Raw genomic sequence first — 54,737 nt, forward strand, 5'->3', positions numbered from 1 at the left:
ATTTTTTATAAAAAGATTTGAAGGGCACCTGTGCGGTGCTCTTTTTTTGGTTGTCATCAAGTTTTTCCGGGGCGGAATGGCCTTAATCGAACGCACGTGAAACTTCTTTACTAACTCGTCTGAGAATCCCGATTTGCTCTTCATTCAATCTGCTGGTCAATGCTACAAACTCATCTATCGCCTCTTGCCGAATAGTTTCGTCTTTAGTCATATGTTCTTTGGAAAACATTAATTCACTGATAGACACGTTTAAGGCAGTTAACACTTTCTCCAAGGTATCAATAGAAAAGTTTCTTTCACCACGCTCTACCGATCCGATATATGCATCATCCAATCCTGAAAGTTCCGCAAGTTGTTGCTGTGTTAATCCCTTAGCCTTCCGAATCGTTCTAATTCTTTCTCCAACCGAATTCCGTAATTTTGTCATATTAACCACCTCTCCTAAAGGTTAGGAGAGTATCGATGTAATTAGCAGAGACATAAAGGCGGTAAAATATATTGAAAAAACTGCGATTAAGTACTATATTAAATTTATTGTACTACTTATTTGGAGTTTCACAAAGGAATATATTAAGAGCGAGTGCTTTTTATTCTAGTCATTTTAAGGGAGGAACCCTCTTTGCGAACTTCTATCCTGAAATCACTCAAACCGGACATCATTGTTGAGATGTTAGAGATGGCTGTGGCTTTTGAGAATTGGAAAAAGGTGATGGAGACGGCGGATATTTTGTACCAATGTGTACAGCGTATCTGTGAAGAACGGCAGTATCATAAAGCAATGAAATTACCCATCCCGGATGTCAAGTTAGAGCGCCCGCTGGTATATTATTTTGGACTCAGTCACCTGATGTGTGGAATGGCTCACCAGAACCAGGGTGCATATGAGCAGGCAAGGGAGTGCATCTATAAGTATACTGAGCTGGGGTGGATGGAGGATTTAAAGGAAGAAGACAATCAGGTTGTTGAGGAATTCAGGTTTTTAGCCAAAACTAATTTATATGCAGTAGATATTTTGTCTGGAAATATAGAGCTTGTCGAGGAATATGTAGCCTTTTTGCAGGATAATCTAGAGGAAATATTACCGGGGCTGAATACCATATTACAGGCAGCGCTTATGTATCATTTGGATGTAGGAGATATTTTACATACGTTTGCAGAGCAGATTGATGAATTCGGGAGTTATGAAGACGCAGAGAACATATCTCTTACTATTATAGCTACTGCTATCATTTGGCTTTGTACTATCGGAAGTACGGTAGACCACAGGAAGCGGTAGGGCTTACTTTGCAGGCGATGCAACTAGCTGAACAGTCGGGTAATGATGGTCAATTTAAGAAATGTACAGCATTGTTTGAATCACTGCGTGAGTCAGCGACAGCGGGACGAATCAGTCAATATCGACAGATGCTAATGCAGTATCTTGATGAATACGAAACGGATAGGCATTTCATTGTGAAGAGCGTAAATGAATGATCCGCTATGATCTGAACAGGGAATATGCTCGTAACAGAGAGGAAATAGATAGGTAAGAGACGTTTCAGGTGCTAAAATAACTATGTTAAAGGTAATCTTTTTATGTTAGGGATCGTAAATGCGATTTTACATTATCATTCGACATAGATAGGGGTATGGAATTTGTTTATTCAACTTATAGGTGTGGGGAAGTTAAAAGAGAAATATTTGGTCATGGGAATTCAGGAATACGCTAAACGGCTGGGGCCATACATCAAGTTTCAAATGATCGAGGTAGCCGATGAAAAGGCTCCTGACACACTGAGCGAGGCGGAAGTCCGACAGGTCAAGGAGCGAGAGGGCGAGCGTATTCTTGCCCATGTGAAAAGTGAAGCACATGTCATTGTGCTCGCCATCGACGGCAAACTGTGGAGCTCGGAAGAACTCGCAGAGGAATTGGACAAGCTCGGCACCTACGGTACAAGCCATGTTGTCTTCGTCATTGGCGGCAGTCATGGTCTCTCTGACGAAGTCCTCCGCCGCGCCCAGCAGAAGCTGAGCTTCGGAAGGATGACTTTGCCGCATCAACTGATGCGATTGGTGCTGGTGGAACAGATTTATCGGGCGGTGAAGATTAATCGGGGGGAACCGTACCACAAGTAGGGCGAAACGATTTGTTAAGTGTAATAATTGTGTGCAGAGAGTTGTATGGAGTGAAGTACGAAGAATATCATTGCTGAGATGGGGTATTTATTGAACTAAGATAAATTTTTTTCTTTTTATGATACAATGAGAAAATATGGGGATTTTATGAAATGATTAAGTGAGTTTTATATGTGCTCTTAATAAGACTTTATACTTAAATAATTGTTTTCAAAGATAAAAGGGGTGGGAATATGGTACGAGAAACTTTATTGATGAAAGAATTAGAAAATCGAGGTTCCCGATTTTTTCACATTATATTAGATGTTTATAGTGATATAGAATCATTGTTAAACCACCGCATAGCTCAAGTTTTTCCTAGCTATACTCAACATGATGTTGGTCATTCAACTAGAATTATGGGACACATCTACAAACTTATTCCTAATATAAAGGAATTGAATGAATTAGAAATTTCAATATTGATTTTATCTGCCTTGCTGCATGATATTGGTATGGCTGCTTCAGATGAGGAAATTCATAAAATTAAAACAGAAGAAATTAATTATAAAGAAATTAAATATACATCGTTACTAAAAAAGTTCGATGGAAATGAAAATGAAGCCCTACAAGAATACATTAGAAAAGTTCATGCTGAGAGATCTTCAAATTTTATAATGGCAAACTTACAAAATAAGCTACTGATTCCTGAAATGCCAAATAAATCTTTTGCGGAAATAGTAGCGCAAATATGTAGAGCACATACTCAAGATATTTTTTGGGTTAAAAACAACTTACAAAGTGATTATATAATTGGTGATTTTAAACTTAAACCTCAATTTTATGCGCTTCTATTAAGATTGGGTGATATATTAGACTTTGATAGTTTGAGAACACCTTACAGGCTATACACTGCTATTAATCCTAAAGGTTACAGCAAAGAAGAATGGCAACAACACTTTATAATAGACAATTCTGACAAGATAACGGCTAATTCTATAGGTGAAAAGTCCATTTGTTTTTATGGAAAATGCAAAAATCCTAATATCTACAGAAAAGTTTTGCGTTACATTGATTGGATAAACCATGAGATAATAAATTCTATTGAAATTACTAAAGAGTTTGACCAATTCCATAGATTGAATATTTATCATAGTGTTAAAAATAACATTACTTCAGAAGGGTATTCATTTGTTGATTTAAGATTTGAAATGAATTATCAAAATACATTGGGATTGTTAATAGGTGAAAATCTATACGGAGATAAAAAATCCGGTTTGAGAGAGTTAATACAAAATTCTTTAGATGCATGTTTAATATTGAAAGAAATCAAGATGAGAAGCGAGGATACAAAATATGAAGATTATCAACCTAAAATTTACATTATTCTAGATGAAAAAAATAATATCGTTAAAATTAAGGACAATGGTAAAGGAATGAATATCTATGAACTGAAAAATCATTTTTTAACGGTAGGCTCCTCTTATTTTAATTCTGAAGAGTATTTACTGAGTGAATACAATTATAAGTCGATTGGAAAGTATGGAATCGGTTTTCTAACAGGATTTATGTTAAGCAATACTATAACCATTAGAACAAAAGGATATCGTGAAGATAAGTTACTTGAGGTCGATGTGCATAAAGATAATGAATACGTATCGATTAAAGAACTTAAGAAGCTTGACTTTAAAGGAACTGAAATAATTTTAGATTACACGGAATTCTTTAAAGTATTTAAGGATGATAAGGAAGTTTATAATTATATTAATGGAAACTTTATAGAAAATGAATGTAAGATTTATATCGACGCAAATGGAATCCTGTCAGAAGTAAAAACCGAAACTATGAAAACCGAAACAGTCATAGATTTATCGAGATATTTAAAAGAAATTGATGCGAAATTATATCTTTCTAAAACAGTAGAATCTCCTTTTATTAAATACTTGAATGAATTAAAATCAGGGAGAGTTGATTTTGCTTATAATGGAAAACAAGTGCATGATGCTACAAAAGAAAATGTACTAATTAAAGATTATATAAGCAACAATATAATGAACTATATTTCATTTATGGTTGTTAATGATTCTAATGATTTGGATGAATTAATAGAAATTGAGCAACATATCGACGATATCGAACAACATTACAGAGATAATTACCAAGATGGGGATATTGATATAGCAATCTCACCCAATTTAAAACTACCCAATTATAAAGGTGACCTTATAAAGGATAATGAAATTATATCAGGTTTGGAATTTGACGATCTAGATAAATTTGATGATTATTATCATGATAATTCTTCTGGTACGTATATATCAATATACAAGTTTAATTTCTTTGGGATAGATGGAGTAGATAAATATCTTCAAATATCAGCTAGAGGTGGAAGTATAGAAACATCGATATATGTAAGAAATGTTTTCGTCGAAGATAGTAATATAAGTGTGAAAAAATGTGCAATACTTAAATACTTAAATAAAGCGAAGCTATTTGTGAATATAATTAACAATAATATAGTTCCTGATCTATCTAGAACAAAATTATTATTTTCTGATAAAGAGTTAATCAGTAATTCAATTTATCAAGCATTATATTTATTTCTATTAGAAGATACAGCGGACGCAACAGAGAAATTAATTTTAAGGAATTATATTAAGCAATATCATAATTATCAGAATACCTTATTAAAGGACGAACATATTAATCAAATTAAACAGTTTTAATATACTTTGTTATTGATCTAGTGACAATGTACATTGTGGAAGCTTAAAGTAATCTTTCAATAAATCCATCTGAACATGATAATTATGAATCCTTTTAAGCCCCGAAATTTAATTTGAGTCTAGGTTTACTTAACGTAGTAAGCTGGATGCAGAATCAATAGAGGGGATTTTTTATGCAACGAAGACGATTCCAGAATGGAGTTTAAACAACAAATCATTGGAAAACCAAAGAGGTCGGGAATACTGCGCAAGTAGCAGGCTATAAATAAAAGAACTGGTATATTAAAAAGTCGATAACCTAATCTATGTTAGGCTCTCGACTTTTTAGTGTATTTATTTTACCCTATCAATAGATACGGTGAACCGTACCACAAGTAGGGTGAAATTGTTGGCTTTAGCCGCTCAAGGGCGCGGAAATGACAATAGCCTATTCCCCGTCCATGTATCTAAAGAAGGCAGGATCGGGAGTGCCCTTATCCGGCCTTCTTGGGTGTTATATGTTTTCTACTGTACTAACCTATCCAATTCTGGATGCAATTTGTTCCGCAAAACATACACCATGATGGCACCAACAAGGAATGCGACCGCATCCGCAATGACAAGCGACCAGACCACCCCGTGGAAGCCGTTCATTTGATTGGCGATAAACAACACAGGAATCAGAGTAATTCCTTGAATAATTGACATAATAAACGCGGCAGTTCCTTGCGCTGTTGCTTGGAAGATCCCGGTAAACAATGTGGTCATTCCTGTAATGAACAAGGATAGGAACGTCACATGTAGAATGTAGCTGCCCATTTCAATTAATTGCGAGTCATTTGTAAATAAACCAATTAAGTGGTCGGAAATCAAATAGACGACGATGCCGAATACGACTGCTAACGCCACAATCACTTTGATCGTAAATCCAATGGTATTCTTCATGCGTAATCTATTCGCTGTGAAAGAGAAGGCAATCAACGGCACGACTCCCTCGCATAAGCCCATCAGAATAAACTCAGGAAATTGCAATAAACGTGATGAAATTCCGTAAGCCGCTACGGCCTGATCCCCATATTCGACAAGAAAATGGTTAAAGATGAGCGACATTGCACCCAAAAAGATACTCATAATAAAGACGGGAACTCCGATTTTGAATACATTGCTCAGAATGTCCTTGGTAGCCTTGAACCATTTTACGGAGACAGTTAAGAATTGGCTCTTATATCCCATATGGAAGGCGTAGAATGCACTCGCAATCAAGTTAGAAATGACCGTAGCAGACGCAACGCCGATCACGTCCCAATGGAGCACGAAGATGACTAACGCGTCGAGAATAATATTTATAACAACACTGAGAATCATACCGATCATCGACGTGATTGCTGCACCCTCCGAACGCACGATATTCTCCAGCGTGAAGAATAATACGACGAATGGTGAGCCAATAAGCATAATCGTGACATAGTCCTTCGTGAATCCGAAGGAGTCAGACGTTGCCCCCAGGCTATGAACGATTGGATTGATCAACGGGAGACCCATGGCCATCACGATAAGACCGAGAACTAAACTGCTGTAAAAGGCGAATGAAGACACATGCTTTACATCATCATATTTTTTCTCTCCTAGCAAACGGGAGACGAATGTACCGCTGCCCATGCCAATCAAGTTGCCTAGCGCCATTATGATTGCGAATAACGGCAGGGTTAGTGCGAGTGCGGTTAACATAGCAGTATTGTGAAGTGTACCAAGGAAATAGGCATTTAAGATGGAATATATAACATTCATTGACGTGCCTAGCATCATCGGTACAGCGAAGTGAGCTACGGCTTTTGCGACCGGTGCTTTTTCAAAGTAATAGAGGTTTTCTGCATCCATGTTGGATCACCGCTTTCTTCATTATTTTAGTTATTAGTCTAACACCGTTAGATTGAACCTTACAGTGTTAGATGATATCATGAACCTATGAACCTGTAAAGCATAAACTTACACTGTTAGATAAAAGGGCGGATGACAATGAAAAAGCAGCAGCCTCAGATTTCGGAGGATAAGATTTTGGAAACCTCGTGGGAGCTTCTTGGAGAGGAGGGCATCGAGAAATTCAGCATGAGACGATTGGCCGACAGGTTAGGGATTCAGGCTCCCTCTCTGTACTGGTACTTCAAGAGCAAACAGCATCTCTACCAGCGTCTGGCCAACCAGGTATCGAGAATGATTCTGGAGGAGTTCCATTCCGAGGGGGACTGGAAGGAGCAACTGACGGTGCTTGCGGTAACGGTACGGAGCGTGCTCAGCCGATATCCCTGCTCCACGCAGCTCATGATGATGACGCTGCCCCACGAACCGGACATCATCCGGTTCACCAACCGTATGCTGCTCTGCGTGGAATCGACGCCGCTTGAGCAAGAGCAGAAAATGCAAGTGGTTACTACGCTTGTGAACTATGTCTTCTATTTCGTTCTAGACGATTATCAGCATGAGCGCAATGTCTCCGCCATCCTTAAGAACCAGGAAGCGCATCCGGGTGAGGAGATGATTCGCCTTCTGAACTCCATGAGCGAGACGGATGCGGGACTGTTTCGGAGGATGTTCACGAACGGGCTGTTCGATCTGATGGGGACCGACGGGGCGTTCGAGTTCGGCTTGAAGCTGATTCTGTTGGGGATTGAGCAGGTGATAAAGGAGCAGGAGAAGTAGCGTTAGGTTAATTAATTGCAGCTGTCACGACGCGACAGCTCCCTTTTTATTTTTCGCCGATAGCCCCGTTACGGTGAACCTTATCATAAGTAGGGCGAAATTTTTGTTAGCAAACTAAAGGTTTTTCAAAATTATGGTTTGCATATTATATGTGCCTGAATACCCAATTCTTTACACATAGATATAAATGAGGATAGCAGCCAGAATAACTGAATAACTTGAGAACGAGTAGAAATTTTGTTTTTTAGTTTATTTAACTCTTCAGTTAACTCAGCTTTTGATAAATAATTTACGACAAGGTATATATGATTTAAGGAATTTGGGTGATTTAATGCTTTTAAATAACATGAAGCACCATTTTCCACTGTATCCCCAATCCGCTTTAGAGCTATCTTTGTATCGTTGTAATATGATGACCATCTCATCTTTTTTGCATTTAACTGAGAAATATTAATATTCATATTTCCGATATTTTTCAAGGCTTGTCCGACAACTTCATGAAAGGCTGATGCTGACATCTGAGAGGTTGAGTATTTTGCATGGTAGAAAGAAATGCTTGTAGGATTTCTTACAGATATATAATCAGCAAATTCGTTACCAAGGTCATCACAAAATAAGTAATCCGAATCATACGCCAAATTAGTTTCTATAAAGTTAAATATGGAGTTAGAACTGAAAGAATTACTCTCTTTAGTGTAATCTTCTTTTTTACCCTTTTCGGATGTAACATTTTCTAGATCTTTGTATGCTTCAAATACTTCTAAAAATGAATCTAAATTTCCTAGAAGCCTAGTATCTTTAATAGACGCTTACTGGTATATATAACATCAACTTCGGTGAATGTAATGATAAAGTTTTGATTTCTGTTTATATAATCTAGCAAACTGATTTCTTGATCAGTGAATTTTAGAATGATTTTTTTGAGTCTGGGTGAACTAATTGTAATAGAACTAATATTTTTTTTTATAGTGATATTTTTATCATATGGGTTCTGAACATTATGAGTAATTTTTTTATCACTTATTTGTTTATTCTCTATAATGAAATAAGATTCAAATTTTTTTAAGACCTCCTGCAAATTTATATTTCTTCTACGATCTTTATTGTAACGATATTCAACTGATTCAAGAGAGTCAGTTTCAAGTTCAGTTAGAAGGTCATTAAAATGAAATAAAACACTAGAGGGGCGTAATAAAGGAAAAATTTCCCTGGTTTTTAAAGGTGTTGAGAAGCTATCAAGAAATGAATCAGCTAAAACAAAGTTTTGGATCTTATTAATAATTTCTTGTAACCAGCCAACATATTCATGGAACGTGACCTTTTTTCCTAGTTTATTAATGCGTGAGGTGTTAAGTGCTAGAGAAATACGGTTATCACTTTCCTTAATTCTTATATTTTTCAATACGTAGCGGCCTAAATAAGCAGCTGAAAAAGAGGCTCGAAGGTCATTAGCTTCAACGTTACGATTCCTGATAGCATTGTCGCTTATATCCATATTTGCCATGGAAAATTTCTCGAAATATGCTTTATCGCTTAAAAAGAGACGAGATATCGTTAAATAATCAACCTTAACGGAAGTAAAATATTCATGGGACAAGATGCATCTATGTTTATTCTTGATTCTCAAAAATAAAATTTTAGGCAGAAATCAGCTCTCCTTACCGGAAACCATGCTTTGTGTCTTCTCATGCATCGCAGAGGGATTGGATCAAAAGCCGCTTGACTCTGCAAAGACGATTACCATTACTATGCGATATTTAAAAAATGGCGAAGAAACAGTTGTTTTTCCTCATTAGGTTTGCAGACCGCTTTCGCCTTGTGTCATATGACATTATGGCACTGGCCGATTTGACATCAAGAGCCGTAGGATACGACTACTACTTGTAAAGGATGTGGGCTCTTTGATGACAAGAACCGTCGTCAGCTTTATTCAAAATGGCTATTTCCTACTGCTTACTTTCGCTACCGGATTGTTTTACTTTTGCTTTTATCTGGTCGCTCTTACATTAGGCTTGAGTCTTTCGTTTACCGTCGTGGGTGTTCCTCTGATTACTCGCATTTTGCGAACTACATACGCCTTCCTGCAATTTGAACGCATACAGACCAAGATCTATACGGATATTACCACAGAGCTTTACGTTAAACCAATAAACACCGATGCCTCTATCTGGCTTCAAGCAAGGAAGGAGCTGCTAAATCGGCGCAACTGGATTGCTATCGGCTGGCTGATGCTGAAGCTTCCGGTGGGGATTTTAAGCCTAATTAGTGCGGCCTTGCTTTATATAACTCCACTCGCGATGATTGCGACCCCGCTCCTCTTTCCGCTATTTAATTATTATTTTATGGGTGTACTTGTAGATACTGTGATAAAATCCGTATTGGTTTCGGCCTCAGGAGTCATATTCACTATGGTGAGCTACAGGCTTGCGAACAGCTTCACGCGCATGCTAGGAGGCTACACCCGTCTTATGATCAAGAGTGTGAACCGGTAGCCGGAATGTCCCGGTCTGGATTTAAAAGTATTGTTGGATGATGGTCTGCTCTATAATAGTTACGTAATGTCATACTGATAGTTCTTAGGGGTTGATGGTTTTGTTCGATATGGTAAAGCAGTGGTTCTGGTACGACTGGTTCATGCTTACGATCCGCCTGATTTGCAGTACTTCTCTCCTGCTCACTATCATAGAGCGGCAAGCTCATTTCACGCTGCCGCTTTGGGTTCTTGTGTTTTGGCAGCTTATTGCTTTTTCCGTTCCCTGGCTGTGCTTGCAGCTCAATTATAGATACTACCTGCTTACCGAGATTGTGATCCCGGGCGGGCTTTGCTTGTATTTAGCTTCATTTTTTCCAGAAGCCTACCTCACATTCCTATTGTATGCATTTTTAATTGCCGCTAACAGCAAACAAAGAACATATCTTTGGTCAGGTCCTTTATCAATATTGCTCCTACCCGCTATAATTAAGCTGCTTGCAGAGCAGAGTGATTTTTGGGTTATGACCATTCAATTCGGGACGGCTTATGCATTCGGATTTTCCTTCCATTTATTGATGGTCAATCATCGTCAAAGCGAAATTATACGCGAGCAAAATGCGGTGCTGGAGCAGTACTTGTCCCAAATCGAGCGCATCACGCTGGCCGAAGAGCGGAATCGGCTCTCCAAAGAGCTCCATGATACTGTCGGTCATGCGTACACTTCCCTCATTATGGGGTTGGAGACCTTGCGCCCTGAGCTAGAAACGGATACAGGAACGAAACGGCTCGATTCCCTATTGAACCTGGCCCGCCAGAATATGGATGAAGTGAGAGGCTATGTGCATCAAATCGAATCGCCGCATGAAGAACTCCCACTGCTTCAGTCTTTGCGGAAGCTGGCAGAGGAGTTTCAGGAGCATGCTAAGGTGTCGGTTCGTTTCCAGGCCTTCGGGGAGGAATACCCTGTAACGAAGCAAGCGAAGATAGCGCTGTATCGCTGCTTGCAAGAATCATTGACGAATGCCGTGCGTCATGGACACTCGACGGAGATTACGGTTTTGGTGCAATTCGAGCCTCAGCAGACGAGGCTGGAAATTCAAGATAACGGCCGCGGGATGGAACATGGACGGGATGGCTTCGGCTTGAACGCCATGAAAGAGCGAGCGATGAATTTGCAAGGTCATGTTGGCGTCTATACCCAACCGGGCGAAGGCACCCTCGTTACCTGCACCCTGCCACGACAAACGGAGCTTAAGGATGATGTCATCCGTCTGTTGGTCGTCGATGACCAGCCTTTTATCCGTGAAAGTCTGCGGACTCTTCTCGAGGAGCAGCAAGATTTGCAAGTCGTAGGGGTGGCAGAAGATGGCAAGCAAGCCATCGAGCTGTGCAGGCAGGTTCAGCCTCAGCTGGTGCTCATGGATTTGGACATGCCGAACCTGGACGGAATCTCCGCATCCCGTATCATAAAACAAACGTGGCCCCACATCCGCATCTTAGTTCTCACCACGTTCGAAGATACTGGACAGGCTCTGGAAGCGCTGCGAAGCGGAGCGGACGGATACTTATTGAAGTCGATGAAGCCGATAGAGCTCGCCGAAACAATACGCACGGTCTATCGCGGAGGCACGCTGATCGATCAGGAGATGTCGCACAAATTGTTTGCACAGCTGGAATCCGCCAAGAGCGGGGAAGATCCGTCGACAACTCAAGTGGCCGCGACCTATGATTTAACTCCACGGGAGCTTGAAATTTTACAGTCCGTGTCGAAAGGACTGCGATATAAAACCATTGCCTCCAAATTGTATTTATCTGATGGTACGGTTAGAAACTATGCGTCATCGGTCTATCTGAAGCTGGGGGTTCGCAACCGGGAGGAAGCGGTGCAAAAAGCCCGGGAGGCAGGGCTTCTGGAATAAACCTTACGGCTCGATGCCGATTTCCGTTGGATATGGAGAAAACCAAGAAAACCCCCAGTTTGATCGGGGGTTCAGGAAACCTTATATAAAGTACCATTATAGGAATTGGCAATTTTGGTGTAGAGGCTACAATGTGGATACCGTAGGGCGAAACAAGACAGTGATTGCCGAATACATTCGAAATCAACTAACCGAGGACAAGAACTACGAACTACTCACGATGAAAGAACTGTTTGACTCGTTTACGCGTAAGTTGATACAAAAGGGCATATAAAATCCCCTTTATGGGGGAAGCCTGAGACCAATCGCGGTTGGCAGACTTTCGGTACGCCTCCTTAGGTGCCTGCTAGTACCGTGCCCTTATCGGTTAGCTTTTGCTTGCCCATAACATCCTCAAATGGGCGAGATGAACCAAAAAGCGCGAGTCATGGGGAAATCCCCCCTGCACTCGCGCTTTTTTTCGTTAATCCTGAAGTAAGCACTGTCCCTTACGGTAGAAAATCTACTTAATCCTTTTGAATTAGTGACTGATTGGCAACGTATAGTAATTAAATGCTTGATCCAACAAGGCACTGGCTTCTTGACGCTTCAAAAGCTGTTTGGAGCGGAAGTTTATGGAGCCGTCTGAATTGATCTTGATATCCGGGTCCACGATACCTTGGGAAACAAGAGCTGTGATGGCTTTAACTGCCCAAGCATCCGTTTCGCCACTCAATTTAACCTTAGTTCCAGGCTCAACCTGTTTCAGGTTCTGGATCATTACCGCCGCCATTTGTCTAGTAATAGGAGAATTAGGCTGATAATTACGTAGTCCGGCCATCATCTGCTTCTTATTCGGTTCAATCATGAAAGGTTGTTTATACCACCCGTGGGCGCGCAGCAGCACTTCTGAGAATTCTTCCTGAGTCATCGTTCCTTTCGGATCGAAGAGGTTGGCTGACTTTCCGCTCATGACTTTCAAAGCATTAAGGTTGTTTATATATGAAATATATTTACTATCCGCAGGTACATCAGAGAATGGTGAATCAATGTTTATTTTTTGCGCATAAGCAACGAGGTCTGGGAGCTGCATGTAATACAAATATGCAATATGGCCTGCTTCATTTTTATTAAACGTCAATTTATTACCTGATTCATCTTCAAATAATAAAGGGTGGATCATTTTTAGTGTATGTTTGCCTGATGTTCCTGTCTCCAATATTAATTTCCCGTCCGAATACGAAACCTTCGTCCTTAAGGCAGCGATACGCGTGTTTTGGTATAATCCCACGTAGCCTTGGGCCTGCTGCTCACTTATTGTCGCGTAGGTTGACTTTGGAACTTCTGCTTTTCTCGGATAATAATGATTCATAAATTCTTCATACACGTCAAGACTCATCATGGAGTCGTTATTGTAGGACATATACATCGCTGTGTTCTTCTCAGGCAGAATAACAATCAAGGAAGAATGCCCTGTAACATTTCCTCCTTTTAGAATCACATGCTGATTATTCATCTTCTCTTTGAAGTAGCCTTCGAATCCAATTGTTGTAACCGGGAACTCCTTGTCAGGAAATAATTGGTATGTGTGCATTTGCTCTATGCTCTTTTGACTCACCACTTCTTTACCTTTGTACTTTCCTTTGTTCAGGTGCATAATGAGGTACTTCGCCATGTCATCTGCTGTTGAAACCATACCGCCTTCAGGTTTTTCCGTTGGTTTAAACCCGTCCAAGGGTATCAGTTCGCCTGTTGGTCCATAGTGAGCAGCCATTCTGCTTAACAATTGGGGGGTAAACCGCACACTCGTCGAAGTCATGCCTAACGGTTTGAAAATATTCTTTTCCATATATCGGGAATATGACATGCCCGTTACGTTTGCTACTGCATATCCCGCTAGCATGAAACCAAAATTGTCATAAGTGTACGCTTCTCCTGGAGGCCTGACAACAGTTGGCATATTTGATGCAATGTACTTCTTCATTGGAAAATATTTGTCCGCGTATTCTGGATGCATTTCCATGAGAATATCTGGTTCATCAAATCCACTTGAATATGTAAGTAGATCAAACATCGTCAGTTTTTTTCCTGTTTTATTCGGAACCTTTATTCCTCCTAAATACTCTTGGATATCGTGTTTTAAATCCATTTTCCCCTTATCGACCAACTGCATAGCTGCCAATGCAGTGAATGACTTTGTAACAGAGCCGATTTGGAAAACGGTATTTTTATCAACAGGAATTCTTTTTTCCCTGTCGGCATAACCGTAACCTTTGCTTAGCATCACTTTCCCACCTGCGACGACCACAAAATTAGAACCAACTGTATTAAACTTCTTCATCTTGTCCGCAAAAACACCATCTGCAAAAGCTTCTAGTTCCTTGGCATCTCGCGGCCCCTCCAAGCTAGCCTTTTCAGATGTAACTGGTGCGTTAACGGGTGCGGCAACTGACGCGCCGTTGGGTGCCATACACGCGGTAGTTATCGTAGCAGATAATAGTAGAACCGCGAGACTGGTGTGAAACATTTTTTTCATGAATGATTTCTCCTTGAAATGTATTTTTGCCTTATAGCGTCCGGCAAAACCAAGTATGGCAAAGGACTTGTCATACCAACAAGTTACATTTCGTCACCCACCATACCAAGTCACTCCAAAGTGTCATATGACAATTAGGCTTCTTACAAGACATCATTATACAAATTCGATTTTTAAGGGAATAGAAGGGGCTTACTCAAGAGGCTCTTTCAGAGAAAGCGGAAATTCACTACAGTTACATATCAGAAATGGAACTAATGCCCAGTGTTCAATGGTAATATCGTTTTTGCGTGTGTCCATTTGATTGCATACCTTTACAACATTACATCTTTAAGAAAAGAACAGCCGGAATGGTTTAGAGAGGATTTAGGTACCCTCTTCACATGGTTGGAGCAGGGGAAAATCAATCCGCTTGTTTCCTATCGAATTCCGCTTCTTGAAGCGGTACATGCTCAGCAGTTATTAGAGAAGTCGCAAGCTGTCGGCAAAGTGGTTCTCACTGTATCATAAAGGGAGGCTGACAAGTCTATGTACTCCATTGGAGAAATCGCTAAATTAACGGGTATTACAGCCTTTACCCTTCGATATTATGAAAAAATAGGCGTTCTCCCCAAGCCTCGCCGTCAAGATGGAAAACGAAGTTATGATGAACAGGATCTACAATATGTCCGGTTTATTCATGGATTAAAGGAGACGGGGATGAGTTTGGAGAACATCGCGGCTTTTACCGAGGATGGCTGCCTACTAACCCATAACGATTCGGACATGGACATTTGCGAAATTTTATACAAGAGGATCAACATGCTGGATAAGCATATTGACCTATTGGAGCAGCAAATGAAGCGGCTGGAATCGGTAAAGGCGATTGCGCATGAAAAAAGCGCGTTTTATTCCGCTATGCTGAAAGGGCGGACATCGAAGAGGGTACAGGATATATAAAATCGAATATAATCTGATAACAAATGGGCATCCGCTGGATGCCCTCTTTGATGAATTGAGAAAAAACTTGCTGTTTCAAAAAAATGAGGAGAAGCGTATCATAAATAAAGGAAAGTTTTGTATAAAAGATTAGGAGATTCCAAACCATCGCACAAAAATCCGTTTCGGAGAACATCAGGAGGCGAAGATTGACCCATGCAGCGTACGAATTGTTTACCGATATCTTTACGGAATGAAAAGCAAGAAAGAAAGAATTATTGATGAAAGGGAATATGAAATTAAACAACGGGTATGCGAGATGCCGAGAAGTGAAGATAGCCGGCAATTCCCTGGAAATTATATGGAGAAGCTGACCAATCGCCTGAAACCCGTGAACTGTGAGACATCTTGTACAAAGTAAAGGGGCATCCCGCAAAGAATGGTCTTAAAACTTGCGTTACAAACAGCGCGGTGAACCCTACCATAAGTAACGGTGAACCTGCCCAGAAAATCTGTTATAATATCGAAGCTAAGATGAGGAGTGAGTTTACTCTAACGTAAGCATGATCTGCATATGAAAATTTTATTAGTCGAAGATGATAAGACGATCGCGTCGGGACTGGAATATTCGCTGCAGCAAGATGGTTATCGGGCCGTTCTCTGTCATGATGTCGCTTCAGCCAAAAAGGTGCTCGCCGAAGACATCGATCAGTTCACTTTATGCTCGTTCGATTTACAGCTTCCGGACGGAAACGGCTATGAATTGTGCAAGATGGTGAAGGAGCGGCGAGACATTCCGGTCAACTTCTTAACGGTGATCGATGATGAGGTCAATGTCGTGATGGGACTCGACATGGGAGCCGATGATTACATTACCAAACCTTTTCGGGTTCGTGAGCTTCTTTCCCGGATCAAGTCCGTCTTGCGGAGATACCAGAAGCCGTCCCACGCTGGAGCGATCATCGACATCGACAATGTTCGAATCCACACGCTGGAAGGCAAAGTGCATAAAAACGGTGCCGAAATTCCGCTAACTGCCTTGGAATATCGCTTGTTGCTGATCTTCGGCAACCACATTGGACAGGTCCTCACAATGAATCGATTGTTTATTCTGGCGCGAAAGTAAGAAAGGAAAATATTATTGATGCATTAAAGCAAGAGAAATTATGATAGCCATCGGCCCTGACTTGGTTGAAGTCAGGGCCCGCTTCGTTCTGGGGAGCCTAAACGGCCACATTGTTGATATCTATGACAAAAAAGTATCCCAACATTATAATTGTTATATATCCTACAGCGGCACTGATCAGGAGGACGGCATGCAATTTCAACCAATATATTATGATGGGGAATTATTTCTACCGAAGATTGAATTAAATATGACATCGAACCAATCGATTGGGATTATAACGGACTTGAAGCGAAAGCAGCTTTTAATGAATCAATTAAAGGATCATTCCCAATATTATTTATTTCGAGCTCAACAAAACGAGTATATGCGTTTGACGGTGGAAGAGCTGATCACTTTTCTAATCAATGTAACGGAGAGGAATGAACGCGTCGCTCCGTTAATGGATTATTTTGCTTTAAAAGAAGAACGGAAGGTAAAAATCAAGGATCTAAGCTCATCGAAAAGGATGTATGTGACATTGCTGCGTGTCTTTTTTGCGCATCAGCCTACAATTGTATTGGAGGAACCCTATTTTTACTTGGAAGAAGAAGATCGTCGTCATTTTAAACGGATTTTGGATGACCTTTTGAAAGAAAAGCAGATTTTAATTTTAACTTCGAACTTAGAGGATGCCATGATTTCTTGTGATGCCATTTATCGATTGAACGAGCTCGGATTTCATCCACTGGATATTCGGGACTCGGAAGAGGTTAAGCAGGAAGCGCAGGAACAAGATCGGGCCAATATAACCCTGCAGAAGATTTATACGAAAAGAAATGACAAAGTGATTTTATTTGATCCGCCTGAAGTCGATTACATAGAAAGTATGGATGGTTCGATCCTTGTACATGTAGGTGGAGAAAATTATGTCTGTGCTTTGACGCTAACCGAGCTCGAGCAGAGGTTGTTAAATTTCGGATTTTTTAGGTGCCACCGATCCTACATCGTTAATCTGCAAAAAGTAAGAGAGATTATTACATGGACGAAGAATAGCTACAGCTTGCGATTAAATACGGGTAAAGATGCCGTGGTTCCGTTATCCCGTTCAAAATTGCATGAATTAAAAGCACTTCTTAACATTTAATTTCCGGGGCAATATCGAACCAATCAAGCATTCCATGGTACCATTCAGGCGATAACAGCTACATTTCGGCGGGTTTTGATGGCTGGAAGCATGCAATCTTTATATGCTTAAGGCATCAACGCTAAGGAAGTGGTGTTCATGGATGTTATCCAAGTAGAACATATTCGAAAGAAATTTGGAAATAAGGATGCGTTATCGGACGTGTCCTTTTCCATTCCGAAAGGGGAAATTTTTGGGTTCCTGGGTCCGAGTGGTTCGGGAAAAACGACATTAATAAAGATTTTAACGGCGCAATTAAATCCGACAAGCGGACAGGCAAGTGTATTTAACCGGCCAGCGGAGATGATGCATCAGTCTGCTCAGAAAATGCGCTTTGGCATTTTGACGGATAACAGCGGTCTATATGAGAGATTAACGATTGAGGAAAATCTAGAGCTGTATCGCCAATTATATGACCTTCCTAAATCTTCGATCGATAAGGTGCTGCAGTTTGTGAACTTAAGCGGAGAGCGCAAAAAGAAAGTCAATCGCTTATCGAAAGGGATGCGCCAGCGTGTCTTGTTGGCATGCGCGGTTATCCATGAGCCAGAATTATTATTTTTGGATGAACCTACTTCGGCTTTAGATCCAGTAAACTCAGCACATATTTATAAAGGCTTACGCTACTTAAATGAGAAAGGGACAACGATTTTTTTAACTACGCATGATATGGCTGAGGCAGAATTGATATGTAACCGTGTAGCGATTTTGTATCAAGGACAAATCCAAACCATCGGCTCACCCAAGGAACTTAAAAAACAGCATCGAGAAAACGTAGTTAGTGTTGACTTAATCAATGGGGAGGCCTACCAGCTTCCGATTGATGAGGGAACGGCTGATCAAATAGCCGATTGGATGAAACGAGGGTTAATTGATCGAATAGAAACGAAAGAGCCAAGTCTAGGTGATATCTTTATTAAAATGACAGGAAGTGAGTTACTATGAGTATCTCATTAAAACGTGCTCGAGCGATATTTGTGAAGGATTACAAAGAGTTTTCACGCAATTATGCGGTCTCCTTTAGTGTGATTGTTCCAATTCTCTTCGCATTTCTTTTTCGAAGTGCAGGCCCGTCTTTGCCTGGAGCTATCGGTTTCCTCCTAAATACTTCGTTTGTGTTACTAACGTGTTTAGTACAAGCATGCTTGATTGCAGAAGAAAAGGAGCGTAACACTTTACGATCTTTAATGATGACTCCGGCCACGACCATGGATGTTTTAATCGGTAAAAGTACTTTAGTCTTTGTAGTGTCTGCTGTTGCTCTGGCTATTGCTACGTATATACTGGGCTATGAGCCAGCTAGTATATGGGCGTTTGTGGCAGCAATCATTCTTTCGATTATTCTATACACGGCAGCCGGGACGATATGTGGTTTATTCTCCAAGACGTTGCTTGAAGCATCACTATCTATAATGCCTGTGGCACTCGTATTCACTGGGGCACCATGGGGAGTGTTACTAGCGGATGATTTTCCGATCTTCAAAGTGCTGGAGTATGCACCAAGCGTCCAACTTGTGTATTTGCTAAATATACGAAATATAGGCTTTACGACGGAAGAGTTATTAAAACCCCTCCTCATTATTTTGGCATGGACGGTTGTATTAACGATTGTGTCTATTGTTTTGTATCAACGACGGTTAAAGGATGAGTAGGAAAAAAATATCGCGTATTTCTAGCGAGGAGGGATCAAATTCCGATGAATTTAGCTGTCAAGTTGATGCGAGAATTCAAAGACCGCGATACCCGGCATAAGCTGAAAGGCTATCGGGACAAAGCGGAGCTCATCAGGAAACGGAATTTGGAAGCATGGGACGAAAAGCAACTGCAAGCGGAACCTCTCCGGCTGGAAAAGGAGGCAAAATCGGCTACGCCTTTGGCCAAACCAACGATTTGAATTTCAGTTGCACCAGACGAAATAAAGGTTTGGAACTGATCCTTTACCTCCATACGGATCTCCTGGGACGGCAGTTTTTTTAATTTCGACAAAGAATTTGGCTGGCAGCACAACACTTCCGGTCTGTTCGACCTGAGTGCCATAAAGCCTATCGAAGTGGCCAGCAATGCCGCCGCGCTTCACACTTAGGCGAATTTTTCGCCGATGGGCTCGTTAAGCTGTACCCTACCATAATTAGGGCGAAAATTTCGGGGAAATGCTGAAGAGCTAGAGATGATTACAAGGATTAATCGGATATCTTCAAGGCCATAGATACAAGGAGAGATAGCACATAAAAATAGCCCCGGAGCTGTCTAATCGTTACAAGTTAGCTCTGGGGCGTTTATTTTTGACAGCGGTAACCTCTATGTTGCTGAATGATATAGCAGACGACAACGCCGGACAAGAATCCAATGATGAATTGTCGACACATAACAATTAACTTCACCTATTTGTGATTCTGATTGATGGAAGGTGCCAACAATAATTCATTATATATTTGCGAGAAAAATGGAATCCAACCTAATGAGAACTTGTTACTACTGACGCTTTGAAGTCTGTCAGCAGTTGTTTATTATTGAGATTTGCAAGGAGAGGCCAAGTTTTCACTTTATAGAGAGTTTGTAGAGACTAGTCTTTTTAACTATGGAAAAGAAAGTGTGGAAATTTGGGTGAAAATGTAGTTATCATGAGCCAATTTCCTAAGGATAACATAAACTCGTATTTTGGAAGAATAGATATTCTTCTTTCAACATTGTCAAACAAGATATTAGAAGTATGTTTTTCGGGTCTTGTCGAAATAGGTCTTATGACTTACACTAATTAGGAAAATTATCTCAAATTTTAGATATGAAATAGGAACTAAGATAGGCTGGTCATATGTAGATATCCTATAACCGATGTCCTACACCTGAGAAGATTTTTGTGGTGGTGTTGATCACAGCGAAACTAAGATAATAGGAAAATAGCACTACTACATGTACCAGTAAGCCAATCAGTTTCTATAGAGGAGGTGAAAAAGAAGGAACTTCGCAAGTTACATCAATCGATGGGGTGAGGCATTACTTTCATTTATGAGGTCGGTTGTATGACGATCGGATGAGACCCGCATAGGATGGTGGGAACATTGTCGAGTGGTTGTTTAGATTTTGTATAGGTCCTTTGTCGTATAATGGTGGAAATACGCTGTGCAAACTTGGCGTATTCTGTCATTTACAGGGCGAAGATGATCGAAGGAGAGGGGGAAAAGCTACTAAGCATGATCAACGGCCTGACGCCCACGGCACTTACCCGTTCATCTGGAACTCCGCAAGATTTCGGTGATGCAGAGGCTGCTGGGATCAAGCAAATACATATGTCTATTCGCTTGAGCGTTATATCGGGTAGATGATCTTGCTATCGCCAAAAATTTTCAGCAATTTCGAGAACGGAGGAGATTTTGTATTGAAACGAAAACGCAGTGTAGGTAAAGCAGTGCTATCTTTCTGCTTAGCAGTTTTGCTTGTCTTGCAGACAGTGACGTTCTCTGCTGCTGCATATGCGGAGAGTGTGCCAGGCGAAGCCGGCTCGCTGAGCGCGAACGAACCGTCGTCGGTATCTGAGGAGGTGTACGGTGCGCCAGTCAATTTCGCAGCGATGGCGGCAGACCCGGCGGACAAAACGGCGGTGCTCATGGGAGCGAATTCGTCCTTTCCGCTGGAAGTCATACAGGACGGGAATGTCTTACAGACGGGTGACACCATTCACGGGAGAAAGCCCTTCTCCTTGAGATCGACCGGCATCAAGGTTCCGGTGAAGGGTGACGCCGCCGATCCGAACACGGTGGATGGCAGCACAGTCATTTTGTATGGCGACTATGTGATGCTGGACAAAGCGACCTACTTTCCGGAAGTGATTCTGCCGGATGCCACCATGACGCTGAAGGAAAAATCGGGCTACACAATCGGAACCGCCTATTTCTCAGAAGCGGGCATCAAGGTGGTGTTTGACGGCGAGGAACGCTTTTTCAACGGACAGGGCCAGAACATCACCTTCGGCTTTGAATCCACCGCGAAGGCGGATGTGTCGGGCATAGAATATGGCCACCAAAAGCCGATTGACATTTTCGGGGCGGGCTACATGCTCGAAAACCCCGAGGTCACGTCTGCGTACAGCATCAAAAAGAAGTCCAACAGCAACGCTTCCGATAACGCTTGGATCAATCAAGCGGCTTTTGTAGAGGGGGCAATCGAGTGGCAGGTGGAAATTGCCGCCACAGATCTGTTTGACCCTGCCATCCCGCAGCCGCTGGACGGGCTGAAGTTTTATGACGCGCTCGATCCGGTTCAGGTGGGCACCTATGTGGAGGGGTCCCTTAAGGTCAACGGCAGTACGGTGACACCGGACGGCGGCACCACGAATGCGCTGGCCTACACCTACCCTGCGGGCTTTGGCGACAAGGCGATCGTCACCTTTAAGACGTGGATTCCCAAGGCGAAGTATTATACTGAGTATAACACCGCTAGTGGGTATCAGACCGTCACCAATATCGCGGAGCTGCGGGACGCGTCGGAAAGTAAGCTGGTTTCCTCGAATCCGTGGCGCGTCACCTTCAGGCCCGACTGGATTCAGAAGAGCGGCGTACTGGACAAGCGGTCGAGTTCCGCAGACCCGCGTACCATTACATGGACGATTGATGTCAACAAGAACTACAGCAAGCAAGGGCTGAAAGACTTCACCATCACCGATGCCCTGCCGGCCGGACTTACCTGGAAATCGGCCGCATGGCAGTCGTGGGACAGTGCTAAGAAGGACTGGTCAGCGACAACAACGCCGATAGAACCCGAAGGCGATGTGTATTCCTTCGGGGAGGTGAACGGTCCAATCCGGCTGGTCATTGTGTCCGAAGTTACAGGCAGTACAACCAGCTTTAACAACAAGGCCACCGCCCAGTGGAAGCTGGATGTCAATACCGTGCAGGACAATGACCAGGGTACCGTGGCGGTCACCGCCGCGGTCGTCATTGGCGCCCATACCCTGACAAAGCAAGCAGGTACCGGTGTTAATATCCTTGCTTCTGGCACATTGCCGTGGAAGGTTACCCTTACGCCTCAGGAGGCTCTCCCGGACGGTGCGGTGTACGATCTGCTGGTATATGGGGATGCGAACTCCATCGATTTTACCAAGGTTACGGCCGTCCCGGAGATTGACGCTGGAATTCTGGATCAGTTGAAGGGGAACATTGGGCCGGGGTACTACCAGCGGTTTCAGTCCGGTTCCTTTCAGTCGAGTGACGGCTTAACGCATCAGGTATACACCCTTTCACAGAATGGGAAGCCTGTCGCCGACTTGCTTCGTGTCACCGGATACAATACCGATAAGCCGGCTTCCTTCACATTTAATTCCCTGATGACGCAGTGGGAGCACTTCGCGGGCAATAAGGCCACAGATCAGTATAATCGGGCGTTCCTGTTTGAAGGTACAAATCGGACAGTTGATTCAACTCGGCCTTCTCTACGGGTCAACAGCGGTATGCTGGCCAAAGAAATGCTCTATGCGTCAAAGCCGGAGGGGACAAATATTGACCCTTCCAATGTCAATCACCACATTCGTAACAGCGACGCTAACGAAGCAAATATGCTGGCAGCCTATGATCAGGTGACCAAGACGGTGACCTTCCGGCTGTCGGTCAATATGAACGGCCTGAAGACCGAGGAGATGGCAAAGAATGGCGGCAATCACGTGGCCAGCGACATCAAACTCGTCGATACTCTGCCCGAGGGCTGGGAGTTTGTGCCCTATTCGGAGGGACAGGCTTTTGCGATTTACGGAGGGACCCGGGCAGACTATGGAGCGACTGTCAGCGCTGGGGCGCTTATTCCCGACCCAAGTGGTCTCGTGAGCTTCTCCGCCGCAGGGAACATAGGCACCTTTTCTTTTACCAAGCTGGAAAGTCCCTATGTTATTCTGTACAAGGCAAGACCCACTGAGGCGGCACTGCGTCAATACTTTGAAACTGGCGAAGCAAAGCATGCGCTGACGAATACCGCCGAGATGAAAATCACATGGGGGGATGAGCCTACCACAGTCACAAGCACCCGCAAGATCATCGTACCGATGCAGACGTTGAGCAAATCGGTGACGAAGCCGAACCCCGGCGTGCTGGAGTGGACGGTGAATTACACCCCGCCCTTTGAGGTAAAGGACGGCGTCTATCTGCAGGACACCCTTGGCGAAGGACTGGCGCTGCGCAAGGACGAAAACGGGAACCTCTCGCTGCGACGCCCTGACATGGCGGTGTACCGCGCCAAGCTGACTCCAAGCGGAGCCCTTGAAAGGGATGGCGCTGCACTGGATTTGGACGGCTCCGACCCGGAGGTCAGGGTTGAAGCTGTCACAGATAACGGCGTAACACGACTGACCTTCCGCATGGAAAATCCGAACCAGCTCTACCAGATGGTGTATCAGACCGAAGTCACCGGATTGCCCAGCAGCGGAAAGGCAGGCAACGAGATTAAACTGATGGGTGATGACACCCTGAAGAACATCGGCGCCAAAAGCGAACACGCGGTCGACAACAGTGATGTGGGCGGCAGCGCGGAAACTCAAGGCAAGCTGGATCTGCTCAAGGTCGCCCCGTCAGGCAAGCCGCTGAGTGGCGTAAAATTCACGCTGTATGAGTCCGACGGCGTAACAGAGGTCACCGGCGGAGAGACAGATGAGAACGGCAAGCTTAGCCTGTTTGCCAAAGCAGGGCTTTATGTGCTCAAGCAAACCTATATTGACGAGACCACCTATCTGCCGACCACGACAGTTTATCAGGTGCGTGTGGCGTCTACTCCCTGGAATCCCATCTGGGTGGACGGGGTGCAGGTAACCAGCGACAAACCGCTGGTTGTGCCAACCCCGGTGTGGGTGCCCGGCCATTTGACGCTGAATACGGCGATAGAGGGGAAAGGGGCGGACCCGGACAAGGACTTTGAATATAAGATTACCTTTAGCAACGGCAAGTCTTATGCCTATTCCGGCTCCATAAGTGGCACCGTGGCCAGCGGCGACACCGTTAAGCTGAAAGGTGGCCAGTCTATCACCATCAAGGATATCCCGGACGGTATCACCTATACCATCGTCCAGAAGGATTACACGGGCGAGGACTATGCTACCGATCCGGCGGATCTGACGCGTACCGGAAGCATTGTGGCGAAGGAAACGGTCGAAGCAAAGTTCGTCAACGCCAAGTATCTTCCCGGCAAGCTGACGATCGGGAAGACGGTCGCGGGCAATGGCGCGGACAAGAACAAGGCGTTCGAGTTCACCGTCACCTTCGAAGGCACGGGTGCAGGCAAGACGTATACGTATACGACATCGGGCGGTGCAATGGGAACCATCGGGTCCGGCGGCAAGATCCCTCTCAAACATGGGGAAACCGCCGTCATTGGTGGGATTCCTAAGGATACAACTTACACCGTCAAAGAGACTGATTATACGGAAGACGGCTACACGACGACTTGGCCGGACTGGCAAACGACCGGCACCATTATCGATGAAGGCGACCATAAAGCAGAGGTCGTTAACACGCGGATGGTATACGGCGGTCTGCTGATCGGCGAGACGGTGGTTGGCAGCGGCGCGGACAAGAATAAGGAATTTGAGTTTACTGTCCAAATCCCGGACGCCGATAAAGGTAAGGCGTACCCTTATACAAAGTCGAACGGCACGCAGGGAACGATCCAATCCGGCGAGACGATCACCCTTAAGCATGGGGAAACCGTCGCCATTGAAGGCATTCCGAGCGGTGACAGCTATATCGTCACCCAGACTGATTATTCGGGCGAGGATTACACCGCCGATCCGGTGAATCGAACGTATAGCGGCACGATCATAGAGAAGCAAATTGACGAAGCTCGCTTCGTCAATGCGAGGTATCTCTCCGGCAAGCTGACGCTGACGGCGGATCCCGCAGTCGTTCCCGGCAACGGTGAGACGCCTTCGCAGTTGACGGCTACGTTGACCGATTATGAAGGCAAGCCGGTTGCGAACCAGGATGTCGTCTTTATCCTGCCGGATCAATCGGAAGTCACGGCCAAGACCAATGAGCAAGGAAAAGCAATCATCCCTTATACACCGCCGAAGCTGGACACAACAACGCCTGAGGAGCACCACATCACGGCTAAGGTGGACAGCCTGACAGAAGGAAAATTGACCGCCGACACGACGGTAACCACCGTACCAGCGGCAATCACCGGGGTGCTGCGAGACAACACAACGGGCAAAGTGATTCCGAATGCGACTGTGGTCATCACCAACGAGGCAAATGGCGAGAAGCACGAGATCACGACCGACGCCGCCGGCGCATATTTCCATCCTGTGCCGTATGGTGGCGACTATACGATCAGCTTCACGAAAAAGATCAAAGTGAATGGTGTTGACGAGTCGATCACTTTCACGCAAAAAGCGGAAGTTGACAGCGATGTGAAGGGCGGCGAGCTGGTTCCGGCGCACATTACGGCTGTAGGCGTCGTGCTCCTGAAGCAGCCTGAAGGGCAGTCTTCGCTGCTGAACGGCGAACTCGCCGGCAAGATGCGCATTTATTTGCGGGATGCAAGCGGCCAATACGTTGTAGATGAGAACGGTGTTCCGAGAGCATTCGGCTTGCAACCGAACGGCGCATTCTCTGCGGATAGCTTATCCGCAGAAAACTACAAAATGGAAGTACGTTACGAAGTTGCGCCAGGCAAAGAACTGACGCTCATCAAGGCGGATCTAGACGTGAAGGCGAACGGGGAATTGAATATTTCTCAGGAGCTCGTTGACCCGTACGGTATCATTACGGACGAAACGACCGGCGCAACGATCGAAGGCGCCGAAGTGACGCTGTATTATGCGGATACGCCGAAGAACAGGGAGAAAGGCATCGTGCCGGGCACGAAAGTAACGTTGCCTGCGATTCCGGGCTTTGCGCCTAATGATAACGCCAGCCCAAGTCAGAACAGCGACGAAAACGGCGCGTATGCGTACATGGTGTTCCCGGACACGGACTACTATTTGATTGTGACGAAACCCGGGTATGAGACGCATACGAGCCCTATCATCTCGGTCGGAAGCGACATCGTACGCTATGATGTACAGTTGAAGCCGATAAGTTCCGGAGGCGGCGGTGGCGGCGGAACTGGACCCGGCAAACCCGGGCCTGACCCCGCGAAACCCGAACCGGAACAGCCTGGCAATCCCGGGCCCGGCGGTAGCGGCAACGGAACCGGCAACGTCGACAACGGAACCGGCAACGTCGACAACGGAACCGGCGACAGCAACAACGGAGCTGGCAACGTCGACAATGGAACCGGCGACAGCAACAACGGAGCCGGCAACGTCGAAAGTGGAACCGGCAACAACGAGCTGGACGATGTTCCAGAAACAGGGGATAACAGCGTACCGCCAGCCCTCTATATGGCTTTGGCGCTGATGTCCTTGATTACGATCGGACTCTGTCTGCTCGGCGGCAGGAAGAAAAAGCACATTCAGTAACCGGAAAGGCGGTAAGAAAATGAATAAAACACGAAAAATTCTTATCGCCGTTTCCTTGTTTGTGTTGGTGTTTTCTTTGGTCGAAGTTTCCAGAACCTTCCTGCTCGATTATACTGAAAGGCATAAAATAGAAGAATTGTCAAAAATTTGGGAAAAAGAGTCGGACAAAGGCGGAGGGAAAGTAATCCCCTCCTCTTTGATCACGAAGGCGCATGAGCCGGTCATGCTTCCTGAGTTTCAAGAGCTTTACGAGAGAAATCCGGATATCGTCGGTTGGCTGAAGATTGACGGCACCCGGATTAATTACCCGATCATGCAGAACCTACAGGATTCACAGTTCTATCTCAATCATGATTTCGATAGAAAGAAAAGCAAAAGCGGCCTCCCCTTTTTGGACGCGCACAGTCGGATCAACGGTTCGGGCATTTTGCTGATTCACGGACATCACATGAAAAGCGGCTGGATGCTTACAGATTTGTTGAAGTACAAGAAAGAAAGCTTTTATAAGGAGCATGCTACGTTCCAGTTCAGTACGCTTTACGAAAAGGAAGAGTATGAGATTGTTGCCGTTATTCTGTCAAAAGTTTATCGCAAATCGGACGACGTTTTTAAATACTACCAGATTGAGAAGGTAAGAACGCCCGCCGAGTTCGATTCGTATGTTCAGAACATCAAAAAACTCGCTCTTTACGACACGGGCGTGACAGCCCGGTATGGTGACAAGCTTATTGTACTGTCTACGTGTGAGTACTCGACCGAAAACGGTCGGTTAGCGGTGGTCGCCCGAAAGCGTAAATGAGGATGTGGAAACACGGATTCAAGTTGCTTCATATCACGTTCTCCCTTGGAGGACGTGATTTTTTTTGAATTTATTTGTTTATGCTTTCATTCATCTCCTCCACTAAGGATGAAGTAGACCGCAGACAAAGCCTGCGGTCTTTTTGCGCTCAAAAATGCCAGTACAGCTTAATATCGGTATTCGTCAACGTAGTTCCACTTGAAATTAATCAATGATAGGAGCCGGATGTCTTATGTTAAAGTTGAAATACCTTACACCGATCAGCATCCCACCCTACGCTATTCTACCTCGATCTCTTTTACCGTCTCGCCTTCAACCAGTACGGGTTGGTAGTAGGTGTTGGTGGGCAGATCCTTTTTGCCTTGCAGTTTCTTAATGACCCAGTCGGCGGCGTCGCGTCCCATTTGCTCCTGAGGGTGGGTTAGCGTCGTAAGTTTGATGTTGGCGTTTTTGGCGATGTACGAATTGTCCTGACCAATGATGGATAACTCGTCCGGAATGGATATGCCCAGTTTTCGGCATGCATGCACCACTTCCAACCCGACCTCGTCGTTGTAACACACGATAGCGGTCAACGCCTCCCTGTTTTCGTTCAGGAACGTTTCCAGATTGGTGGACAGATCTGGCTTCGACGCTGTATCGAATGAAAGTACTTGCTCGGGATGAAACCGTAATTTGGCTTCGCCCAGGGCCTTGATGTACCCCTTCATCCGGTACTTTCCTTGCAAATCATCCATTTTTGCGATAATGCCGATCTGGGTATGTCCTTTGGCGATCAGCTCCCGGGTGGCGAGATAGCTGGACTGCACGTCATCCAGACAGAAGAAGGGCACCTCCAGCTCTTCATAAAAGGCATTGATCATCGTAAACGGCACGTCCTGCTCCTTAAACGACAGGTAGTACGCAATGTTGGGATTGTACAGATTGCTTTTGGTCGGCTCGACGATCAGGCCATCGACGCCATAGGAGAGCATCATTTCCAGCGCCTTTTTCTCTTGTGCGACGTCGTTATTGGTGCTGGCTAACAGCAACGAATAATTATCCTCATTCAATCGGCTTTCAATGCCGCGGATGATGGAGGGAAAGATGTAATCCGAGATGTAGGTCGTGATGACACCGATCGTTTTTTTCATCGCATTCCCGCCGGACCGGGAGCGGTATTGGTTGCTGACATAGGTGCCCGAACCCTTCTCGCTTCTCAAAAACCCCTCGTTCGATAGCTCCAAAATGGCCTTCCGGACCGTCTGACGGCTTACGTTGTAGCTGTCCTGCAAAGCGGACTCCGTAGGAATTTGTTCTCCCACACTATAGGTTCCCGAAAGGATATGGCTCTTTATATCATCAATAATGACCTGGTATTTTGGCTTCACGCAATCCACTTCTTTCATCGTTACTCATCTATAGAAACGTTGTTGTTTAAATAGTTGTACGTACATATTTTATCATGACTCGGTTCGAATGAAAATGCAACAGCACGTTTTCCGAAATAAACCGTACAATTCTGGTCTTTTTACATAGAGGTGTACCTTACAGCATACCTTAAATCAAGTGTGGATTGGCACGTTTAGCGGTCGCATTGTGCCATTTGTAAGTATAACCATTCAACATTATTGACAAATGTACGTACAAAAAATATACTAAGGCTGTCAGTAAAGGAAAGCGCCTTCTTTGAATGAAAACGTTACGGTTCTCCTACCAGATTGACCGTAACTGCAGGAAAAGCTTCTATACGAATTCATGAATTCATCATAAGCCATTGCAGTTTTGAAGTATCACCTTATAGACGTCATCCTTCGGATGTAAAACCGGGATCAGAGAGGGGACATACGTGATCATGAGTCATGTAGACATGAAAGAAGCGATTACTAAGGGAGCCACTTCGCTTGGAATTGAATTTGGATCGACACGGATCAAGGCGGTGTTGATCGACGAGCGTTTCGAGACTATCGCATCCGGAAGTTATGAATGGGAGAACCTCCTGAAAGACGGATATTGGACGTACAACCAGAAGGACATCATCACCGGCCTGCAAACCGCGTATCGCGAGATGAAGCAAGACGTGGAACGGAAATACGGAATCACGCTACGAACCGTCGGTTCGATCGGTTTCTCGGCCATGATGCACGGATATATGGCATTTGATAGCACGGGCGAACTGCTGGTACCGTTCCGGACGTGGCGTAATGCAACCACCGGGGCGGCAGCCAGGGAATTAACGGATCTTCTTCAATTCAACATTCCGGAACGCTGGAGCATCGCCCATTTGTACCAAGCGATCCTGAACGAAGAGGCGCATGTGCCTCGCATCGATTACCTGACCACGCTGGCTGGATACATCCACTGGTTGTTGACCGGCAATAAAGCGATCGGCATCGGCGATGCTTCGGGCATTTTCCCGATTGACGAGTCTACTCATTACCATCCATCCATGATCAAACAGTTCGATGAGCTGATCGCGGGCAAAGGTTATCCGTGGAAGGTCGAGGACCTTCTTCCCAAGGTATATCTCGCTGGCGAGCAAGCTGGCGAATTGACCGAAGCGGGCGCCAAACTTCTCGACCCTTCGTATGATCTGCAGCCAGGCATTCCGCTCTGTCCGCCGGAAGGCGATGCCGGAACGGGCATGGTGGCGACGAATAGCGTGAGGAAGCGTACGGGGAACATCTCCGTCGGCACTTCCGTGTTCGCAATGATCGTATTGGAGAAAGAATTGTCCAAAGTCTATCCCGAGATCGACATGGTCACGACGCCGGACGGCAGCCCGGTGGGCATGGTGCATGCCAACAACTGCTCCAGCGACATCAACGCATGGATCGGATTGTTCCGTGAATTCTCCGAAGCGATGGGATACGAAGCCGACAACGGCAAGCTGTTCAGCGTCCTTTTCAACAAAGCGCTCGAAGCGGACCCGGATGGCGGCGGTTTGCTGAGCTACGGTTACTACTCCGGCGAAAACATTACGGGCATCGACAAAGGCCGTCCGCTGTTTGTTCGCTCGCCCGAAAGCCGGTTCAACCTGGCGAACTTCATGCGGACGCATCTGTTTACCGCATTTGGTGCGCTCAAGATCGGGATGGACATTTTGACGAAGAACGAGCATGTCGCGATTGACAGCATTTTGGCCCATGGCGGCCTGTTCAAAACCCCTGTCGTCGGACAACGGATCGTAGCCGCTGCGATGAACGTGCCGGTGTCGGTCATGTCCACGGCGGGCGAAGGCGGAGCATGGGGCATGGCGCTTCTGGCCTCGTACATGACTAACAAGGATGGGCAAGAGAGCTTGGACGTGTTCCTTGAACAGAAAGTCTTTAACGATGTCGAAGGAGAGGTAGTTGCGCCGGATGCATCGGACGTCAAAGGGTTTGAAGCATTTATCGAACGCTACCGGAAAGGCTTGGCCATCGAGCAGGCGGCTGTAGACCATCTGGTAGAGAACGGGAGGGACTAGGATGTTAGAACAACTGAAAGAAGAGGTATTCCACGCGAACCTGGAATTGCCGAAGCACGGGCTCGTGAAATTTACATGGGGCAACGTAAGCGCGATGGATCGGGATAGCGGCCTGTTCGTCATCAAACCGAGCGGAGTCAGCTACGATACGATGAAACCAAGCGACATGGTCGTGGTCGATCTGGACGGCAACGTGGTGGAGGGCGAGATGAGACCTTCCTCCGATACCGCGACTCACGCCGTATTGTATAAACATTACTCGGAAATCGGGGGCATCGTGCATACCCATTCCACGTGGGCGACCATCTGGGCGCAAGCCGGACTGGACGTACCCGTGATGGGAACGACGCATGCCGACACCTTCTATGGCGCCGTGCCTTGTGCCCGTTTTTTGAATCAAGAGGAGATTGATCGGGGGTACGAAGCCGAAACCGGCCATGTCATCATCGAAACGTTCGAGCAGCGCGGGCTGGACGTCATGGCAATTCCGGCAGTCTTGCTCCATGGTCATGCACCGTTCACGTGGGGCAAAGACGCCAAGTCGGCGGTCGTGAACAGCGTCGTGCTGGAAGAAGTGTGCAAAATGAACCTGTACGCGCGGCAATTGAACAACTTCGCGAAGGAACTGCCGCAAGGCGTTTTGGATAAACACTATTTGCGGAAACACGGGAAAGACGCTTACTACGGGCAGAAATAATAAGCGTAATTATTATTCATATAAGTAGAGCTTGGCTTTTACACGATAACGGAGAGGGCAGAAAAAATCTGGAGAAGCAAAGCGTTCGCCTTTATCACCGGATTTTCCCTTTAGGAAAGGGAATCAAAAAAATCTGGGGATAACAGCGGTCGGAAGATTGTTCTGACCATGAAGTGAAGTAGTACAAAACACACAATATAGGAAAAGAGGATGATTACATGTCAGCAACAGCAGCTAAAGAGTTTTGGTTTGTCGTAGGTTCGCAGCATCTGTACGGGGAAGAAGCACTGGGCGAGGTAAAAGCCAATGCACAGAAAATCACGGATGCCCTGAATGCAAGCGGCGTTCTGCCATACCCGCTCGTATTGCAGGATCTGGCGGTAAGCGCAGATAAAATCACGAGCATCATGAAAGAAGTCAACTATCGCGACGAAGTGGCGGGTGTTATCACGTGGATGCATACGTTCTCCCCGGCAAAAATGTGGATTCGCGGAACGAAATTGCTGCAAAAACCGCTGCTTCATCTGGCAACCCAATATAATGAAAGCATTCCTTGGGCAACGATCGACATGGACTTCATGAACCTGAACCAGGCGGCGCACGGCGACCGCGAATATGGCTTCATCAATGCCCGTCTGAGAAAACAAAATAAAATCGTCGTAGGATACTGGGAACGTCCTGAAGTGCAGCAGCAGATTGCCGATTGGATGGACGTGGCAGTGGCCTATAACGAAAGCTTCAATATCAAAGTCGCCCGTTTTGGGGACAACATGCGCAACGTGGGCGTGACCGAAGGGGATAAAGTGGAGGCTCAGATCCAATTCGGATGGACCGTCGACTACTTCGGCATCGGCGATCTCGTGCAATACGTGAATGCCGTGACCGAGCAAGAAATCGACGATCTAATCGCACAGTATGCGGAGCTGTATGAATTCGATTACGGCACGAACAGCAAGGAAGCATGGGAAGCCAGCGTACGCGTGCAAGCGAGCTATGAGATTGCCATCAAACGTTTTCTGGACGAAGGTGGATACAGTGCCTTCACCACAAACTTCGAAGATTTGCATGGCATGAAGCAGCTTCCGGGTCTTGCTGTTCAACGCCTGATGGCGCAAGGTTACGGATTCGCCGGTGAAGGCGACTGGAAGACGGCCGCGCTTGACCGCTTGCTAAAAGTGATGAGCCATAACGAAAACACAGGCTTCATGGAGGATTACACGTACGAGATGGCAGCCGGACAGGAAGCTATCCTTCAATCCCACATGCTTGAGGTCGATCCAACGCTAGCCAGCAGCAAACCCAAAATCATCGTGTCCCCACTGGGCATTGGCGATCGCGAAGATCCGGCGCGTCTGGTGTTCGATGGCAAAGCTGGCGAAGGCGTCGTGGTATCCATGGCTGACTTCGGCACGCATTACAAACTGTTGATCAACGAAGTATCCGCATTCGAGCCAACCATTCCAGCACCTAATCTGCCGGTGGCACGCGTTCTGTGGAACGTAAAGCCGAACTTCCAGGATGGAGTCAAAGCCTGGATCGAGAACGGTGGCGGTCACCACACGGTCGTTTCCTTAAACCTGACGACAGACCAGATCGTAACGTATGCGAAGCTGGTTAACCTGGAGTACGTCGTCATTAAATAATTTTGCTATTCATTGACTCATACAAGTTCATTCCATGCGGCCGGGGGTTACCTCCGGCAGGCTTGACATTCAACTCGCTTCTGGAAAAAGGCGGAATTATCGTCGGGAATGAAGTGAGGATGGAGCTTTATATCGAGGCAATTAAAATAGATTAACAATTCTAAAGGCCATCCTTTTAGCGGGATGGCCTTTATTTAAAACTTGCTGTTAGAGACAGTGCGATGAACCGTATCACAAGTGAGGCTTATCCATGTTCCTAAAACGGGCGTGCATTCATATGCAAAAACCTGAAAAAGGTATCCTGCCAGTTTTGTTTTGGAATCGCATTTTAGCTGTAACACTGATAACTTCCAGGACATAGAATAACAACTAAAAGATAGGGAGCGTTCTATGCAGGCAAACCCTTATACGGAGACATTATGACTAAGTTCTACAATCAACTTCTCAAGGCGGGGATGATGCTTAAATGGTAATTCCAACACCTGGTCGAAGGCTTGCTGTAATCGATACTAATTTCCCATGGAAGCAAAGCGGGTTTAGATATTGGGAAAATTATGAAATATACCGACAGCGGCCGGATACTTTGTTCTTTGCTACAAATCCATATACGGATTGGAGGGGCAACCAAGTGTCGGATAACTTCCCGGCGAACGTCCACTCTTTTTCCCAGCTTGTTGACCAAATTTATTCCGAAAAAATAACCGATATTTATTGCGTCTTTTTGAATTTGGCGCTCAGCTTAATCGGCAATACCTGCCTTCCGAACGGTTATACGATTCTCGGGTCCCGTAGCGAGCTGAATATTTTGCCGTTAGTATCTGATCGGAAATTAAAGTTGCATACGACTCTCTATCCGGGCGGCGGATTGTCTGCAAATACTCCGTTTGAGATTAGCAAATTGGACTCTTATTATTCTACGATCTTTTCCAACGTTCAAGAGGTGCTTAAACAATATCCCGGCAGTATTTATGTTCCCGGTATGATCAACGCAGAGTTTTACAGTCTTCTCCCAAAACCGAAAACTCCGCCGATCAGATTGGTATTTTCAGCCCATCAAGGCCTGCGTAAAAATTTCCCTCAAATGGCCGAAGCTTTCAACCAGCTCGACGAAAGCTTTCATCTTGATATTGTAGGTGACTGGGAAGACTATTTGCATTTGTTGATCAACAATAATTTTACCTTTCACGGTTTATTGGAGCCTGAAGAGGTCCGAGATATATATCATCAAGATCATGTGTTTATTAGTTGCAGCACAGCGGACTTTTCGGCGACGGATGGATTTCCGACTACGGCTGCCGGCGATGCCATGTCGACCGGGTGCCTGCTAGTTTCAAGCAATCCCCGTCGCGACAGTTTTGTGTTGTTGAGCGGCGTTGACTATCTTGAAATCACCGAAACCAGAAGCTTGGTCGACATACTACGGTGGATAAAGGATCATTTCGACGAAGCGATGGCCATCGGCGTCAGCGGCACCAATAAAATTAGATCCCGTTATGATTCTAAGGTGGTTGTATCAAGGAAACTAGAGGCTATGGGATTAATTAAAAAGGGCATTTTCTAAGTAACCTAGCGTAGTTGGATAATTTATCCAATCTATTCGGGTAACGGCGAAATTTGTTGAATACCACGTTATCCCGCTGATATCAGCGGGAACAGATTAAATAAAACGGGGCAATCTTGCGAAGTCGTAGAAAAACTACTTCGCAAGATTGCCCCGTGACGCACTTAAGAACAGACGATCCTAAATGAGTTCGGACTTCTGTAAAAGTCTCTGAATCATCACAGCTGCCTCTGCTCTAGTGATATACGCTTATGGAGCTGGAAGGTGGGATAAAGTTGACCCAAACATAGACGGATCTCATTGGTCCGGGTTTACTGCAATTGTTTAAGGACCCTCTCCGTTACTTGAGCAACGATGGATTGAATCAGTTTTTGATCCACTTGTGCAGAAGACGGCTCATGAGGCTTATTATGCTCTCCCAGCTTCAAAGCTTCTTCACGGGAGATCAGGCTGCCACCAGTCTTAATCCCCATGCTCTCACGAATCTGGATAAGCTCTGCTAGTCGCTCTGCACTCAGCTCCTCTAGTTGATCTGTGATCTTCTTCGTATGAAGCAGCGTCAAGGAGTAGTGCTCTAGTGATTCCATCCGGTAATATGCTTCTATTGCATCTCTTCCCCAAGTCAGTGCACCATGATTAGCAAGCAATACCGCATTGTAGTCTTTGCAGAATGGAGCAATGGAATCTGGCACCTCTTGCGTACCTGGTGCTGCATAGGGAGATACAGGTACTTTACCAAGCAAAATGACGCCTTCTGGTGAATAGGCATGATCCAGTGCAACACCTGCCATCGCATAAGCCGTCGCCGCTTGTGGATGTGCATGGACAACAGCTGTCGTCTCTTCATTCTCCAGATATACTCTCAAATGCATCTTCAGCTCAGAAGAAGGCTTCAGCTTACCATCTAACACCTTCCCTGTAAGGTCCACCTTTACGAGCATATCTGGCGTCATGAAGCCTTTACTGACTCCAGTTGGTGTAGCCCAGATTTCATTAGACCCCACTTTGATGGAGATATTTCCATCATTCGCTGCAACAAAGTTTTTGTTATATACGCGTCTTCCGATCTCACAGATCATTTCTTTCGCTTCAGCATCGCTGAGATAACGCTGATGATCTAGCATATAAATCCCTCCTGTATACCATGCCGTAGCTGTCCTGCAAGACGTGTTAGCTACTTGCAGGACAGCTCTTATATGCTATTCACAATATTTATTGAAATTTATGAATAGATTTCTTGGCAAAATTCAATCCTCTTAATGTCCATTCAATGGTTGGACCAATGAGCAAGATTCCGATAATGGTACCGAATCCGACCATACCACCTAGCCAATAACCACTAAGGACAAGGGATGCATCCAAAATAATTCGAATCCACTTCATCGACAGCTTTGTTTTCTCAGACAGATACAACATCATTCCTTCTAACGCACCTGCACCAATTCCAGCATACAGATACACTCCTATGCCGATTCCCAGAATGATCGGTCCGAGAACCGCCATCATCCATGAAGATGTAGGAAGGTAAGTATCTATGCCTATGTTTTGGAACATATTGATGAAGAATCCTACCGAGATCGCATTTAAAACGCTGCCGAGACCGATTTTTTTGCGATCCAGAAATAGAACGATCAATAGGACAACGACATTAAAAATTTGACTGCATGTTCCAAAAGCAAACGGCAAATGCTCCATCATACCAAGTAAAAACGTACTAATCGGATCAATGCCCTTTCCCCCTGCTAGGAAACATAGGATGCCAAAAGCAGTAATAGCAGATCCTAGCAGGACAACAAGGATTTTCACTACGATATATTGATTTTTCACATCAACTTACCAAACGAAGAGGCCGACTAAACCAGCACTTAGTAAGGATACTAATGTTCCAGAAAGGATCATCATCCATACGCCTCTAGACAAATTATTTGCCTTTTCCTTGCTTACAATACCATTGAAGCAGCCTAGAATCATTCCCACTGTGGAGAAGTTCGCAAAGGATACAAGGAAAGTACTAAGAACGGCTTTCATATGCGGACTGAATGTATCCATAATCGGCATAATCTCGGCCATCACGACGAATTCATTCGTTACCAACTTCGTACCCATGTACTGAGCCGTTTGGAATGCTTCACTAAGCGACAGACCAAGAAGTAGAGAGAAGGGGGTCATGATTACTCCTAAAATACTGCTCAATGTAAGCCAAGGCGCAATGAGTAGAAGAATCTTATCAATAAGTGCCGCCAAGGCTACGAATGCAATAATCATCGCTGTGATGATTAGAATCAACTTACCAGCAGCAAGGATCGAATCACCAAGGAAAGAGAAGAACGGTGGCTTTTCTTCCTTTTGCATTTCAAAAACAACATCCTCTTCCTTCGTCATGACGACAGGATTCAGGATACTCGTCACAATAATGGCGTTAATAATATTCAGTGGCACCGCCGTTAGAACGAATTCCGCAGGCAACATTTGTGTATATACACCAATCATCGCCGCTGATACACAGCTCATGGACATGAGAGAAATCGTGAATAGACGCTGCTGACTCATCGATTTTAATTGTCCGCCCGATACAGCTAATGCCTCTGTGTTCCCAAGGAACATCATTTCAATCGCATAGAAAGACTCAAACTTCGGTTGACCTGTGAGCTTGGACAGCCCCCAGCCTAACCATTTTATGATTTTTGGAAGAATCCCAAAATAAGTTAATATATCAAATAACGGTACAACCAATAGGATTGGCATTAACGCACTGAACACAACGTCCATATTTTTAACATGAACCATACTTGCAAATGCAAATCCAACCCCAGAAAAAGCAGTCTCGACTAACCAGGTAAAGGCTTTGGCAACTTGTCCAACAAACCAGCGACCACCTGAGAAAGCCGTTAACAACCAAGCTAAGAAAAGATTAAAAACAACCAGTATAGCAATGGACTTCCATTTCACATTTTTCTTATCTTTAGAGAAAAGAAACGCAACTCCCATAAAGGCCAAAATACCAACGATGTTGATGAGTAAAAAGAAGTTCATATGACCCCTCCCGCTATAATTGAATATCTTTTGGAGTGATGTAGCCTAATTGTCCATACAGAGGTAGGAGGCTTTCTAGAATTATTCGAACAAAGCTTTCAACTTGTCGGTGTAAGGGGCTTGAATAATACCCTTTTCCGTTATGATCGCAGTAATCAATTCATTTGGTGTTACATCAAATGCAGGGTTGAACACTTTTACGCCATCTGGTGCCGTCTGTTTACCAAAGCCATGAGTAATCTCTGCACTAGAGCGCTCTTCGATAGGAATCTCAGCTCCAGTTGTTGTCTCTAGATCGATCGTCGATAGAGGACTTGCTACGTAGAATGGAATATTGTGTTTTTGTGCAAGAACAGCAAGACCATAAGTCCCGATTTTGTTCGCAGTATCGCCATTAGCTGCAATTCGGTCGCAACCTACAATTACCGCATCGACTTTACCTTGCTGCATCACCATCGCTGCCATACTATCCGTAATCAAGGTAACATCTACATCCGCTTGCATAAGCTCCCAAGTCGTTAAGCGAGCACCTTGCAATAGCGGTCTAGTCTCGTCAGCAAACACTTTAATATCCATACCGCGTTCTTTGGCAAGATAGATTGGAGCAAGCGCTGTTCCGTACTTCGCTGTAGCAATTCCACCTGCATTACAGTGAGTAAGCAGTGTCATTCCATCTTTTAATAGAGTGAGACCATTCTCCCCAATAGATTTGCAAATCTCTGCATCATCTTTCTTGATTGCATCTGCTTCATTAAGAAGAATTTGTTTGATCTCAGCGACAGACTTGTCTTTGTTATCCACCAATGTCTTCTTCATGCGATTAAGTGCCCAGAACAGGTTAACCGCAGTGGGGCGGGATGATGCTAGATAATCGGAGATTTCTTCATATTTCACCATAAAAGAAATATAATCCGTTTCAGTCAATTGACTTGCGCCTAGAGCCACACCATATGCTGCTGCAATTCCAATTGCTGGAGCACCGCGAACCTTAAGTTCGAAGATGGCATCCCACAAGTCCTTCATCGTTTCAATTTCAAGATATACTTCTGCCAGAGGCAATTTGGTTTGATCTAGAAGGATGATTTTTTTCCCATCGTATTTCACGGACTCGATATTTTTCATGTTTATCATTCCTTTATATTAAGAAATATTTCAGTCCATCCTTCTACAGATCCTTATCTTCGACGAACGATATGAAATTTCATGATATTGTTCACAATCAAACTTTTTCCATAAAATATCGGATCATTCGCATTGGAATAGAAGGTTTGTTCCAAAACTTGAAGCGCTTCATGCTGAATAATGCCCAGCTTCTCAGCATCTGTCGTAGAAGCATTCTCAGCAAATAAATTGCAATGAGAGCTGAAAATCTGAATATTTTGCGCAGAACTTAGATAGCTCAATATGGATGAATTCGCATAATTGGTGAAGAAATCAGCACTTACATATTTTTCGGGAATATACACTCGGTCTAAGGTAAACGGTTTTTTGTCCGCTGTACGGATACGCTCAAAGAATAACAAGATTTCATCATCGTTCAAGTGAAGCAGCTCTCTAATATCTTCATCATTGGTAACTTCGGGCTTTGTAATCCCGATCGTGCCGACCGTATAGTTTTGCGCCTTAACTAGATCTGTCATGCTGTCTAGCTTCTCGATACCTGTCGTTAACATAGGCGTTTTGGAGATGACAAATGTACCTACGCCATGTTTTCGCACAATGTATCCTTCGAGCTCTAATTTCTGAAGGGCCTCCCGCAATATCGGTCGACTGATATTTAGCTTGTCAGCGAGTTTCTGCTCCGCATCCAATTTTCCTCCAATTTTGAATACATCATTTTCAATGAGATCTATAATAGTTCTTACCGCAAGCGTCGATAATGTTTCTTTTTCAATTCCAATATTTTTCATTTATTTACCTCCTAAAGCGACTTCCTTCATCTTACTATTGTTGAATAATGAAAAACAATAGCGTTCTAGGAGGTGGGATTTTTATAGGTTTAGCAACGTTTCCAGAGCAATATCAATTTCGGCTTGAATGGCTTCGTTCACAAAATCTTTGTGTGGGTTGTAATCATTCATATCACTAAAAGCATATCCATCGAGTGCAAAGATCCCGACAGCAGAGACACCTCTTAATCTAGCAATCACGTAGAGTGCTGCAAGTTCCATCTCCGCACCAAGAGCTCCTGACTCTTTGTACAGCATATGTGGGAACTCAAGTGGACCTGCATAGAATGCATCCAAGGTAACGATCGTACCTAGCCCATACTTAAATTTCATTTTCTTTGCCGCTTCTTCAAGTTTGAGCAACATATTGAAGTCGGCAACAGCCGGTACGCCCTCAGGCACCAGTTGTTTCGTTAATCCTTCTGCTCGTACTGCTGAATCCGCGATAATCAAGCTTCCTGGAGGAAGCTCCTCTGTATAGGACCCTGCTGTACCTACACGAATGATTTTTTTTGCACCTGCTTTAATCAATTCTTCAAAACAAACAGCCGCACCTGGAGAACCGACACCATGACTTGCAACGGTGATTTTTTTACCTTTATAATAACCATTGATCGTACGGTATTCTCTGGAATAAGCGAGCTCCTCAGAATGATCTAATAGATCTCCAATCATTTTGGCACGCTCAGGATTACCAACTACAATAACATGTTCAGATATAGCACCTTGTTTAACTTTAATATTAGGTAACATCATTTCAGTAGTATCCACACGGATCACCTCACTTAGTCATTAAGAGGTCTGACCTCTTGACTGCTATATTACTCCAGTATGAAAACGGTGTCAAATGTTATTTTTATTCAGTTGTATGCCATATAAGCGGTAAATATATCAACCAATCACCGATAGACCGGTTAAGGAGAACTGTACCACAAGTATAGTAGAGCGGAATGTTGAATTAGTTCTACATAATGAGTTGTTAGTACCTCTTAATGTCTACGCCAAAGCAAAACTTGTGGTTAAAATGGTTCTAATGAAGGAAAAAGTAATTGTCTATTGCAACGGCGATAATTAGAGGGGGTCGATTCACTGATAACGTCCAACCCAAAGCCATAACCTTTGTAAAAAGCTGAGATAAGGCCTCCGTTTTATATTCTTAGATCCCTGTGGATAATTTATCACTTTTTTTTCCATATGGAAATGGTTTATAATTATCAGATAATAGTCGATATAATTTTTAATAGACTATAATTTAGTTATAATGGAGACAGAAAAGGTATGTTCCTGAGTGGAGCCTTCTTCTTGTATCACCTAAGCAGGAGGGCCTGCTCTTTTTTGCAAATATAAGAGATAAGGAAGGTTTTTATGAGTAACATACAGAAAAAAACAGACGTTATCTTAATTGGTGCCGGAGTCATGAGCGCGACTCTGGGATCATTGCTGAAAGAGTTAGCACCGAAATGGGAAATCACAGTGTTTGAGAAACTTGCAAGCGCAGGAGAAGAAAGCTCTAACGAATGGAATAATGCCGGTACGGGCCATGCTGCACTGTGTGAGCTGAACTATACATCCGAGAAACCTGACGGATCTATAGATATTAGTAAAGCTGTAAACATTAATGAGCAGTTTCAGCTCTCAAGACAGTTTTGGTCTTTTCTTGTAAACAGCAATTTGATTCATAATCCGCAGGACTTTATCAAGCCAATACCTCATATGAGTTTGGTAATCGGGGAAAAAAACGTATCTTTTTTAAAAAAGAGGGTTAAAGCGCTTTCAAATGTTTCTTTGTTTCAAGGAATGGAGTTTTCTGATGACCCTAATAAGCTGAAGGAATGGATTCCGCTGATCATGGAAGGCCGTACATCGAATGAACCGATTGCAGCAACCAAAGTCGACTCCGGAACAGATGTCAACTTTGGTGCTTTAACACGTATGTTGTTTGACCATTTAAAAAATAAAAACGTCGAGATCAATTACAAGCATAGTATTAAGGATATTAAACGTACGAGCGACGGCTCGTGGGAAGTCAAAGTGCATAATCTGGATAACGGTAAAATCGAATACCATACTGCCAAATTCGTCTTTATCGGCGGTGGGGGCGGTAGTCTACCCTTACTACAAAAAACCGGCATTCCTGAGTCCAAACATATTGGAGGATTTCCGGTAAGCGGACTATTTATGGTATGTAACAATCCTAAAGTTGTCGCGCAGCATCATGCAAAAGTATATGGTAAAGCTAAGCTTGGTGCTCCCCCCATGTCTGTCCCGCATCTGGATACAAGATATATCGGCAGCGAAAAAGCACTGCTGTTTGGGCCGTTTGCCGGCTTCTCACCAAAGTTTTTGAAAACGGGTTCAAATTTGGATTTGATCTGTTCTGTAAAACCCAATAACCTCTTGACGATGTTAGCGGCAGGTGCAAAAGAGATGGCATTGACCAAATACCTGATCCAGCAAGTAATGTTATCGAATGAAAAGCGCCTGGAGGAATTACGCGAGTTTATTCCGAACGCCAAAATGGAGGACTGGGAGATCGTGGTAGCGGGCCAACGTGTGCAGGTGATCAAAGATACGGAGGTCGGTAAAGGAACCCTTCAATTTGGTACGGAAGTGGTTAGTGCCGCTGATGGCTCGGTAGCTGCATTGCTCGGCGCTTCTCCGGGTGCTTCTACTGCTGTTAACGTTATGCTGGAAGTATTAGAAAGATGTTTCCCACAACATATGAAAGAGTGGGAACCGAAAATAAAAGAAATGATTCCTTCTTATGGTATGTCACTAGCGGAAAACCCAGATATTTTCCAAGAAATTCATGATTCTACAGCGCAGACGCTTGGTCTGGGTGAAAAAGAACCGCTGCATCGTTAATTTTTGAATGTAGAACCTAGCCCCAGGATCAACTCACTTGTGAGAATTACTTTTTTTGATAAAATGCACATTAATCTTACGATATGTATTAAAATCGCATAAACAACAACGCTTAGCGGTGGGGAATATTCCCACCGCTAAAATGCTTGCATAAGAATACAAAATGTTGCAATCCTCCCATGTTTCCGATCATAGGTGTCTGATATAGTGATCACAGTAATTATGTAAGCGCTTTATAAAAAGTGGAGTTGTTTATAGGTATTCGGGTTTGAAGAAAGGGGACAGAGAGATGAAAAGAAAGAGACAGGCATGGTGGTTGCTGGTGGTGGCGATCATGTTAAGTTCGTGGCCGATGCGGCTGACACCAGCGGCGGCAGCAGAATCGGCCGGTGTTTCGGCAGTCGTAAACGGGGGGTTCGAGACGGACTTCTGGAGTGATCAATCGTGGCAGGTGGAAGCATCGGATTGGAATCAGGTGGATATTCAGCATTATGCCTATGCCAGTGATCCTCTTATTACGCCGTCCGAAGACACGTATGCACTCAAGTATTGGATCAACGACGCGGCGCCGACGGCTCAGCAGGTCACGGTCAGCCAGAAGCTTCCGACGCTGCAGCCAGGCAGTTATGAGCTGTCGGTGCAATCGATGGGCGGCGCCAATGCCGAAGCTGGACATGTACAGGTATTCGCAGGTACCGATCAGAGCAGTGAGGTGGCAACGTCAGGCTACAACCAATGGGGAAGCGTGACTTTGAAATTCGTGCTGACCGAGCAGACTTCCGATCTGGTCATTGGAGCGAGGATCAGGGGTGCTGCGGCTGCGTGGGGCTATCTGGACCACTTTACCTTAAAGCAGGTCGGCACGGATACGACCCAGCCAGTGGCAGCGGATATTTTCGTGAAGAAGGTCGAAGGATTGAAGTCTGATTTTATCAAAGGTGTCGATATCTCCAGCATTCTCTCCCTGGAGCAGAGTGGAGTACGCTTCTATAACGAGCAAGGCACCGAGCAGGATATATTCCAGACGCTGAAGGAATCCGGCGTAAACTATGTCCGGGTGCGTGTGTGGAATAATCCGTATGATGCGAAAGGTAACGGCTATGGCGGCGGGAACAACGATCTGGCCAGAGCGATCGAAATCGGCAAGCGGGCAACCGACAACGGGCTAAAGCTGCTGGTGGATTTCCACTATTCCGATTTCTGGGCCGATCCGGGCAAGCAGCATGTGCCGAAGGCCTGGCAGAATCTGAGTTTTGCTGACAAGGAACAGGCGGTGTACGACTATACCCGGGACAGCCTGCAGCAGCTGATCGATCAGGGCATAGATGTGGGGATGGTGCAGGTCGGCAATGAGACGAACCAGTCGTTTATCGGGGAGAAAGATTGGACGAAGATTAGTGCTTTATTTAATAAGGGAAGCCAGGCGGTGCGTGCCGTCGATCCGAATATTCTCGTGGCACTGCACTTTACCAACCCGGAGACGCCAGGCCGCTATGCTTCCTATGCGAAGGCGCTGTCGGACAACCATGTGGACTATGATGTGTTTGCCAGCTCGTATTATCCGTTCTGGCACGGTTCACTGAGCAATCTCACAGCAGTACTGAAGCAAGTAACAGATACGTATGGTAAAAAAGTGATGGTGGCGGAAACGTCCTATGCCTATACATCTGAAGATGGCGATGGACATGGGAATTCCGCTCCGAGAAGCTCGGGACAGACGCTGGACTATCCGATCAGTGCTCAGGGGCAGGCCACGTCGGTACGTAATGTCATTGAAGCGGTGTCCAATGTAGGCGATGCAGGCATTGGTGTATTTTATTGGGAGCCAGCCTGGCTGCCGGTAGGACCAAAAGCAGATGTCGAGCAGAACAAGCGGCTGTGGGAACAATATGGTTCCGGCTGGGCGGCGAGCTATGCTGCGGGATATGACCCTGACGACGCGGGCAAATATTATGGCGGCAGCGCGGTAGACAACCAGGCGCTGTTTGATTTTACGGGCCATCCACTTCCTTCGTTGAATGTGTTTAACTACGTCAACACGGGAGCGGTTGCTACGCTCCAGATTGATGAGGTCCAAGCGGTAACATTAACGGTCAACGCGGGCGAGAACATCTCGCTGCCGGATTCGGTCACCGTGACGTATAACGATGGCAGCACCGGAACACTCGCTGTGGAGTGGGATCAGGCGGCCTTAGAGCAAGCGGTGAGCCAGGGAGAGGGCAGTTACGTGATTAAGGGGACAGCCAAAGGCGGTTATCCGGCGCAGGCGATGCTGGAGATTCGCCGGCCGAATCTGCTGGTGAACGGTGGTTTTGAACAGAGCGATCAGAGCATGTGGAAGATTACTTACGTTGACGGAAGCGCTCCGCACACCGACTACCAGAACAAAGCTTCCGATGCGAAGTCGGGCCAGTATTCGCTGCATTTTTATTCGGCGGATGCGGTCAATTTCCAGGTGGAACAGGCGGTCTACGGTTTGAAGCCCGGCTACTACGAGCTCTCGATGTCGATCCAGGGCGGTGATGCGAAGAACGCGCAGATGAAATTGTTTGCTGCGACCGGCGGCAAGGAAACTAAGGTAGATACCGGTGTAAATGGCTGGGTGCAGTGGAATCAGCCGGTCATTCGCGATATACGGGTAACTGACGGCAAGCTGACGGTGGGCGCTTCCATCCAGGCAGACGGCGGGGCGTGGGGATCGCTGGATGATTTCTATCTGACGTTCGTCCGGGATGCAGAGGCGACAAACCCGGGTGACGGTACAACGCCAACACCTGAGCCGGGACCAGGGCCAACTCCACCAACACCGACGCCAGCACCGGGCAAAGATTCCTCCGGAAATTCATCTACTGGCGGCGGTGGTACATCTGCCGGACAGAGCGAGAATGTGACGGTGAGTGTGGACGGCGGCAAGAACAGCAGTACTATGCTCTCCAATGTCGTCATTCAGCGGACAACGCTGTCCGACGGGTCGAAAAAAGACCGGGTCAGCTATGGAGCTGCTCAGGCACGGGAGGCATTGAGCAGCGTAAAGGCCGAAGGACGTTCCAGCGTCCGGCTGGTGATGCCTGATCCAAAGGATGAAGTCACCGAGCTTGAATTGACCCTGCCAAAGGATACGGCGAAGACGCTGGCGGATGCGGGGGTCGGTCTGGAAGTATACACTAACCATGCGCGTCTGATCCTGTCTCCATCAACGCTCGCTTCGATGGACGGGAACCGTCAGTTTACGCTCAGTCCGGTAAAGAGTGAAGCGGCGATCCAGGCGGTAGCGGAACGGGCAAAACAGAATGGCCTCGTGCAAGCAGCCGTTGGACAGGGTGAAGTTCGTGTTATTGGCCAACCGGTGATGATCGAGACGAATCTGCAGGGGCAGTCGGTAGAACTGGTGCTGCCACTGCCGCAGCAGTCGCTCCCGAGCTCTGCCGAAGAACGCCAGGCTTTTCTGAACAATCTGGCCGTGTATGTGGAGCATAGCGACGGCACCAGGGAACTGGTGCAGCCGACGCTGCTGTGGGATGGTAACCAGCCGGCAGGGCTTAGTTTTAGTGTAAACAAGTTCAGCACCTTTACAGTGCTGCATCTGAACAAGCAGATCGTGAGCACAGGCGGAGAGCAGGAGAGTGAGCGTTCGCGGCCGTATATGCAAGGCTACCCGAATGGGACATTTCAACCGGCGCGTAGGATGACACGGGCGGAGCTGGCAGAGATTCTGTTCCGTCTGGCTGTTGACCGGTCGAAGCAGCCGTTGGTGGAATCGTCAGCACCGCAGAAGCGCGCCAGCTATACGGATGTTGCTGGGCAGAACTGGGCTGCTGAAGCGATTGATACCGTGACAACGGCCGAATGGATGAAGGGCTACAGCAGCAGCACTTTCGCACCGGAGCGTCCGATCACTAGAGCGGAGATGGCGACAGTGCTGGCACGCTGGAAGAATCTGAGCGGAGCAGCTTCGGCCACCTTCCCGGATACGACCGGACACTGGGCGAAAGATGATATTGCACGGGTACAGCAAGCCGGCTATATGCATGGCATGCCGGATGGCAGCTTCCAGCCGGACCAGGATCTGAGCCGGGCAGAGGCGGTCACTTTGTTCAATCGGGTTTGGAAGAGAGAGCCAGTATCCTTCACTGACTCGTCCAGGTGGTCAGATGTCCCGGTCGGACATTGGGCTTTCGGGGACATTTCCGCAGCAACAACCCGGATTCGCTAGGATATACTGGAAGCGAAACATATCTGCATTTCCTGTCTGCATGTCTGGATCACATTCGGTCGGTGATTCCCCAAAAGGCCTGGCCTATCGTCATAAGAGAATTCGTTAAGGAACCTCCTCGAAGATTTATTGAGGAGGTTCTTTATTTTGGGAATAGGCGGAATAGTCCAGTTTGAATTTTCTTATCGTTCTTCTTCCATAAGTAATAGGTTTGACTTCTGGTAACCTTCTTGTTTGTTGTGCTTCGTCTATATTCATTGTAGACGTTATTGTTGTCCTCACCAATCAATCTACCCTGCATCGGAAAAACAACCCAAAGAGAGATCACCCTCTATTTAAAAAGGTGATCCCTCCCTGGTTAAAGGTTCACATCCACTGAATTGCTTTCAGTCATTTTTTCATGTCACGGAGCTTCTATTTATTCCCCTTGCGGACCTTTAACAGCTTGCCTTTTACGGTCGTATTCTTCATAATCTCCAGCACCAGTGGGCCCTTGCCATTCAGAATCTCAACATCTGTCACATTATCAAGAATCGTAATAATCCCGATATCGTCTGCGCTTACCCCGTCAAGCTTAGCGATTGTACCGACAAAATCGACAGCTCTCAGTTTCTTCTTCTTGCCGCCATTGAAGTTAAGCTTCATAATCTGTTGGTTTAATTGCTCGCGCTTATCTTTTTTGAGGGCAGTTTTTACATGTAGTTTCTGTTCGAAATCTTCTCTACGGCGATCTACAGCCTCTTCTGAGGGAGCTTTTACGTTCGGAATCGCGAATCCAATATATGCCTCAATATCGGCTAATCGTTTGCTATCCTTAGGAGTGATCAGGGTAATGGCTTTCCCTGTCTTGCCCGCACGTCCCGTACGTCCCGTGCGATGAACATAGCTTTCCTTCTCAAGTGGAATATCGTAGTTAATGACATGGGTGATATTGGTGATGTCGATCCCCCTTGCGGCAACATCTGTCGCGATCAAGTAACGGAACTGCCCCCTTCTGAACGCATTCATCACCTCGAATCGCTCATCCTGCTCCATTCCACCATGAATCCGGTCACATGGATATTCGAGATCAGCCAATGCTCTGAATAATGTATCTACATTCTCCTGCGTACGACAGAAAATAATACAACTGTCAGGATTCTCAACAATGAGCAGATCTTGCAGCAGTGCCAGCTTGTCCGACTCCTTCACCTGAATAAGAGAGTGATCAATTGTGGCGGTCGTTATACCGGTCGCTTTAATTTCAATTTCAACAGGCTTGTTCATATACTTGCGTGACAGTTTGGCTACATCCTCAGGAAAAGTAGCGGAGAATAACATCGTAACCCTGTCACTAGGCAGCGCCTGAATGATGGACTGAACCTGCTCGATAAAGCCCATATTCAGCATTTCATCAGCCTCATCAATCACGAGATAGGCAATTCGATCTAACGATAGCGTGCCTCGTTCAATATGGTCCAGTACACGTCCTGGCGTACCTACAGCCACATGCGTTCTTTGCTTTAACTCGGCCTTTTGGATATGAAAAGGATGTTTCCCATAAAGGGGCGTTGCTTTTATCCGCTTAAAGCGTCCAATATTCGTGATGTCTTCGGTGACCTGTAACGCGAGTTCACGGGTTGGCGTCAGGATTAAAGCTTGGGGCTTATTCTCATTCCAATCTACTAGCTCACAGAGTGGAATACCATATGCTGCTGTTTTGCCGCTGCCTGTTTGCGATTTGGCTACAAGATCCTTCTTTTCAAGCGCAATTGGAATGACTTCCGTCTGAATCTCTGTTGGCGTCTCATAGCCCAAGCTATTCAGCGCTCTCACAATTTCTTCACTTAATGCGTAATCTGTAAAATGATTCTGACTCATGTTCAACCTCTTCTGCGCTGTATTTGAATACCATTACATATATAATGTCATCGTGTATCGAACTTATACTCATATAGTATACTCTATATCCACGTTCACTCTAATACATATCCATGATTAACTGTTTGTCTAACTGAATCCTTGGAACATTTACGAAATGGACGTAAGGAGGAAAGGGGTCTCCTCCTACGCACAAAGGGCACCCGACTGGGTGCCCTTTAAACTGTCGTATAGTGATTGCTATTCGTTAAATTGAATTCACTCCGAATTACTTAAGAAGTGTAAGTGTCACCTCTATCGTGTTATCAATAAATGATCGTTCTGGACGAGACTTTATCATTACGGTCAGTCCAATTAACGATATGACTAGCGCCTGTGCTACAGCCTTCGCATCGAGCCCGATCTCAAGCTCACCTGATTGTATACCTAGTTCAATGGTTTCTTGAAATATAACCGATAGGTACATTTGATGTTCCCTTGTAAGAATTTCGAATTTCTCATCATGAGGTGCAAGTTCAACCATTGTATTGATGCAAAAGCATCCTTTTCTAGGGTTATCTGTATATTCCTCCTCGACCACACCTTCAAAAAAAGTGCGAAATGCTTCTTTTACAGATGGATTGTTTTGAAGTTTGTTTCGGATCAGAGAAGCACGGGACATCATGTATTTGCGTAGCGCGGCTTCGAACAATTCTTTTTTGTCTCCAAAAGCTGAGTATATACTGGGTCGTTGAATTGCCATTCTTGAAGTTAAATCACTTAATGAGGTAGCTTCATATCCCTTCTCCCAAAATATTTGCATAGCTGCATCTAATACTTTTTCTTCGTCAAATTCGCGGATTCGTCCCATAATCAATACCTCTCGTTACTCTTGATTTTATTCTTAATTGCTCAATGACTCTGATCATAATTGTCAGCGGCCTTTATTTGCGTACCAAATAGTATGTTATTATCTTATAGTTAGCCGTTTATATTGTCAAATGCAGGTTGGTTTATCCCGATAAAGGGAGATCAATATCAAAATAAATCAGAGTATTTGTAATATATTTATTGACAGTATTCTTTTCGATGAGTTATATTTACTGGGAAAAATATATTACCGATCAGTATGATATTTTATCGGTATTTAATTGGTATACAGAAAAAGCTATTAGAATAGGAGAGATTGACCATGGAGATAGGTATTACTTCGTTTGTAGAAACGAAGCCTGACGTTCAGACAGGTGAAGTGATAAGTCACGCACAGCGATTGCGCGAAGTTGTCGAGGAAATTATCCTTGCTGATCAAGTGGGACTTGATGTGTTTGGGGTAGGTGAGCATCATCGGCAGGATTATTCGGCATCTTCACCAGCAGTTGTGCTGTCAGCGGCTGCAGCGCAAACGAAACGAATTCGGCTGACTAGTGCAGTGACGGTGCTTTCTTCAGCTGATCCGGTGCGCGTTTTTCAGGATTTTGCTACGCTGGATGGTATTTCAAATGGACGTGCGGAGATTATGGCGGGCCGGGGTTCTTTTATTGAATCTTTTCCACTGTTTGGCCATGACTTGGATGACTATGATGAGCTGTTTGAACAAAATTTGGAATTGCTCCTTAAAATACGGGAGTCCGAAAAAGTAACCTGGAGGGGCGGGCATCGGCCAGCGATTAACAATTTGGGCGTGTATCCACGGCCCGTTCAGAATCCTTTACCGATATGGGTTGGCAGCGGGGGCAGACAGGATTCTGCTATCCGTGCAGGTCTGTTAGGACTGCCACTGGTCCTGGCGATCATTGGCGGGAATCCGACGAATTTTGCACCGCTCGTGCAGCTTTATAAGAAAGCAGCAGCGCACGCTGGTCATGATGAATCGCGGCTTAAGGTTGGGTCGCACTCGATAGGATTTGTTGGAGAGAATACTGAACGAGCTGCAGATACATTTTTCCCTTCTACCATGGCAGGTATGAATAGATTAGGCAAGGAGCGGGGCTGGGCGCATTATGATCGTTCTAGCTACGATGCTGCGCGCAGCTTTGAAGGTGCGCTGTATGTCGGTGATCCCGAGACTGTTGCCCAGAAGATCATTCACCTTCGCAAAAATGTAGGTGTTACACGCTTTATGCTGTATGTTCCGTTGAGCACGATGCCGCATGCTGAGGTGATGAGAGCCATTGAGCTGCTAGGAACAGAGGTAGCACCCCGAGTTCGAGAAGAAATAGCCAAGTGGGAAGCCGAGACAGAAAAAAGATCATAATTCAATTATAGGAGTGATTCAAATGAATTTTGAAAGTCGGGTATTGCCAGAATTAAGGCCGATATTAGCACAATTTCCTGGTTTTCAACTGGAGGGAAATTTAGCACTAAGCAGAAGCTACTTGTCGGGTCCTCCCATTGAGAAGTCGGAGCACGTACGCACGACAAGCCGGATGATTCCGAGCGTAGCAGGCGAGATATTAGTCAAAATCTACGAACCTGCCCAGCGAACTGACGTTAAGCTTCCGGCCATGCTGTGGATTCACGGGGGAGGCTATGTGATGGGGCATCCTGATATGGACGATGCTTTGTGCGAACGCTTCGTGCAGGCGGCCAAATGCGTCGTCGTAGCGGTAGATTACCGACTTGCTCCCGAGCACCCCTACCCAGCTGCCATCGATGACTGTTATGCCGCTTTGACGTGGATGACCGACAAAGCTGAGCTGCTGGGCATCGACTTGGACCGGATCGCGATTGCCGGTGCAAGCGGGGGTGGTGGTCTGACCGCAGCGCTTGCTTTAATGGCTCGTGACAAAGGCGGGCCAGCCCTTATCTTCCAAATGCCACTATATCCGATGATCGACGACCGCAATATCACGGCGTCAAGTCATGAAATTACGGCCGATAACGCAACATGGAGCCGGACGAACAATTTAGAGGCCTGGAACATGTACTTGGGCGATCGTAGCGAAGACAGCGAGGTGTCCCCATATGCGGCGCCTTCGAGAGCGGAAAGCTTGGCGGGGCTGCCGCCGACCTATACGTGCGTAGGCCAGCTCGATCTGTTCCGAGATGAGACGATCGAATATGTGGCGCGCCTTGCTCAAGCAGGTGTAGACGTCGAATTTCATCTGTATCCCGGCACATTCCACACCTTCGAAGGGATGGTTCCGCAAGCAGAAGTAAGCCAGCGCGCTAGCCAAAGCTATGTGGACGCGATTGCAAGAGCGCTTAATCCTTAAACAATTAAAGGGGCTGTCTCCAAAGGTCTGAAATGACTGTGTGAGATAGCCCCTTTGTCAATCATAGGATCGTGTACTTATCTTAATTCGTACAAGGAGACTGTAAGTTACGCACTTTTTTGAACCTCAGTTTTATTTATAATATTAAGCTGTTCTTGTATATGTAAAAAGACCTACGGAAAATGGCGTGAGAACCCAAGCGAAAATGCCTGGAAAATGTGTTCCATTCTGACGTCATTGCATTTCACGTAGGTTATCATGGTTATATACTTATGGAAATTAATGATATAGTTATAAGTTTCCCTTTGTTGTAGGGTCACAATTCGTGTCGCTAAGATCGGGATTGGTAGAGAGGTCACGATAATGGTTGAGCTTATATTCAATAATTTTTTGGGTTTCCATCAATCTGGAGATTTCTTGTTGAATCTTCTGATTGTGTTGTTCCAGTAAGGAATGTCTGATAGGGATGGTGCTGTTGCCTTGCATCGAAAGTTCACGATAATGCTTCATTTCTTCTATGGTCATCCCCGTGGCTTTTAATCGGGTTAAAAAGATAATCCCCTGAATCTGGTCTCTACTGTAGAACCTGTGTCCGTTAGCTTTTCGTTCTGCATAAGGCAGCAAGCCAATTCGCTCATAATAACGTATGGTATCCTCTGTTAAACCTGTTAGTTCTGCAGCTTGACTAATAGAGGTTATGGTCTCCGGAATTTCTTGCAAAGTATCCCACTCCTTAATTGTAACGATTACCAAGGCACTTCTCCATTCGCGTCGAAAAACCCTCCTGACGGCCCGTCATTATTTAAAGTGGCTAAACGAACAACGACAGCAGCAGCTTGTTGTACCGAACCCGGTCCTGTAAAGCCATTTAAGTCAGTGGCGGTAAAGCCAGGGTCAGCCGAATTAACTTTGAGAGGTGAGTCTTTGAATTCTTTGGCAAGCGTGACGGTGAACATATTAACCGCTGCTTTGCTGCTATTGTAGGCAAGCAAATTAAATTGGGCATGCTCGTGCTCAGGATCGCTATTATAGGTTAACGAACCAAGGCCGCTTGACAAGTTAACGATTCTACCGCATGGAGATTCTTGCAATAAAGGCAGCATGGCTTGTGTCACCGCGACCAAACCGAAAAAGTTTGTTTCATACGTTTCTCTTAAATCGTCCAAAGAGAACTGACTTGGAGGAGTGGCTCCCCCCAGAGATACTCCGGCATTGTTGATTAGTACATCAAGGGAGCTGAATTCTTGTTTGATCTGATGGAATGCGGAATCAATCGTACTTTGATCCGTCACGTCCAACAAAATCAATCGGGCTTCCACTCCATCATTAGCCAGCTTAGCCACCGCTTGCCGGCCGCTATGCTCATTCCGTGATCCAAGCAGGATTGTAAAACCCATGCCCCCCAATTGTCTAGCCGTTTCGTAACCGATGCCTTTGTTGGCCCCAGTAATAAGAACTGTTTTTCCAATATTCATGAGCGGTTCCTCTTTTCATCATTCTTAAATTTGGCGGCCACCATGCTTTAAATGTACTACTTGGAGTGTACTTAAAGTCAACACAAAACCAGCAAAAATATAGTCCGAAGCTTGAGTCAGCGGCGTTCACCGCGTGAAATGAGCATGATGCCAAGCGAGACAAAGCCTGCACCCGCCAGATGGGCAAATGAGAAGGGTTCCCGGAGGATAATATAGGACAGCAGCAGTGTACTGACCGGAATACATCCAGTGTATACAGCTACCGTACTGGCCGGGACCCTTGATACGCCCCGGAACCATAATACATAGGCCAATGCTGTGACAAAAATACCATAATATAAGACAAGCCCAATCTCCCCTGCACCAACCTGGTTGAAGTTGAACTGTCGGGCTTCCCCAAAGGAACAAGCCAGAAACATGACGAAAGAAAAGAGTGTTATATACATGGTTCCAAGCAGGGAAGAGACATGGCTGGATAGCATCTTGCGTAATACTGTCAGTGCCGATTCCCCGAACACGGCAGACAGAACAAGCAGCATGCCAATGAACGAAGTTGTCTTGGGAGCAGAAAACCAGAGCGCGGATATGTGAGGCCATTGCAGCGCCAAAACGCCGAGCAGCGAACAGGCGATCCCAAGTCCAGGGCGCAGGGTGATCTTTTCTCTCAGCAGCACATACGAAAGAAGTGCAACAATAGCTGGCGTCAAGCTTGTCAGGATTCCGCTTTCAGAAGCAGAGGCGTAGGTCAGCCCGTATAGCATCAGGACACGGAAGAGAAACATGCCAACTAGGGCCTGAATGAGCAGGATCAAGGCATCCCGTTTGCTGATTCTTAGCGAATATTTATGCCTGATTAGCACAATGGGTACCAAGAACAGAAGGGCAACGGCCAGACTGGCAGATTGCGATAAAAAAATAGGCAGCCGCATCACGACCAGTTTGCCGGCTACCA

Annotated in this window: 38 protein-coding genes and 3 pseudogenes; 23 read left to right on the plus strand and 18 right to left on the minus strand. The window is 45.5% G+C overall.

The features are described from left to right. Positions 1–82 precede the first annotated feature (82 nt). Entirely contained in the window at positions 83–427 is a 345-nt protein-coding gene (locus L696_RS0100080) for a helix-turn-helix domain-containing protein (protein WP_025681828.1), read from the minus strand. Between the two features lie 192 nt (positions 428–619). Here L696_RS0100080 and L696_RS0100085 point away from each other — a divergent pair. The 3 genes and pseudogenes from L696_RS0100085 (at position 620) to L696_RS0100095 (ending at position 4,820) form a co-directional block, all read left to right on the plus strand. Next, a pseudogene (locus tag L696_RS0100085) lies at positions 620–1,473 on the plus strand (DNA-binding protein). A gap of 162 nt (positions 1,474–1,635) precedes the next feature. Beyond that, positions 1,636–2,115 (plus strand): 23S rRNA (pseudouridine(1915)-N(3))-methyltransferase RlmH, encoded by a 480-nt coding sequence (gene rlmH, locus L696_RS0100090; protein WP_013312768.1) that lies wholly within the window; start codon positions 1,636–1,638, stop codon positions 2,113–2,115. A 233-nt stretch (positions 2,116–2,348) separates the two neighbouring features. Then, a complete protein-coding gene (locus tag L696_RS0100095) occupies positions 2,349–4,820 on the plus strand; it encodes an HD domain-containing protein (RefSeq protein WP_025681829.1) in 2,472 nt (823 codons plus the stop codon). Positions 4,821–5,324: 504 nt separating this feature from the next. Here the strand turns inward: L696_RS0100095 and L696_RS0100100 are convergent. After that, positions 5,325–6,677: an MATE family efflux transporter gene (locus L696_RS0100100; protein ID WP_025681830.1), complete on the minus strand. Its 1,353-nt coding sequence runs from the start codon at positions 6,675–6,677 to the stop codon at positions 5,325–5,327. A gap of 138 nt (positions 6,678–6,815) precedes the next feature. Between L696_RS0100100 and L696_RS0100105 the strand changes: the two genes are divergently transcribed. Next, a complete protein-coding gene (locus tag L696_RS0100105; protein WP_025681831.1) occupies positions 6,816–7,496 on the plus strand; it encodes a TetR/AcrR family transcriptional regulator in 681 nt (226 codons plus the stop codon). 131 nt (positions 7,497–7,627) lie between these two features. Here the strand turns inward: L696_RS0100105 and L696_RS30100 are convergent, their stop codons facing one another. Both L696_RS30100 and L696_RS0100110 read right to left on the minus strand, forming a co-directional pair. Further along, the gene (locus L696_RS30100; RefSeq protein WP_155985273.1) at positions 7,628–8,134 is read right to left on the minus strand and encodes a hypothetical protein; all 507 of its coding nucleotides are present in this window, start codon (positions 8,132–8,134) and stop codon (positions 7,628–7,630) included. Positions 8,135–8,277: 143 nt separating this feature from the next. Beyond that, positions 8,278–9,000, minus strand: a complete 723-nt coding sequence (locus L696_RS0100110; protein ID WP_155985274.1) for a hypothetical protein — start codon at positions 8,998–9,000, stop codon at positions 8,278–8,280. 400 nt (positions 9,001–9,400) lie between these two features. On the opposite strand from L696_RS0100110, the gene L696_RS0100115 reads away from it, so the two are divergent. Together L696_RS0100115 and L696_RS0100120 are read left to right on the plus strand one after the other, a co-directional pair. After that, entirely contained in the window at positions 9,401–9,988 is a 588-nt protein-coding gene (locus tag L696_RS0100115; RefSeq protein WP_025681833.1) for a sensor domain-containing protein, read from the plus strand. A 100-nt stretch (positions 9,989–10,088) separates the two neighbouring features. After that, entirely contained in the window at positions 10,089–11,888 is a 1,800-nt protein-coding gene (locus L696_RS0100120) for a helix-turn-helix transcriptional regulator (protein WP_025681834.1), read from the plus strand. Between the two features lie 520 nt (positions 11,889–12,408). Here the strand turns inward: L696_RS0100120 and L696_RS0100130 are convergent. Further along, positions 12,409–14,403, minus strand: coding sequence for a serine hydrolase domain-containing protein (locus tag L696_RS0100130; RefSeq protein ID WP_025681836.1), 1,995 nt, complete (start codon positions 14,401–14,403; stop codon positions 12,409–12,411). Positions 14,404–14,667: 264 nt separating this feature from the next. Here L696_RS0100130 and L696_RS0100135 point away from each other — a divergent pair, with 264 nt between their 5' ends. The 7 genes and pseudogenes from L696_RS0100135 to L696_RS0100165 all read left to right on the plus strand — a co-directional run bounded on the left by L696_RS0100135 (position 14,668) and on the right by L696_RS0100165 (position 19,506). Continuing rightward, positions 14,668–14,913, plus strand: a complete 246-nt coding sequence (locus L696_RS0100135) for a zinc-binding dehydrogenase (protein ID WP_025681837.1) — start codon at positions 14,668–14,670, stop codon at positions 14,911–14,913. An 18-nt stretch (positions 14,914–14,931) separates the two neighbouring features. Next, entirely contained in the window at positions 14,932–15,342 is a 411-nt protein-coding gene (locus L696_RS0100140; protein WP_025681838.1) for a MerR family transcriptional regulator, read from the plus strand. A 553-nt stretch (positions 15,343–15,895) separates the two neighbouring features. After that, positions 15,896–16,426: pseudogene (locus L696_RS0100145) on the plus strand (response regulator transcription factor); the annotation flags it as partial. A 211-nt stretch (positions 16,427–16,637) separates the two neighbouring features. Beyond that, on the plus strand, positions 16,638–17,573 hold the full coding sequence (locus tag L696_RS0100150) for a LytTR family transcriptional regulator DNA-binding domain-containing protein (protein WP_025681840.1): 936 nt from the start codon (positions 16,638–16,640) through the stop codon (positions 17,571–17,573). 138 nt (positions 17,574–17,711) lie between these two features. Further along, on the plus strand, positions 17,712–18,557 hold the full coding sequence (locus L696_RS0100155) for an ABC transporter ATP-binding protein (protein ID WP_025681841.1): 846 nt from the start codon (positions 17,712–17,714) through the stop codon (positions 18,555–18,557). Continuing rightward, complete coding sequence (locus L696_RS0100160; protein WP_025681842.1) at positions 18,554–19,264, plus strand: ABC transporter permease; 711 nt, start codon at positions 18,554–18,556, stop codon at positions 19,262–19,264. The genes L696_RS0100155 and L696_RS0100160 overlap by 4 nt, the downstream gene beginning before the upstream one ends. 44 nt (positions 19,265–19,308) lie before the next feature. Next, entirely contained in the window at positions 19,309–19,506 is a 198-nt protein-coding gene (locus L696_RS0100165; protein WP_025681843.1) for a hypothetical protein, read from the plus strand. Here the strand turns inward: L696_RS0100165 and L696_RS30105 are convergent. Continuing rightward, positions 19,491–19,641: pseudogene (locus L696_RS30105) on the minus strand (DNA polymerase III subunit beta); the annotation flags it as partial. The gene L696_RS0100165 and the pseudogene L696_RS30105 overlap by 16 nt on opposite strands. Positions 19,642–20,988: 1,347 nt before the next feature. Between L696_RS30105 and L696_RS0100170 the strand changes: the two are divergent. Both L696_RS0100170 and L696_RS0100175 read left to right on the plus strand, forming a co-directional pair. Further along, positions 20,989–27,048, plus strand: coding sequence for a DUF7601 domain-containing protein (locus L696_RS0100170; protein WP_025681844.1), 6,060 nt, complete (start codon positions 20,989–20,991; stop codon positions 27,046–27,048). Between the two features lie 19 nt (positions 27,049–27,067). After that, entirely contained in the window at positions 27,068–27,847 is a 780-nt protein-coding gene (locus L696_RS0100175; RefSeq protein ID WP_025681845.1) for a class B sortase, read from the plus strand. Between the two features lie 278 nt (positions 27,848–28,125). Here L696_RS0100175 and L696_RS0100180 read toward each other — a convergent pair whose 3' ends face one another. Then, on the minus strand, positions 28,126–29,217 hold the full coding sequence (locus L696_RS0100180) for a GntR family transcriptional regulator (RefSeq protein WP_025681846.1): 1,092 nt from the start codon (positions 29,215–29,217) through the stop codon (positions 28,126–28,128). A gap of 464 nt (positions 29,218–29,681) precedes the next feature. Here L696_RS0100180 and L696_RS0100185 point away from each other — a divergent pair, with 464 nt between their 5' ends. The 4 genes from L696_RS0100185 (at position 29,682) to L696_RS0100200 (ending at position 35,196) form a co-directional block, all read left to right on the plus strand. After that, a complete protein-coding gene (locus L696_RS0100185; RefSeq protein WP_025681847.1) occupies positions 29,682–31,295 on the plus strand; it encodes a xylulokinase in 1,614 nt (537 codons plus the stop codon). A gap of 1 nt (position 31,296) precedes the next feature. Next, positions 31,297–31,992 carry an L-ribulose-5-phosphate 4-epimerase gene (locus L696_RS0100190; protein ID WP_025681848.1) on the plus strand — a complete coding sequence of 232 codons (696 nt, stop codon included), beginning with the start codon at positions 31,297–31,299 and terminating at the stop codon, positions 31,990–31,992. 218 nt (positions 31,993–32,210) lie between these two features. Next, on the plus strand, positions 32,211–33,635 hold the full coding sequence (araA, locus tag L696_RS0100195; RefSeq protein ID WP_025681849.1) for an L-arabinose isomerase: 1,425 nt from the start codon (positions 32,211–32,213) through the stop codon (positions 33,633–33,635). Between the two features lie 466 nt (positions 33,636–34,101). Then, positions 34,102–35,196, plus strand: coding sequence for a glycosyltransferase (locus L696_RS0100200; protein WP_049827222.1), 1,095 nt, complete (start codon positions 34,102–34,104; stop codon positions 35,194–35,196). A gap of 311 nt (positions 35,197–35,507) precedes the next feature. Here L696_RS0100200 and L696_RS0100205 read toward each other — a convergent pair whose 3' ends face one another. The 6 genes from L696_RS0100205 to L696_RS0100230 form a co-directional block, all read right to left on the minus strand. Next, the gene (locus L696_RS0100205; RefSeq protein ID WP_025681851.1) at positions 35,508–36,320 is read right to left on the minus strand and encodes a class II aldolase/adducin family protein; all 813 of its coding nucleotides are present in this window, start codon (positions 36,318–36,320) and stop codon (positions 35,508–35,510) included. Between the two features lie 88 nt (positions 36,321–36,408). After that, the gene (locus tag L696_RS0100210; RefSeq protein WP_025681852.1) at positions 36,409–37,023 is read right to left on the minus strand and encodes a YczE/YyaS/YitT family protein; all 615 of its coding nucleotides are present in this window, start codon (positions 37,021–37,023) and stop codon (positions 36,409–36,411) included. Positions 37,024–37,029: 6 nt separating this feature from the next. Next, the gene (locus L696_RS0100215) at positions 37,030–38,229 is read right to left on the minus strand and encodes a NupC/NupG family nucleoside CNT transporter (RefSeq protein WP_025681853.1); all 1,200 of its coding nucleotides are present in this window, start codon (positions 38,227–38,229) and stop codon (positions 37,030–37,032) included. A gap of 81 nt (positions 38,230–38,310) precedes the next feature. Continuing rightward, the gene (gene mtnA, locus L696_RS0100220) at positions 38,311–39,360 is read right to left on the minus strand and encodes an S-methyl-5-thioribose-1-phosphate isomerase (RefSeq protein WP_025681854.1); all 1,050 of its coding nucleotides are present in this window, start codon (positions 39,358–39,360) and stop codon (positions 38,311–38,313) included. Positions 39,361–39,404: 44 nt separating this feature from the next. Further along, positions 39,405–40,139, minus strand: coding sequence for a GntR family transcriptional regulator (locus tag L696_RS0100225; protein WP_025681855.1), 735 nt, complete (start codon positions 40,137–40,139; stop codon positions 39,405–39,407). Positions 40,140–40,220: 81 nt separating this feature from the next. Further along, positions 40,221–40,949 carry a nucleoside phosphorylase gene (locus tag L696_RS0100230; RefSeq protein ID WP_342447925.1) on the minus strand — a complete coding sequence of 243 codons (729 nt, stop codon included), beginning with the start codon at positions 40,947–40,949 and terminating at the stop codon, positions 40,221–40,223. A gap of 594 nt (positions 40,950–41,543) precedes the next feature. On the opposite strand from L696_RS0100230, the gene L696_RS0100235 reads away from it, so the two are divergent. After that, positions 41,544–43,043 carry a malate:quinone oxidoreductase gene (locus tag L696_RS0100235; RefSeq protein WP_025681856.1) on the plus strand — a complete coding sequence of 500 codons (1,500 nt, stop codon included), beginning with the start codon at positions 41,544–41,546 and terminating at the stop codon, positions 43,041–43,043. Between the two features lie 289 nt (positions 43,044–43,332). Further along, positions 43,333–47,256 (plus strand): glycosyl hydrolase 53 family protein, encoded by a 3,924-nt coding sequence (locus L696_RS0100240; RefSeq protein WP_025681857.1) that lies wholly within the window; start codon positions 43,333–43,335, stop codon positions 47,254–47,256. A 414-nt stretch (positions 47,257–47,670) separates the two neighbouring features. Here L696_RS0100240 and L696_RS0100245 read toward each other — a convergent pair whose 3' ends face one another. Then, on the minus strand, positions 47,671–49,116 hold the full coding sequence (locus L696_RS0100245) for a DEAD/DEAH box helicase (RefSeq protein ID WP_025681858.1): 1,446 nt from the start codon (positions 49,114–49,116) through the stop codon (positions 47,671–47,673). Between the two features lie 268 nt (positions 49,117–49,384). Beyond that, entirely contained in the window at positions 49,385–49,966 is a 582-nt protein-coding gene (locus L696_RS0100250) for a TetR/AcrR family transcriptional regulator (RefSeq protein WP_025681859.1), read from the minus strand. A 321-nt stretch (positions 49,967–50,287) separates the two neighbouring features. Here L696_RS0100250 and L696_RS0100255 point away from each other — a divergent pair, with 321 nt between their 5' ends. Next, complete coding sequence (locus L696_RS0100255; protein ID WP_025681860.1) at positions 50,288–51,349, plus strand: LLM class flavin-dependent oxidoreductase; 1,062 nt, start codon at positions 50,288–50,290, stop codon at positions 51,347–51,349. 22 nt (positions 51,350–51,371) lie between these two features. Next, complete coding sequence (locus L696_RS0100260; protein ID WP_025681861.1) at positions 51,372–52,310, plus strand: alpha/beta hydrolase; 939 nt, start codon at positions 51,372–51,374, stop codon at positions 52,308–52,310. 291 nt (positions 52,311–52,601) lie between these two features. Here the strand turns inward: L696_RS0100260 and L696_RS0100265 are convergent, their stop codons facing one another. The 3 genes from L696_RS0100265 to L696_RS0100275 form a co-directional block, all read right to left on the minus strand. Beyond that, complete coding sequence (locus L696_RS0100265; RefSeq protein ID WP_025681862.1) at positions 52,602–53,030, minus strand: MerR family transcriptional regulator; 429 nt, start codon at positions 53,028–53,030, stop codon at positions 52,602–52,604. Positions 53,031–53,056: 26 nt separating this feature from the next. Continuing rightward, entirely contained in the window at positions 53,057–53,785 is a 729-nt protein-coding gene (locus tag L696_RS0100270) for an SDR family oxidoreductase (protein ID WP_025681863.1), read from the minus strand. 116 nt (positions 53,786–53,901) lie between these two features. Then, the coding region (locus L696_RS0100275; RefSeq protein WP_025681864.1) for a DMT family transporter at positions 53,902–54,737 on the minus strand (836 nt) is incomplete at its 5' end.

Source organism: Paenibacillus maysiensis, from assembly GCF_000520815.1.
Taxonomy (GTDB): Bacteria; Bacillota; Bacilli; order Paenibacillales; family Paenibacillaceae; genus Paenibacillus; species Paenibacillus maysiensis.

What these genes read in the sequence shown, in the direction of transcription:
- L696_RS0100225 (WP_025681855.1), bottom strand. Translation starts at nt 40,139, where the DNA reads ATGAAAAATATTGGAATTGAAAAAGAAACATTATCGACGCTTGCGGTA.
- L696_RS0100215 (WP_025681853.1), bottom strand. Translation starts at nt 38,229, where the DNA reads ATGAACTTCTTTTTACTCATCAACATCGTTGGTATTTTGGCCTTTATG.
- mtnA (WP_025681854.1), bottom strand. Translation starts at nt 39,360, where the DNA reads ATGATAAACATGAAAAATATCGAGTCCGTGAAATACGATGGGAAAAAA.
- L696_RS0100245 (WP_025681858.1), bottom strand. Translation starts at nt 49,116, where the DNA reads ATGAGTCAGAATCATTTTACAGATTACGCATTAAGTGAAGAAATTGTG.
- L696_RS0100150 (WP_025681840.1), top strand. Translation starts at nt 16,638, where the DNA reads ATGCAATTTCAACCAATATATTATGATGGGGAATTATTTCTACCGAAG.
- L696_RS0100140 (WP_025681838.1), top strand. Translation starts at nt 14,932, where the DNA reads ATGTACTCCATTGGAGAAATCGCTAAATTAACGGGTATTACAGCCTTT.
- L696_RS0100260 (WP_025681861.1), top strand. Translation starts at nt 51,372, where the DNA reads ATGAATTTTGAAAGTCGGGTATTGCCAGAATTAAGGCCGATATTAGCA.
- L696_RS0100165 (WP_025681843.1), top strand. Translation starts at nt 19,309, where the DNA reads ATGAATTTAGCTGTCAAGTTGATGCGAGAATTCAAAGACCGCGATACC.
- L696_RS0100105 (WP_025681831.1), top strand. Translation starts at nt 6,816, where the DNA reads ATGAAAAAGCAGCAGCCTCAGATTTCGGAGGATAAGATTTTGGAAACC.
- L696_RS0100175 (WP_025681845.1), top strand. Translation starts at nt 27,068, where the DNA reads ATGAATAAAACACGAAAAATTCTTATCGCCGTTTCCTTGTTTGTGTTG.
- L696_RS0100255 (WP_025681860.1), top strand. Translation starts at nt 50,288, where the DNA reads ATGGAGATAGGTATTACTTCGTTTGTAGAAACGAAGCCTGACGTTCAG.
- L696_RS0100250 (WP_025681859.1), bottom strand. Translation starts at nt 49,966, where the DNA reads ATGGGACGAATCCGCGAATTTGACGAAGAAAAAGTATTAGATGCAGCT.
- L696_RS0100190 (WP_025681848.1), top strand. Translation starts at nt 31,297, where the DNA reads ATGTTAGAACAACTGAAAGAAGAGGTATTCCACGCGAACCTGGAATTG.
- L696_RS0100205 (WP_025681851.1), bottom strand. Translation starts at nt 36,320, where the DNA reads ATGCTAGATCATCAGCGTTATCTCAGCGATGCTGAAGCGAAAGAAATG.
- L696_RS0100185 (WP_025681847.1), top strand. Translation starts at nt 29,682, where the DNA reads ATGAGTCATGTAGACATGAAAGAAGCGATTACTAAGGGAGCCACTTCG.
- L696_RS0100130 (WP_025681836.1), bottom strand. Translation starts at nt 14,403, where the DNA reads ATGAAAAAAATGTTTCACACCAGTCTCGCGGTTCTACTATTATCTGCT.
- L696_RS0100095 (WP_025681829.1), top strand. Translation starts at nt 2,349, where the DNA reads ATGGTACGAGAAACTTTATTGATGAAAGAATTAGAAAATCGAGGTTCC.
- L696_RS0100155 (WP_025681841.1), top strand. Translation starts at nt 17,712, where the DNA reads ATGGATGTTATCCAAGTAGAACATATTCGAAAGAAATTTGGAAATAAG.
- L696_RS0100115 (WP_025681833.1), top strand. Translation starts at nt 9,401, where the DNA reads ATGACAAGAACCGTCGTCAGCTTTATTCAAAATGGCTATTTCCTACTG.
- araA (WP_025681849.1), top strand. Translation starts at nt 32,211, where the DNA reads ATGTCAGCAACAGCAGCTAAAGAGTTTTGGTTTGTCGTAGGTTCGCAG.
- L696_RS0100110 (WP_155985274.1), bottom strand. Translation starts at nt 9,000, where the DNA reads ATGGCAAATATGGATATAAGCGACAATGCTATCAGGAATCGTAACGTT.
- L696_RS0100235 (WP_025681856.1), top strand. Translation starts at nt 41,544, where the DNA reads ATGAGTAACATACAGAAAAAAACAGACGTTATCTTAATTGGTGCCGGA.
- L696_RS0100080 (WP_025681828.1), bottom strand. Translation starts at nt 427, where the DNA reads ATGACAAAATTACGGAATTCGGTTGGAGAAAGAATTAGAACGATTCGG.
- L696_RS0100240 (WP_025681857.1), top strand. Translation starts at nt 43,333, where the DNA reads ATGAAAAGAAAGAGACAGGCATGGTGGTTGCTGGTGGTGGCGATCATG.
- L696_RS0100200 (WP_049827222.1), top strand. Translation starts at nt 34,102, where the DNA reads ATGGTAATTCCAACACCTGGTCGAAGGCTTGCTGTAATCGATACTAAT.
- L696_RS0100100 (WP_025681830.1), bottom strand. Translation starts at nt 6,677, where the DNA reads ATGGATGCAGAAAACCTCTATTACTTTGAAAAAGCACCGGTCGCAAAA.
- L696_RS0100270 (WP_025681863.1), bottom strand. Translation starts at nt 53,785, where the DNA reads ATGAATATTGGAAAAACAGTTCTTATTACTGGGGCCAACAAAGGCATC.
- L696_RS0100160 (WP_025681842.1), top strand. Translation starts at nt 18,554, where the DNA reads ATGAGTATCTCATTAAAACGTGCTCGAGCGATATTTGTGAAGGATTAC.